Origin of the sequence: Lysobacter soli (genome assembly GCF_003382285.1) — a bacterium.
GTDB lineage: Bacteria > Pseudomonadota > Gammaproteobacteria > Xanthomonadales > Xanthomonadaceae > Lysobacter_J > Lysobacter_J soli.
Genome location: NZ_QTJR01000002.1, coordinates 1 through 56841 on the forward strand (window position 1 = coordinate 1; position 56841 = coordinate 56841).

The window sequence follows — 56841 nt, forward strand, 5'->3', positions numbered from 1 at the left end:
TGCCGCGATCCGCGCCGCGGGCTACCCGATTCCGATCTCGCCTGTCATCGGCTGGACTGGCGTGGCGAACGTGCTGCTGGCGCCGTTCGGCGCGTTCGCGCTCAACCTGGCCGCGATCACCGCCGCGATCTGCATGGGTCGCGAGGCGCATGAGGATCCTGCGCGCCGCTACGTGGCATCGGTCGCGGCCGGCGTGTTCTACATCGTGGTCGGCTTGTCGGGCGCCACGGTGGTCGCGCTCTTCGCGGCGTTTCCGAAGGAGCTGATCGTGGCGATCGCCGGCATCGCGCTGCTCGGCACGCTCGGCAGCAGTCTTGCCGCTGCGTTGCGCGAAGAATCCGAACGCGAGGCCGCGCTCGTGACCTTCCTGGTCACGGCGTCGGGCCTGTCGCTGTGGGGCATCGGCTCGGCGTTCTGGGGCATCGTCGCGGGTGTCATCACGATGGTGGCGTTGATGCGGCCCAAGCCCGCGCGGCCCTGAGCGCGGGAAAGAAGCCGGAAGCACCGCCATCCCGGCGAAAGCCGGGACCCAGGCCTGCAACGTGCGGGCACGCTGGAAGCGGTGAACCATCCATCGTCATTCCAGCAAACGCTCGAATCCATTTTGTCTCTGCATCTGATGCAACACGCAACAGCGAAGCGGAGGCGGCGGGCACCGCCTGCTCACAAAACTGAAAGATCAGCCGCACGGCAGACGAGGTCGCCCGACTTCACCGCATTGCCCGGAGCTTCGGCATGTGCCCTCACGCCGCCATGACCCGGCCCGGTGCATGAGTAAGGCCGATTCACGAGATACAGGGCGCCGGCATGCCCGACGCTAGCCACCGCGACCATGGACAACTCGAACGGACACGGCTGGCGGCGATGGGCCGTGGCGGTGGGTGCGGTCCTCATCGCCTGCCTCGCGCGCGCGGTGCTATGGCCGGACCTTTTCCGCGAAGCGACGTTCATGCCGCTGTTCGGCGCCGTCCTGCTGTCCGCGTGGTACGGCGGCCTCGGGCCCGGGCTGTTGGCCGTGGCGCTCGGTGCGGCTTTCATGGCGTGGACCATCTTCCCGCCGCTCGAGAACTTCGCCGTCTCAGATCCCAGAAGCCAGCTGGGAATGGCCTTGTACCTCGCGTTTGGTACGGGCATCTGCCTTGCGTGCCACTCGCTGCATGCGTCGCGACGACGCCAGCGCGTGGTTCAGGCCGCGCTGCACGAGGTCAAATTGCGTGAGGCGATGACGGTGGCCGAGACGGCGCAGCTCGCGGCGGAGGCGCAACGCAAGGATCGTTTTCTCGCAACGCTCGCGCACGAGCTGCGCAACCCGCTCGCGCCGGTGCGATACGCGGTGGAGATCGCGCGGCGCAATCCCGCCTACGCGTCCGATGCGCTTGCGACGATCGACCGCCAGGTCGACCACCTGAGCCGGCTCGTCGAAGACCTCATGGACGTCAGCCGCATCGCGCGCGATCGCCTGGAACTGCGTACCGGCATCGTGCGTGCGGAGGACGTGCTCGCGGTCTCGCTCGAAACCGCGCGCCCGGTCATCGAAGGCGCCCGGCATCGGCTGGACATCGTCGAGCCCGATCGGAGATGGGCGCTGGAAGGCGATCTCGTGCGAGTCGCGCAAGCCATCACCAATCTGCTCAACAACGCGGCGAAGTTCACCCCGCCGGACGGCACCATCCGCGTGGAAGTGACCGCGGACGATGCGACGCTGTCGTTCACCGTGACGGACAACGGCGTGGGGATCGACGCGAACGACATCGAACGCCTGATGCAGCCGTTCGAGCAGGGCGTCCCGCCGCCGCACATGGCATCGTCGGGACTGGGCATCGGGCTGGCGCTTTCGCGCCAGATCGCGCAGCTCCACGGCGGTTCGCTCGTGCTGGAACGCGGGCCCGATGGCACCGGCACCCGCGCGACACTTCGCCTGCCGCGTGCGAGCGACGTGGCGCCTGCCGTCGATCCGGCGCTCCCTGCGCGAAGCAGTGAAGCGATCAGCGTCCTCGTTGCCGACGACAACGCCGATGCCGCCACCACGCTGCGGCTCATGCTCGAGCTCGAAGGGCATACGGTGCATGTGGCCAGCGACGGTGAAGAAGCGTGCCAGCTTGCCGAGGCGGTGCGTCCGGCCGCGGCGTTCATCGACCTCGGCATGCCGCGCCGCGATGGCCTGCAGGTGTGCGGCTGGATTCGCGGCCGACCCTGGTCGCGCCGCACGCGGCTGATCGCGCTCACTGGATGGGGACAGGCGTCGGACTTCGAGCGCACGCGGCGTGCAGGGTTCGATGCGCATCTGGTGAAGCCCGTCGATTCGGACACGATCATGCGGGCGCTGCGCGGCGAGGACCGTTCTGCGGCAAATTGAGCGCGCGTTGCACGGTTGGTCACGGGAACTTGCTGGCGTGCTGGCGACGCAACGCGAACGGGCCGAGCGGGGCGTCGAGCTACCGCCATGAAGCGGACGCCCTGCGGGGCGATAGCCGCGATGCTAATGTCCGCTACCGACCGCGGATATCAAGCCGATGAAGTGCGCGACCGCCCTCGTGGCTCTGTTGCTTGTGACCATTTCGGCTGACGTCCTTGCCGCTACCTCGGGACGCGATGACGCGCTGTGCGGAGAACTAGGGGAGTTCCTGGCATCGGTCCTTCCAGATGAGCAGCGCGCCATCACGCTTCACACCTATTGGGGCGCCAAGGAGGAGGGCGACAGGATTGTCATCGCCTCCAGAAGTTGCGAACACGACGACTACGAACCGGGGAAGAAGCTGTGCGCCTATCTGATGGAAAACAGCTCAACCGAGTTCCCGGGTTACAACACCCAGCGGGTTCTCGCCTGTCTGGCCCCACCGGGACTCCCAGGCGATCTCACGATCAGCAGCGGTTCCTTCTCGACCGACTATGGCTCGCCTGGTCGCGGTGCGCTGGTTGACATAGAGCTGAGCCCCGGCAAAGAGCCAGGTGGCATGACATTGCGCCTCAAGGCAGATGGTTACTGATCGGCTGCAAGGCCAAACGTACGCTCCAGCCGCGCGCAGCATCCGGAGCCTCGGCTCCGGATGCAATCAATAGCGGCTACTTCGACTTCTTCATCGGCGAAACCGGTCCGACGGCGGTCGAGCCGATACCGTCGAGCAGCGCATCCTGCTCCTTCCAGTAAACGTCGAAGTTGACGCCGCCGGTGCGCCCGTAGACCTGCTCGGGCGTCACCGCGTCGGCGATCATGTAGGCACCCGCGTTTGCGCCGATTTCGGGCATGAAAATGCCATTCAGAGGCTTGCCCGCGATTTCCATCATCTGGTTGCGGTAGCCCAGGCGACTGCCGGTCATGTCGCGGGCGAACGCACGCATCAGGCCTTCGGCACGCGGCTTTGCAACCTCGTCGCCATAACGAGCGTAGAAGTCGCTTCCAAGCGCGAGTGCGCGTGCCTGCTCGGCGGGGGTCATCAGCGACCACATCTTCTCGCGGATGAGGAGCAGCGTCCGACTGCCCCGTTCGGCCGCCAGGTCGGCCCAGACGTACGCCTGCGCGCGATCCTCCGCCACGCCGGCTCCGTGCCAGTACATCAGGCTCAGGTAGTGCTGCGAATACTTGTCCGCATACCGGGCGGCCGTCATGAAATGACCGATGGCGTCCTCGCCGTCTCCCCTCAGGTAGGACTTCAGGCCGAACACGCGCTGCAGTTCGTTCGGCTTGTCCTTGGACGCCATGACGACGGCGTCGAGCTCCATGAAATTCTTTTCGCTGAGCCGCAGGTCCTGTCCTGGGCCGCTGTGCGCACCTGCCGTACCTACCGCGAGCAACATCGCCAGAACCAACACGTTTCCATGGATCATCACTGCCATCTCCCTGTGCACGATGAGTGGTGTCGTTCGTCCCCGGGACGTGCGCAACGAAGCGCAAGCGCGCGAAGGCGGCAGGTCCCGCCAGAACCCTACCGGCTCCCCGGGCGCACCGCAAACGTGCGCTCTCCACCCGCCACAGCGCACGCGCGCGGAAGATGCCCGCGTCCGCTTTCGAACAAGGCAGAGCCCGTTATCGCGGCCGAACCGTCGACGGCATGGTCGGCGCGATGCGGCGACGTCGCCGATGCATGGCCGTGCGAGCCGAAGCCATCCGCCGTCAGCGAAGTGAACGGATCCGCGCCGGACTTCACGGACGAGGGGCGTAGGGTGGGCGGCTCCAAACCAGAGGAGGCGTGCCATGGTCAAAGTAGCGCTGCTCGTCCGCCTGGAAGCCAAGCCCGGAAAAGAGAAGGACATGGAGCAGTTCCTGCTGAGCGGCCTTCCGCTGGTCGAGGCGGAGCCCGCCACGACGGCATGGTTCGGCATTCGCCTGGGGCCCTCGACGTTCGGCATTTTCGATGCGTTTCCCGATGAGCCGGGTCGTCAGGCGCATCTGGGCGGCAAGGTGGCCGCTGCCCTCATGGCGAAGGCCGGCGAACTGTTCTCCTCGCCGCCATCGATCGAGAAGGTCGACGTGCTTGCGGCCAAGTTGCCCGGCTGATAACGGTCAACAACCAGTCGGCTTCCCGATAATGATTCGCAAGGAAGGCAACAACCAGCACGGCTCGCACACGCACGGTGCCGAGCGCGGGCTCAGTCGGTTCGAGGGATTCAGCGATGCGGTGTTCGCCATCGCTCTGACGCTTCTGATCGTCGAGATCAAGGTGCCCGGATCGCCCGACGGGCCACAGGGCTACAGCGACCTTGTCAGTGCAATCGCCGAACAGCGACGCGAATTCCTCGCGCTCGCCCTGTGTTACGTCGTGATCGGTGCCTACTGGATCCAGCACCATTACTCGGGACGGATCTACGCGAAGAGCGATCACTGGTTCGGCGTGATCAACCTGCTGTTCCTGCTGGCCATCGTCGTCATTCCGTATCCGGTCCGTGTCTGGTGCTTCCATTACGGCACGGACTTCGAGCCGATCGCGTCGGTGATTCTGGTCGCCGGCCTGGCCGTGACCGCCTGCACCTGGATGGCGAAGTGGTTCTACGGCATGCCCGGTCGCCGCGTGATGGACCAGCGCCTTGCGCCCGATTTCCTCCGGCAGATGACGCGCCGCTACGGCATCGCGACGCTGGTCCAGATCGTCGCGGTTCCCATCGCGGTCGTGGCGCCACGCGTCGGCGTCGCCGTCGCGCTGTTGTGCATCGCCTTCTTCCTGCTGCCGCAGCCGAAGCCGCGCTACGTGCCCGGCGAGGAGCCGGACGAGGACGAGAAGTTGAAGGAGTAGCTGCGCGCGCGAGTCCACGCGCGCCAGCGCCGGCGGTTTGCGCTGCCGGCGAGTAGTCACCCGCCGGCTCCGCTGCAATGCGCAGGCATCGCAGCGACATGCTGTCGCGACTCGTTGCTCGTGGTGTCGTTCCGAACGATCCCGCAACCGCTGCGCGCGTTGCTGCTGCACATCGCGCAACAAAAACCGCCGCGCGCAAGGTGACCATCTGAAGCGACGATGCGGCGAAACGGACTCAAGCATCAGCACAAATTTGCGCATTCCACTCGCGGCCGCTTATGCACGACGCGAACTTTTCGGAGCGTAGGATCCATCGCTCCAGCACAAGACCCACTCCACTGCTGGCACGTGTCCACGTAGCCCATTCCTGGAGGTCCCATGCGCGCACTCGTCTATAACGGACCGCGCGACGTCAGCGTCGTCGAGCGGCCGGATCCCACCATCGAAAAGCCCACCGATGCGCTCGTTCGCATCACCACCACGAACATCTGCGGCTCCGACCTGCACATGTACGAAGGCCGCACCTCCATGGAGAGCGGCCGCATCCTCGGGCACGAGAACCTGGGTGAAGTGATCGAAGTCGGCAAGGCGGTCGAACGCGTCAAGAAGGGCGATCGCGTCTGCCTGCCGTTCAATGTGTCGTGCGGTTGCTGCGAGAACTGCGAGCGCGGCTTCACCGGTGCGTGCATCCGCGCGAATCCCGGTGGCGTGGGCGCCGCGTACGGTTTCGCCGACATGGGCCCGTACGCCGGTGGCCAGGCCGAATACCTGCGCGTGCCGTACGCGGACTTCAACTGCCTGGTCCTGCCCGAGGACGCGGAGGAGAAGGAAAACGACTACGTGATGCTCGCGGACATCTTCCCGACCGGCTATCACGCGACCGAACTCGCCGGCGTGCGGCCGGGCGAGAGCGTGGTCATCTATGGAGCCGGCCCCGTCGGCTTGATGGCGGCGTACTCGGCCACGATCCGCGGCGCCTACCAGGTGATGGTCGTCGACACCAACAAGGATCGACTTGCGCTCGCCGAGCAGATCGGCGCGATCCCGATCGACGACACCGAGCAGGACGGCGTGGAACAGGTGCTCGAACTCACCAACGGCCTGGGCGCGGACCGCGGCTGCGAATGCGTCGGCTACCAGTGCTTCAACTGTGCCCAACGCGAAACGCCGGGCCTGACGATGAACAACCTGGTGAAGGCGGTGAAGGGCACCGGCGGCATCGGCGTGGTCGGCGTGTTCGTTCCGCAGGACCCGGGCGGTGCGACCGATCTCGCGAAGGAGGGCAAGATCCCGTTCGACATCGGCATGTTCTTCTACAAGGGCCAGCAGATGGCCATCGGCCAGTGCCACGTCAAACGCTACAACCGCTACCTGATGAACCTCATCCACGCCGACAAGGCGACGCCGTCGTTCGTGATCTCGCACGAGCTGCCCCTGCAGGACGCGCCCGAAGGCTACGAGAACTTCGACGCGCGCAACGATGGCTGGACGAAGGTCGTGCTCAAGCCCGGCCGCTGACTGGAGTGCATACCGACATGGCGACGACCCGATCAGAGCGTGCCGAATCGACCGCGCGAGGCCGCGCGCTTTCGGCCATTTCCGACCCGCGCCTGGTGGAAGTCGCGCGCTTCGACCACGAGGTCACCGGCGTCAGCGTGAGCGAGGACGGCCGCATCGAAGTGTCCGTCGCCGAGTTGCTGCCGGACGGCAGCCTGCGCCCCTATCCGGACGCGCGCTGGAACGAATGGCGCAATGCGAAGAAGAACGCGTTGTCGCCCGGGGACCGCTGGGTCTGCGTGCAGAGCGTGGTGGCGGACGGCCGCGGCTCGCTCTGGGTGATCGATCCCGCTGCGCCGGCGACGGCGTTCCTCGTGCAGGGGGGACCGAAGCTGGTGCGCATCGATCTTGCGAGCGACGCGGTCGTGCAGACCATCGCGTTCGACGAGCAGATCGCCCGCGAGGGTTCGTACCTCAACGACGTGCGCTTCAGCCCGGATGGTCGCCACGCCTACATCACCGATTCGGGCACGCGGGGCGCGCTGGTGATCGTCGACCTCGAAACGGGCCGCGCGCGGCGCGTGCTCGACGGCCATCCCAGCACGCAGCTGGAGAAGGACGTGGTGGTCACGCATCAAGGGCAGGAAATCCGCCGACCGGACGGCCGCGGCGTGGAGTTCAGCTCCGATGGCATCGCGCTTTCGCCCGACGGCGAAACGCTTTACTGGCAGGCCGTCACCGGCCGCACGCTGTATCGCATCCCCACGCGCGTGCTGCACGACGCGTCGCTGTCGGAACACGAGGTGGCCGACGCGGTGGAGATGGTCGGCGAGAACGGTGTCTCCGATGGTCTGTGGATCGATCCACAGGGACGCATGTACATCTCGGCGCTGGAGGAAGACGCGATCAAGGTCCGCGACGGCGACCGCGTCGAGGTGCTGCTGCAGGACTCGCGACTGCGATGGCCCGACACCTTCTCGCAGGGGCCGGACGGCACGATGTACGTCACCGCGTCGCGTATCATGGACAACGCCTGGCACGATCCCGAAGCGCCGGCGCGGCTGTCGACGACGCTGTTCCGCTTCACGCTGGAGAACCAGAAGGACGCGCGGCGGCACTGAGGCCGCGCGGACGACTCGCCATCACCCGCATTGATTCGTCAACGGCACCTGCAGGGCCTGCTCATAGGCGCTCGCTGACGCATCGAGGCGTTGGGGCGCGGGCGGGAAGTCGATGCGCACCTTCATTGGTGCCCCGTCCGATTCGCGTATCGTGCCGAGGCCTTCGAAGGTGCGAAGGCGACGCGTGGTGGCGTCGTAAGTGACCTGCATGCTCGGCGCGACGAAGTCCAGCCAGCTGTCGAGGCTCAGCCGGAACCGCACGAGATCGGCCGACGGCGCATCCACGCGCTGCACGCGGATGGGTATCCGCGCATCACGGCTGGGCACGACGAACTGCACGCGCGCCGCCGAACCGCTTGCGAGCAAGTTCCAGCGCGTACGAACCCAGGCGTCGAAACCCGCGTCGATCACCGTGTCGGCGTCGACCGCTACCGTCCGCTCGCGCACGGGCGCGGACCTCGATGCACGCCAGTACGCACGACGCGTGCCCGATCCACCCGCGACCCCTTCGCGATAGCCGTCGCGGGCATCGTCGAACTCGAAATCGGGTGCGCCCGGCAGCGCGGTATCGATCACGCGCTTGCGCGCGAACGCGCGTCCATCGGGACACCGGTACACGACCAGCCGACTGCGTTCCTTGCCGACAGTGCGGATCCAGTGCTGCTCCTCGTACAGAAGGCGCCCGGTGCGCAGATCCGTGGCGCGGCCCGTCGTCCGTTCGAGCGTGTTTCCCTCGGCGTGGCTGCTGGCGAACAGCAGGAAGGCGAGCACGCACGTACCGCCCGCCATCGCGAACGGCCGTGCGTGTCCGCCGGGGGATGGCCCGCCAGCTTTACCGGTCCGGCTCATGGGACCAGGTCTTCACGTGAGCCGTACCGATGGGAATGCCGGCGGTGAACGCCGACACGCCGCCGATGAGCGCTGGAGTGCGCATGGAATCTTCCTCGTCCGTAGGGGGCCGCGCGTGGTGCGCGCGGCGATCCCAGCTACTTCCCGCGTGCACCGCGCCGCCAGCGGACAAGCACGCAACCGGGCTCGGTAGTTGTACGCAGGATCAGGGTGCGTTCCCGCTGACGGTCTCCGGCCAGCGTTGCGGCACCTTGCGTAGCTCGTCGATGTGGTAACCCATGTCGCGCAGGCGCTGCACGGCATCGGCGTACGCCGCGTCGGAAATCGTCGGCGTGCGCGCCATGATCCAGGCGTAGTCGCGCTTGCTGCGGGCGACGATGGTGAGCGTGTAGTCGGGATCGAGATGCGAGATCACGTACTCGGCCTGGATCGGCCAGACGAACTGCATCCCCCACACCGCATTGCCCGTGCCCGCACGCACGGTGCCGACCGGTTCCATCGTGCGCACGGGCGCGTCGAAGCTTCCGCGCCGGTAGCGAAAAAGCGTCTGTATGCGACCGTCCTCGCGCATCGAGTAAGACTCGATGGCGTTGTAGGCCTCGCGCTCGGGGAACGAAGGGATGTGGGCGATGACGTACCAGTCGCCCATGAAGCGCGGGATGTCGACCTCCGCGACCTTGGGCACGGTCGGCGCGGTGTGGGCGCAGCCGCACAGCGCGAGTACGCCTGCGATGAGTGCGGATGGAAGTTTCATGTCAGTCCTCCCGCACGAAACGGTAGTGGGCCACCTGCCATTCCTCGCCACCGCGATATCCGAACAGCTCCGCGCACGCCATCCAGAACATGCGCCAGCGCTGGTTCCACAGTGCCGCGGCGTCGCCATAGGCCTGGCGCAGATGGCCCATCACCGCATCGCGTCGTGCATCGTGGTTGGCGAGCCAGTGGTTGGCCGTGCGCTCATAGTGTTCGCCACCCATCATCCAGCGCTCGTCCAGCCGCAACGCCTGTTGGAAATGCAGCAGCGTGTCGGCGGCGGGCATGAGGCCGCCGGTGAAGAAGTGACGGCCCATCCAGTCGTCCTCGCCGTCGACCTCGAACGGATAGAGCAGGGTACGGTGGCAGAAGATGTGCACGAACAGGCTGCCGCCGGGACGCAGCCACCGCGCGATGCGACGCATGAGGATGTCGTAATTACGCATGTGCTCGAACATTTCCACCGAGACGCAGCGATCGAACGCGGTGTGGTCGAGTTCGAGCCGGTTGACGTCGCAGGTGATGACGCGGACGTTGTTCAGACCCAGCTCGCGGCAGCGGGTGAGGATGTGCTCGCGCTGCCCGTGCGAATTCGATACGGCGGTGATGCGCGAATGCCGGTAACGCTGCGCCATCCACAGCGTGAGCGAGCCCCAACCGCAGCCGAGTTCGAGGATGTCCAGGCCGTCGGCCAGTCGCGCGCGCTCGGCATAGAGTTCGAGCATGGCCTCTTCGGCTTCGTCGAGCGTCTCGCGGCCGCTGGGGTAGTAGCAGCACGAATACTTCAGCCGTGCTCCCAAGCACTCCTTGAAGAACGCGGCCGGCAGTTCGTAATGCTGGCGGTTGGCCGCATCGGTGTGCAGTGCGAGCGGGCTGTGGCGCAGATCCGACAGCCGCTGCGTCATGCGTTGCGACTGCATCTGGATGCCGCCGATGCGCTCGTCGGACAGGCGTTGCGCGCATAAACGGCGAACGCCCAGACGGACCACGGCATCGGGCAGGAGACCGCGTTCGGCCATGCCCAGCAGGCCGGGCGCGGGCAAATCGGGGATCGCATGCATCACGGTGCTCATCTGTCTTCCTTCGGGAACCAGGGGAACAGCATTGGAGTGGAACGCTGGTAACGGCGGTAATCGTCGCCGCGCGTGCGCAGCGCCTGGCGTTCGGTATGCGGAACGCCGCTGAGCCAGCGCAGGAACACGTACATCGTCAGCGGGCCGGACCAGGCCAGCCACGCGATCGGCGAGCCCACGGCGAGCAGCACGTAGGCGAACCAGTGCAGCCACTCGAAGAAGTAGTTGGGATGCCGGCTGTAGCGCCACAGGCCGGCGCGCATCGTTCGCCCGCGGTTTTCCGGCTGCGAGCGGAAGCGGGCGAGCTGGGCGTCTGCGATGGTCTCGCCGACGACGGACACGATCCACACCGCCACGGCCGCCCACAGCAGCCCGGGGGATTCCATCCGATTGCTTGCCACCGCCGCGAAGGGCAGCGCGAACAGCACCACTAGCAGCGCCTGTGCCTGGAACAGCGCGAACCATCGCAACGGCGCATCGCCCCAGCTCTCGCGCAAGGCGGCGTAGCGGCCGTCCTCCTGTTCGCCGCGCACGCGACGCCAGAGGTGCCACGCGAGGCGAAGCCCCCAGAGTCCGCCGAGCAGCGCGAGCAGCAGGCGCGGCATCGTCGCGCCGTCTCCCAGCGCCGCGAGCAGCACCGCCGCGCCTGCGACCCCGCCCGCCCACACGACGTCGACCAGCCCCGCGTTGCGATGCCGTTGCTGCCACCACCACGCCAGCGTCTGCGCCGCCGCCGTGAGCGCCCACACCAGCAGCAGCGACGCGCCCATGCTCATCGCGAGCCACCCATCGCGAGTGGTCGGGACACGCCGCCGCCACGCGCATGTCGCGCCACGAGCGTGAGCGCGCAGGTCGCGATCGCCCAGCCGATCGCCAGCGCGATCGTCGCCTGCACGGAGGCGACCAGCTCGATGGCGCCCAGCCGCTGCGCACCGACATACGCCAGCGGTCCGCCCACGGCACCGAGGACGATCGCCATGGCCGGACGCAGCCACGCGAGCGAATGGTTGATCGTCATCGCGAACGCGGCCCAGAGCGCGAGGATCCACGCCGGCGCGGGAAGCGCGGCGATACTGCCGCGATAGTCGATCCAGCCCAGTTGCGAGAGCAGCCCGTCGAACACGAGGCCCGTGAGAACGGCGCAGCCGACCAGCCACGCGTCAGCGCGACGTCGCGCCGATGCGCACCACTGCAGCGCGACGAACGCCACGCACGCGACGACGCCAATCCACGACGCGCCGTGGGCCGCGCCGAGCACGCAGGCCCACCACGCGATCTGGAAACCGGCAAAGTTCGCGAACGCGTGCATCACGCCTCCGCTGTCCCAGTTGCCTGCGCGTGAGGCCGGTAGCCGGGGCGCGCGAAGAGCATCTGCGCGACACCGATCGAACGCTCGCGAAAGCCGCCTTCGCAATAGGCGAGATAGAACTCCCACATGCGGATGAAGCGCTCGTCGAACCCGAGCGCCCGCACCTCCGGCAGGCGGTCCAGGAAGCGCTCGCGCCACGCCTGCAACGTGCGTGCATACGACAGGCCCATGTCTTCCAGATGCAGCAACGCGAGATCGCTGGCCGCGGTCTTCGCCGACATCATCGCCGCGATGGACGGAATGAACGAGCCCGGGAACACGTGGCGCTTGATGAAATCCACCGAGCGCACTGCCTGCTCGTAGCGGTGGTCCTCGATGGTGATGGCCTGCACGAGCGCCAGGCCGTGGTCGGCAAGCCGTTCGCCGATGCACGCGAAGTAGCGCCGCAGGTTCTCCGGCCCGATCGCCTCCACCATTTCGATCGAGGCGAGCTTGTCGTACGTGCCGTCGAGCTCGCGGAAATCGCGCATCAGCACGGTGACGCGATCCTGCAGTCCGGCTTCGGCGACGCGCTGACGCGCGAGTTCGTACTGCTCGCGCGAGAGCGTCGTCGTAGTGACGTGGCATCCGTGTTCGCGCGCGGCGTGCAACGCGAAGCCGCCCCAGCCGGTACCGATCTCGAGCACCCGCTCGCCTTCGCGCAGGTCGAGCTTGCGGCAGATCGCCTGGAGCTTCCGAGTGGATGCGACTTCCAGCGTGTCGTCTTCGCGTTCGAACAATGCCGACGAATACATCAGGTCGTCGGACAGGAACAGGCGGAAGAACGTGTTGCCGAGGTCGTAATGCGCCGCGATGTTGCGGCGCGCGCCCGACGCGGTGTTCCTGCGCAGCGCGTGGGCTGCACGGAACGCCCAGCCGGCCACGCGTGCCGGGCCGCGTTCCACGTCGTCCAGCAGGTCGCGATTGCGCACGAGCAGCCGCACCAGGCCGACCAGGTCGTCACACGCCCAGGCACCGTCCATGTAGGCCTCGGCGGCGCCGACGCTGCCGCCGAGCGCAACCGCCCGATAGAAGCGCGCGTCGTTCACGCGCAACGTCGGCAGCGGCGCACCACCGGCGCACTCGCCGAGCGCGGCCGATCCCCATGGATCACGCAGCGTGACGGCGCCGGAGCGCAACGCGCGCAACTGCGAGACCACGCGATCGCGCAGGAGCCGGTCGACGACGCCGACGTCGGGCAGGGAAAGGATTTGCTGCGCGGTGTCGCTCATGGTGCCGTGCCCTTGGCGGGATGGGGGTGGACAGGCGTGCGCTTTAGCCACAGCTTCAGCGCCTGCCAGTGGATGGCGCCGATGACCTGCAGGGTCATCGCGGGATATCGCCACAGCACGCGCGAAAGCGCAGCCGCATCGAGCGGGTGGCGCTCGAGCGACAGCGTGGCGTCGAACTCGCGCGTGTCGCCCTCGCAGACGTTCATGTGCACGTGCAAGGTGTCGCCGGGCGGCGTGAAGGACCACGCGTAGCGGCGCTGCATCGCCATGAACGGCGAGACGTGGAAGGTCTTGTCGAACTGCCAGTGCAGTGCCCGTCCGCGTGGTTCGGCGTCCGCGACCGGCAACACGTAGGCGTGGCGTTCGCCCCATGGCGTGTTGGTGATCTCGGCCACCACATGTTCCAGCGTGCGGTGGTCGGGCCCGTAGCAGTAGTAGAAGCTCACCGGGTTGAACACGTACCCGAAGTAGCGCGCGTGCGTGAGCAGGCGGATCGGTCCGATGGGTCGTGCGCCGGTAGCCGCCGTGATGCGCTGTCGCACGGCCTGCGCGAGGGACACGTCCGTCGGCCCCAGGTAGTCGCTGCGGCGGAACTCGCCGAGATTTCGGCCGTGCGTGGACCAGAGCGGATGCGCGTCGAGGATCGTCTCCACTTCGTCCAGGTCGAGGAACAACTGCGCCATGCGGTAATCGAACGCGTGCCGACGCGGCGCGAAGCGGCGGTGCCGCACCGTGCCTTCGTACAGTGCGCTGCTGCGCGGTCGCGTGCGTTCGCCGCCGTCGCTCATGCGCGGCCCCATGCGAGGTTTCCGGGCGCCGCGTCATCGATTGCGCGCGGCTCCGGTGCGAGGTCCGGCCATGCGACGCCGAGCGATCGGGCGACCTCGACGGCGCTGCGCAGTCCGTCCTCGTGGAAGCCCCAGCCCCAGTACGCGCCCGCGAACCACGTGCCGCGCCGCCCCTGTATTTCGTGCCGGCGCGTCTGCGCCGCGACGGCTTCTCGCGTGAACACCGGATGGTGATAGCGCACGCGCTTGAGGACGTGGCACGGGTCGACCGCATCGCCGCGATTGAGCGTCACCACCACGGGCGTCGATACAGGCAAACCCTGCAGCAGGTTCATGCAGTAGCTGACGGTGCACGCCTGTGCCTCGTCGGCGCCGATGTGCGCGTTCCAGGCCGCCCACGCCTTGCGGTTGCGCGGCAGCAGGCGCGGGTCGGTGTGGAGGACGACGTCGTTGGGCTGGTAGGCGATCGCGCCGAGCACGTCGTGTTCGCGGTCGTCCGCATCGGACAGCAGCGAAAGCGCCTGGTCGCTGTGGCAGGCGAACACGACCTGGTCGAAGGTCTCCTTTCCCTCGGCGGTGGTCAGTACCACGCCGTTCTCCAGTCGTCGCACGGCCTGCACCGGCATGGCGAGTCGGACGTATGCCGACCACCGCTGGCGGAGCGCTTCCACGTAGCGCCACGAACCGCCGCGCACGACCTTCCACTGCGACCGCCCGGCGAGCTGCAGCATGTGGTGGTTCGCCATGAACTGCACCAGGTGCCGCGCGGGAAAGTGCAGGATCTGCCCGGCGGGCGCGGACCACAGCGCGGAGGCCATGGGGACAAGGTGATCGTCGCGGAACGCGTCGCCGAAGCCCTGCGCGTGGAGGTAATCGCCCAGCGTGGGGCCGGGCTCGTCGCCGGCGAGCAGCTGCGGCGCGATGCGGTAGAACCGCACCAGGTCGGCCAGCATGCGCAGGAACCGCGGCGACAGCAGGTTGCGACGCTGGCAGAACAGGCCGTCGAGCGAGGTCGCGTTGTATTCCAGCCCGGTGCGTTCGTTGTGCACCGAGAAGCTCATCGTCGTGTCCTGCGTGGAGACGCCGAGTTCGCGGAACAGCCGCGTGAGCAGCGGATAGTGGTCGGGGTTGTGCACGATGAAGCCGGTGTCGACGTCGAGCGCGACGCCGTCCACGTCCACCCGGTGCGTGTGGGTGTGTCCGCCGAGGTAGTCGTTCGCCTCGAACAGCACGACCTCGTGTTCGCGCGACAGCAGCCACGCGGCGCCGAGTCCGGAAATGCCCGATCCGATGATCGCGATGCGCATGTCAGTGCCTCGCCCGCGCCCAGACCCACGCCGGCACGGGCTTCAGATCGCGCACCAATCCGACGGACGACAGCAGCTTCAGCCCGTACCAGGTCAGGTCGATCTCCCACCAGCGAAAGCCCTGCCGCGCCGTCCCCGGGAAGAAGTGGTGGTTGTTGTGCCAGCCCTCGCCGAAGGTGAGCAGCGCGAGCAGGGCGTTGTTGCGGCTGTCGTCGCGCGTGTCGAAACGCCGGCTGCCGAAACGGTGCGCCAGCGAATTGATCGTGACCGTCACGTGGAACAGCACGATGGTCGACACGAAGAAGCCCCACACGACCAGCTGCATGCCGCTGGTGCCCAAGGCGGGCGCGACGTGCTGCAACAAAGCGCCCAGCCCGTACAACGCGACGGCGAGCGCGACCGGAACGGCGATGTCGTACCGGTCGAGCCAGCGCAGTTCCGGGTAACGCGCGAGGTCCGGCACGCGCGACAGGTCGGTGGCGAACGCACGACGCGTGAGGAACCAGCCGACGTGGCTGCGCCAGAACCCGTGCACGCCGGGCGAATGGAGGTCTTCCGGCGAATCGGCATTCGCGTGGTGGTGGCGATGCTGCGCCGCCCACCACAGCGGCCCGCGCTGCACGCAGGAGGCGCCGATCAGCGCGAAGGCGAACTGCACCGGACGCGAGGCGCGGAACGTGCGATGCGAGAAATAGCGATGGTAGAACGCGGTGATCGCAAACATCCGCACCGCGTACAGCACCGCCGCGACCGCCACCGCCGTAGCCGAGATGCCGACCCAGAACACGCCGAGGCAGGCCAGGTGCATCGCGACGAAGGGCACCACGCGCACGAGGTCGAGCCTGTCGCCCTCGTCGATGGCGTCGGGCGTGTCGGTGGCGCCCGCGTCGAACCATCGGCGGACCGAGGCGAGCGCGTGGACGCGCGGATTCTGGGAAGCGGAAGCGGGCATTGGGTCGCAACGAAGGATCCGGGACGCTTTATGGCATGCGGCGTCCGGCGGCCACATCCGTAGATTTGCGTAGGCCGCGGTCCTTTCGGGAAGTACCGGTGCCGACCGCGCGAAGTTGCGTAGTTGTACCGAAGGCATGCGACGGCGGCGGCGCTAACGTCGAAGTGACGCGGCTGCGCATCCATGCGGCCGCATCGTGCCCACGACCATTCCCTGGATGGAGATGCTCATGAAAGCGATGACGATACTGGCGAGCGCGTGCCTGGTCTGCGGCTCGGCGCAGGCCGCCGGCCCCGAACCCGGCCGCTTCTCGTTGACCCTGCTCGGCGGCGGCGATATCCCCATCAGCGGCGACGTGCACGATGGCGCGACCGTCGACGTGCCCGATCTCGGCCCGCTCAACCCGGCGCTGGCCGGCGTCGACGCGCAGTTGCGCATCGGTTCGCGCACGCACGAGCGCATCTACGACGTCGCCAGCACCTACGGCCTGCGCATGGCATGGGGCATGAGCGATCGCATGGAAGTATTCGGCGAGCTGCGCGAGACCCATGCGTCGGCGGGAAGCGTGCAGGTCGGCGAGGCCTACGTGCCCGCGCTCGACGTCGCGCTGCCGGTGTACGGACGGTTCTCGTCCTACCAGGCGTGGAGCGCCGAAGTCGGCGTGCGCTGGTACTTCATGGATCCCGGCTTCGCCCGTCCGTACGTGGCCGCGCGCCTCGGCGGCACGGAGACGGACGACATCGACGCGACCTTTCAAATCCCCGACGCCGACATCCTCATCCCCAACGCGCCGTTCTACGAGAAGAAGTGGGCGCTCAGCGCCGGCTTCGACGTGGGCGTGAACATCCCGCTGTCCGAGCGTGCGAGCTTCATCGCCGAAACGGGCGTGCGTTACGTCGACGACCTCGAAGGGGACGACAGCGCGATCGGGCCGCTCGGCCTGTCCCGCATCAACGACACGGGCCGGCGGGTATCCGTGCCGGTGACGCTGGCGTTGCGGTGGGATTTCTAGGAAACCGGGGGCGTCGTGCGGAGCCCGGGCGTGAGGCCGTATTCATCGGCCTTGCGCACCAGCTCCAGCGTGCTGTGCACGTCCAGCGCCTGCATGATCGCGTATTTGTGCGATTCCACCGTGCGCACGGACACGCCCAGTTCGGCGGCGATCTGCTTCGAACGCAGGCCCGCCGACACCAGTTGCAGCACCTGCATCTGCTTGTCGGTGAGCTCCTGCTTCTGGCCGCGACCGGGCGCGGCGATCACGCGCGCGCCCAGCGTCGGGGTGATGTAGGTGCGGCCGCTGCGCACCACGTGGATCGCGCGGAGCAGTTCCTCGCCGGCGGAGCTCTTGAGCACGTAGGCCGAGGCGCCGGCACGCAGCGCCTGTTCGGCGAGCGTGGGTTCGGCGTGCATCGTGAGGAACACGAACGGCACCTGCACGCCGGCCGCGCGCAGTTCGCGCATGACGCTCAGGCCGTTGCGGTCGGGCATGCTCAGGTCGGTGACCACGAGGTCGGGCGCGTACTGGTGCACGGCATCGAGCAGCGCGGTGCCGCTGGACACGCACGCCACCAGTTCGCACTCGTCTTCCAGCAGGCGCTGGAGGCCTTCGGCCACCAGGCGGTGGTCGTCGGCGAGCACGACGCGTGGTCGATCGGCGGGCATCTCGGGCATCATCGTGGAAGTGTCATCGGGCGGGGGAGGATTCCGTGGCGAGGGTACTCCACCGACGGACAATGCAGCTGCAGGAGATGGTCATGAACACGCGACGCGCGACCGGCCATCCGCTCGCCGTCGCCGGCATCGTGACGGTGTCGGTGGCGTGCTCGCAGTGGGCGTCGATGCTGCTCTGGATGCCGAACCCGCGCAGCCACATGGTGTGGTTCCCCGGCGCGGTCCTGCTCGGCGCGCTGCTGTTGCAGCCACGCCGGCACTGGTGGGCCTGCCTGCTCGGTACGGCCATCGGCGAAGCGGCGGCGTTCGGCGTGCTCGGCGTTCCGCCGCTCGCGGTCACGATCGCGATGCTGGGATCGCTCGTGCTCACGCCGGCAGCGGCCATCGCGCTGGAATCGCTGCGCAGCCGGCTGCAATCGCCGCTGGAGGACTTCCGCCTGCTCACCGCCTTCGTCGTGCTGGGCGGGCTCGCGCTGCCGATGCTCAGCGCCGCGTGGATCGCCTTTTCCATCCGCGGCACCGTACTGGAGCCGTACCTGTCCGACTGGCCGAACGTCACGCTCGCGCAGAGCCTGGGCAACCTGATGCTCGTGCCGGCCGTCGTGTGGACGGCAATGCGCCGGCGCAACGCGGTACCCCTGGACACCAGCGGCACCAGCATCGCCGTCGGCGCGGGACTGCTGGTGATCCTGTGCGTGCTGTGGACGTGGCACCTTCCGATGCAGCGACTGCAGCCGGCGCTGGTGGTCGCGCCGGTGCCGTTCCTGATCTGGGCGATGGTGAGCTTCCGCGCGGTCGGCGCCTCGCTGGCGATGCTCGCCGTCGGCCTGCTCGCGATGCATTTCAGCGTCGCCGGCGTGGGGCCCTTCATTCGCGACGACCTGGCCACCACCACCATCGCCGTGCAGCTGTGGACCGTGTCGCTGACCGTCGCGCTGCTGTACATGACCGTGGTCGTCGAGCAGCGCGCCACGCGCACGCAGGCGCTGCAGCACGCGCACCAGCGCCTGCAGTCGATGACGGTGCAGCTGATGCGCGCCCAGGAGGACGAGCGCAGCCGCATCGCGCGCGACCTGCACGACGGCGTCAACCAGTCCATCGCGTCCATCGCGATCCGCCTGAGCATCGCCCGCCAGCACGCGCAGGGGGGCGAACGCGAGCTGCTCGGCGAACTGCAGGCCGCGGTGACCGACGTGTCCGAAGACGTGCGCCGCCTCTCGCACGAGCTGCACCCCAGCCTGCTGCGCTACACCGGCCTGACGATGGCGCTGCGTTCGCTCTGCGAAGCGCAGCCGGCTGCGCTGCGCGTGCATGCGGAACTCGACGAGTTGCCCGAGCTTCCGCTCGATGTCTCCACCGCGCTGTACCGCATCGCGCAGGAGTCGCTGCGGAATGTCGAGAAGCATGCGCGCGCCAGCGAGGTCACCGTGCGCCTGCAGCGCGTGGGCGCCGACATCCAGCTGGAAATCGGCGACGACGGCATCGGCCTGGACGATCAACCGCACGATGCCCCGCGCGGACTGGGCCTGCTCAGCATGCGCGAGCGGGCGCGCGAGATCGGCGGCGAGTTGCGCCTGGTCAGCGGCCTGCACGGTGGAACGCGCGTCATCGCCCGCGTCGCCGGCATCGCTTCGCAGGCGAACCAGCGCGACGACGCCTGGCGCTAGCGGGCCGCGCTGCATCGTCACGCCTTCACGCCCAGCGGCGGCACATCGCGCGTCCACCGGAGCCACGTGCATTGAACGAGCAGGACCAGGGCGAGCAGGAGGGCCGCGATCGCCGTGATGCGCGCACCGTCCAGCGGACTGGCGGACTGCTTCACGTACAGCGCGACCAGTCCCCACACGGCCGCCGCCACGTACGGGATGTTGCCGCGCATCGCCAGGTTGGCCAGCAACAGCAGCGCCGCCGCCCCGCCCAGCAGCGCCAGGCTCCACGGCAACTGCACGGCCGTGGAAAGCCAGCCGTGCGCGACGATCAGCTGCGCGGTGTTGAGGAATGCCGCCAGCGAAAGCCAGCCCGCGTGGAGCGACAGCGGCAACCACGCGAACACCGCCTGGCCCGGCCACGCGCGGCGCACCTGCGAGAGCGCGATCGCGCAGTACAGCAGGCAGGCGAGCGCGGCGACGATGATGGCCCATGCCGCCACGAACCAGCCCATCGAGAACACCGGCATCCACGCGGCCGTCAACACGAATCCGGCCGTCGCGAAGGGCGCGATGCGTTCGCGCCGCGGGCGTCGGTCGCGGGTCAATTGCCAGCCGCCGTACGCGATGTCGAGCAGGAAGATCAGGCCCCAGATCGCGAACGCATAGCCGGCCGCGGCCAGGAGGGTGGGGTAGCGGTCCGACACGGTGCCCGTATCGGGCCCGAACGCGCCGCGCATCGTGAGGAACGCGACGACCGGCATCGACAGCGCGGCCACCAAGGGAAGGAATCGCATCTCCGTGCTCCGAGCGGGAACGCGACGATGGAACCGCATCGGCGAGCCTGCGCGCCTGCGTCGCAGCACTGGGCGGACGCCAGTAGAACTACGTAGCCGCACCTGCCGTACCTTCGCTGGCGCCCGGCCCCGGCAGCGCGGACCCTGCATGCGGCACCACTCACGACCGTGGTGTCCGGCCCCATCCCTGCGCGGGCCGGCTGCCGCGCCGGGCTCTTCCTCGACCCGGCGTGGCGGCATTCCCCTCGGACGCATCATCGCGCGGCTTTCACCTGCCGTCCTGACACTGCGCCGCTCAGGGAGGCAGCCGCTCCACACGCACGAGTCATGATGGAATCCGTCACTTCGGATCGGGGATTGCTCACCCAGATCGTCGAGCAAAGCCGCATCGGCATCATCGTTACCTCCGTGGACGACGACCAGCGGATCCTGTACGCGAACCAGGCGTTCCTGGACCTCACAGGCTATGCGCTGGACGAAGTCGTCGGCCGGAACTGCCGCTTCCTGCAGGGCGCGAACACGGCGCCGGACGCGATCGCCGAACTGCGCGAGGCGATCCGCGAAGGCAGGACGGCGGTCATCGAGCTGGTCAATTACCGCAAGGACGGCTCCGAGTTCTGGAACCTGCTGCACGTGCACCCGATCAGCGGCGCGGACGGGCAGCCGCAGTACCTGCTGGGCTACCAGCGCGACGTGACGCAGCGCCGTACCCTCGAACAGGGCCTGCAACAGGTGAGGCGGCTGGAGGCGCTCGGCGTGCTCACCGGCGGCATCGCGCACGAGTTCAACAACATGCTCCAGGTCATGACCACGACGCTGGACATGATCGAGTACCACGACGCCGGTCTCGCCGGTCGCATGGCGACGCCCATCGACAACGGGCGTGCCGCGATCGCCCGCGTAGAAGCGCTCACCCGCCAGTTGCAGACGTTCGCGAAAGGCAAGCCAGGCGCCACGGCCACCGCGCAGGTGAACGAGGTCGTCGAATCGCTGCGGGAGATCCTGACCAACGCGCTGGGCGAGGAGGTCCACGTCGAGTTCGACCTGTCGGCGACGGTGGGCAGCTGCTGCATCGATCGCGTGCTCGCCGAAACCTGCCTGGTCAACATCGCGATCAACGCCAAGGAAGCGATGGAAGGGCGCGCCGATCGCAGGCTCCTCATCCGGACGGGCCGGCGCGACGTGGGGACGAATCAGGCGCAGGTGCACCGGATCGAGCCGGGCGCGTACTTCTCCATCGAGCTGGCCGATACCGGGCGCGGGATGGACGCCGCCACGCTGGAACGCTCGCTCGATCCGTTCTTCAGCACGAAGGGATCGCGCGGCGTCGGGCTGGGACTTTCCACCGCGTATGGATTCGCGCGCCAGTCCGGCGGAACGCTGACGATCGAGAGCGAACCGGACAAGGGAACGCGCGTGACGCTGCTGCTTCCCGCCGTGCATGCCGAGACCGGCAGCGCACGCGAAGCCGGCGCGGTGGAGGACGCGCGCCGTCCGCTGCGCCTGCTGATGGTGGACGACCGCGAGGACCTCGTCTTCATCGTGCGCGACATGCTGCGCAACGAGGGCCTCGACGTGACCACCGCCAGCGACGCCAGGCAGGCATTGTCGAGACTGGAAGACGAAGGTCCCTTCGACATCATGCTGAGCGACGTCGTCATGCCGGGCGAAATGGATGGCATCGCGCTCGCGCGACACGCGCGCGAGCATTACCCCGACATGCGCATCCTGCTGATGAGCGGTTTCACCGGCCGTGAACTGGCGCCGGAAGCCGCCGAGTTCGACCTGATCGCGAAGCCCTTCCGCTTGCCGGAACTGATTTCGCGCATCCGCAAGGCGCTTGCGGCGGACTCGCGTAAGCGACTGTCGCCCGCCTGAGCGCGCTCCAAAGCTTTCCGCCAATCACGGGACGAACGCCGCGCGCACGCAGCCGTCTTCCTTCTTCTTGAACATCTCGTAGCCGCGCACGGACTCCTCCAGCGGCATGCGGTGCGTCATCAGGAAGCGCGTGGACAGCTCGCCATTGGCCGCGAGTTCGAGCAGGCGCGGAACGTATCGCTGGCCGTGCTGCTGCGCCGTGCGCACGGTGAGTCCCTTGTTCATGATGACGCCCACCGGAAACTTGTCCATCAGACCGTACACGCCGAGGATCGAGAGCACGCCGCCCTTGCGGCAGGCGTGGATCGCCTCGCGCAGCGCCTGGCCGCGATCGCTGGCCAGATGCAGCGCCTGCTTCGCGCGATCCATCGCATGCAGCAGGCCCTCGCCATGCGCTTCCATCCCGACCGCGTCGATGCACGCATCCGGGCCACGACCGCCGGTCATCTCGCGCAGCGTGTCGGGAACACTGTCCACCGCGCTGTAATCGATGATTTCCGAACCCACGATGTCGCGCGCCATCGCCAGGCGTTCGGGCAGGCGATCGATGCCGATCACGCGCCCGGCGCCGAGGACGCGCGCGCTCTGCTGCGCCATCAGGCCCACGCCGCCGCAGCCCCAGACCGCCACGGTGTCGCCCGGCGAGATGTCGCAGAAGTCCGCGCCCATGAAGCCGGTCGGGCCTGCGTCGGACAGGAACAGCGCGTCGTCGTCGCTCACCTGTTCGGGCACCTCGAAACAGCCGATATCTGCATGCGGCACGCGGATGAACGTCGCGTGCGAACCCGCATAGCCGCCGAAGGCGTGCGTGTAGCCGTAGATGCCCGCCGTCGCGTGGCCGAGTAGCGGTTCCTGCATCGCCCAGTGCGGGTTGGTGTTGTCACAGAGCGAGAACTCCTTGCGGTCGCAGAACCAGCAGCTGCCGCAGGAAATGAAGGAAGGCACGACCACGCGCTGGCCGCGCTTCACGCGTCGCACCTCGGGACCGACCTCGACCACTTCGCCCATGAACTCATGGCCGATGATGTCGCCTTCCCGCATCGTCGGCAGGTAGCCGTCGATGAAGTGCAGGTCCGAGCCGCAGGTCGTGGTGAGCCTCACCTTGAGGATCGCGTCGCGTGGATTCACCAGCACCGGATCCGGCACGGTTTCCACCCGCAGGTCGTTGACTCCGTTCCAGCACAGTGCGCGCATGGCGTTGCCTCAGGGGTTGTCGTCGTTGTCGCGGGCCGAAGGGTTGCGCTCCAGCGTCGGGAATTCACCGGTTTCGAGCAGTGCCTTGAAGCGATGCAGCACCGTGCTCACGAGCAGCTCGGGCGCCGAGCCCAGCCATTTGGCCAGCGTTTCGGCCACCACGCCGCCGGGCAGCGAGTAGCCAACGCGAAGGCTCGCCTGCGTGCCCCAATCCGCAGGTCCCGGCGTCACGGTGAGTTTGCTCTCCACGCGCAGGTCGCGGTCGCCTTCGCTCAGGTAGCGGACGCTGCGGCCTTCGTTCCACTCGACCTGTCGCGATCGGACGTCGACATGTCGATCGCCATGCGTGCGTACCGACCAGACCATCTGTTGACGGTCGCCCGACACGAGCGTGGCGCGATCGTGCAGCACGGCGCGTTGGACTTCCGGATCGCTCCAGCGCTCCAGCAACTGTTCGGGTGTTGCGCGGATGGTGAGCGAACGCTGCACCCATGAGTCCGCCGTCGAAGATGTCTCCACTGACTGCTCCTTGCTGCAAACGCGAACTTTCGTGCGGTTCGAGCGGATGCTAGGTAGCAGGAAGTGAAGGAGAAGTCTGTCGCGTGAACAACTGTTGTCGTCGCTTGCGCGCACTTACAAGCTGCGTTCGCTTGCATTCGCGTCGTCATCGGCGTGCACGGAAACCACGTACGCGAAGCGACTTTCGGAGAGGGGGTTGCAGCGCGAAAGCACAGCGCAATCGCGACGTGTTGTCATCGCACGCGCACCGTCGCCGACATGCCGGGACGCAGGCGTTCGACATCCGCGCCATCATCGACGAGTGCCACACGCAGCTTCGCCGCAATGCGCGGCGGGCAGCGGTCTAGGGCGCGTTGCTGCTGCCGTTCGTCCGGCCGATGCGGGTTCCAGGCACGACGCCGCGCTCGCGAAGGTCGCGCAACATGCGCAGGCCATCCGCCTCCAGCGCGGCCGGCTCGGCGCCGACACGCGAGGCCAGCGCCGTCAGATGCGCGCGTCCGGTCCATGCGTGTTTCGCCAGCGACTCCAGGAGGCTGTAGACGAGCGGCGAGATGCGCGTGAATTGCACCTGGTGCTCCGCATCGCGATGCACGAGCAATGTCGTCGGCGTATCCGGCGCGGCGTCGGGACGATGCTGCGGACCGATGTCGGCGACCGGCCATCGATAGATCAGCGGCATGGCAAGCGGCGACAACACGGGCACGCCATCGAGCAGATCGCCGTCCGGATCGTGCGCCGGCAGCGACGCATCGCTCACGAACAACGCCTGTTCCACCCATTCGTAGTGCGCCAGTTCCGGCAGCCACGGCGGGATCGCGGCATCATCCGCGCGGCCTTCGAGGTACGTGACGAACTCGCCGGCGATCTGCGTGAACAACGGCGTGCGGCTGCGATGGCCCGCGTAGAAGGCACGCACCAGTTCCAGCCAGATGGTCGTCCCCAGCGTTTCCCGGATGACCGGGAAGCCGCCCGCCAGCAGGCCTTCGATCGAGTGGAAGAAGAGCTCGCGATACACCTTCAGGCGACGATCCTGCACGCCCGGCGGCGGACGGTTGCCTTCGGGATCGCGGATATGGCGCGCCAGCGCGAATTGCTGCTCGCGTAGCGTGGTCTCAGGCAGCACGGGTTTGCTTCAGCAGACGCTGACGGTCGAGATGCGCCAGCTGCATCGCCCGGATGCGGTTGGTTTCGAGCAACAGCTCGTGCAGCGGCGGGAAGTTGAAGTCGCGTTCCAGCAGCGTCGGCCGCACGCCGAAGCGGCGATACGCGGCGTCGAGCAACGTCCACACGTCGTCCTTCACCGGTGCGCCGTGCGTGTCGACCTTCAGGTCGATGTCTTCGTCGTAATGGCCGGCGATGTGGTACTGCGCGACGCGTTCGGCCGGCAGGCGCGCGAGGAAATCCGCCGCGTCGTAGCCATGGTTGATCGCGTTGACGTACAGGTTGTTGACGTCGAGCAGCAGGTCGCAATCGGCCTCGGCCAGCACGGCGTTGATGAAATCGATCTCCGCCAGCGCCTGGTAGGGCGCGGCGTAGTAGCTGACGTTTTCCACCGCGATGCGTCGCTCCAGCACGTCCTGCACCTGTCGAATGCGCGCCGCGACGTGCGCGACGGCTTCGTCGGTGAACGGAATCGGCATGAGGTCGTACAGCTGGCCGTCGTCGGTGGTGTAGCTCAGGTGCTCGCTGTACATCACGACGCCAAGGCGCTGGTTGAACTCGCGCGTGCGACGCAGCAGCTCCATGTCCAGCGGCGCGACGCCGCCGAGCGACAACGACAGACCGTGCGCGCTGATCGGGAATCGCGTCGCGATCTGGCCCAGCTGTTCGCCGAACCGGCCGCCCACGCCGATCCAGTTGTCCGGCGCGAGTTCGAGGAAATCCACGGCGCCATCGTCCATCGCCAGCAGTTCCGGCATGAGGCCGCGACGCAGCCCGAGGCCGGCGGAGGCTTGCGATTCGAGGGTGCGCATGGTCGTTTCCGAACGTAGAAGACGCTCCCTCGCGGGGAGGGGACGAGGGAGCGCCGGGCGTCACACGACGTGTCGTGCGATCACTTGCCGAAGTGCGAGAACAGGCCGGCCGGCATCGGCTTGCCGTTGGCCTCGTAGGTGGCCTTGAGGAAGTCGTAGGCTTCCTTTTCCGAGGCCTTGCCGTCGCCGGACACGTCGAGCTTCGCGAAGTCGGCGGCGCGCGTCGGCGCCACGGCGATGAACTCGGCCTTCGACACGAAGCCGTCGTCGTCGCTGTCAGTCCTGGCGAACGAGGCGTCGCCACACTTGCCTTCACCGCACTTGCCTTCGGCCGTCTTCGATGCGGTGGCGGCCTTGGCCGGCTTGGCGCCATCGGCACCGCACTTGCCTTCACCGCACTTGCCTTCGGCGGCCTTCGATGCGGTGGCGGCCTTGGCCGGCTTGGCGCCGTTGGCGCCGCACTTGCCCTCACCGCACTTGCCTTCGCCCGCGGCCTTGCTGGCGGCGAGCATGTAGCCCTGGCTGAGCGGTTCGATGGCGAACGCGGACGTGCTGAGGGACAGGCCGGCGAGGGCGAGACCGAGCAGGCCGACGGTGTTGCGGGTGTTGGAGGTGGACATTGCGAATACTCCGTGGAGATACACGGCGTGTGCCGTGAGGGATGGAGCGCCGCATAGGCGGCGCGAGGAAATGCAGGTGTGCGGATCAGGCGTTGACGAGTTCGCGTCCGGAGTCGCCGCGAGCGCGGTTCCAGGCGAGCAGTCCCGCGCCGACGAGGGCCAGCGCGCCACCGGCGACAGGCAACAGGAGCGACACCGCTGCGCCGATGCCGAGCAGGACGGCGCCCCAGGCGGTGGCGTCGGCGTTCGTCGGCGAGGCCAGCGAGCTCCACCAGGCGATCAGCCGGTCCACACTCAGGCGGCCACCGCCGTTGAGCATCAGCGGAACGAGCATCACCAGGTAGATCAGCGGGAGCTTGTAGTTGCCGAACCCGTCGTTGGTGATCGCATAGCCCTGCAGCAGCTCGCCGACGCTCGACCAGTCGGACGGCCAGTGAACGGCGTAGGTCGCCACGACGGTCAGCACGAACAGCGCAGCGGCGACGTAACGCGTGCCCAGTCCGAGCAGCAGCGCGATGCCGCCGGCCAGTTCCAGCCACATGGCCGCGTTCCAGTTGACGTTCGCGCTGAGCAGCGAGAACGGCAGCGGAAACTTGTCCCCGAGGTCGGCGAACCAGTTGGCGCCGTGCAGCTTTTCCAGGCCGGCCTCGAAGAACTCCCAGGCCAGCAGCACGCGCAGGCCCAGCGGAGAAAGCCATTGCCCGACGCCATCCACGCGGGAGAAGAAGGGCGGGGCGGCACGGCGGGAGAGGGAGGTGGACATCGTCGTTCCTGCAAGGGAGGCCATCGGCGTTGGTGCGCATTTCAGCCACGCCCGGTATCAGGCTTGTGTCGCGCACGCCGACGCCCCGACGCAAAACGTGTCGTCGGGCAGGGCGGATACGTTTCGATACAAACCCGTCAGGCACGGGTCAGCGATCCGCCGATGGCGGATGTCTCGGAGTGCGGATGCGTGCCGGGCGCTGATCGCGCGAGTGGCCCTGTCAGCCAGGGCGCATGGTCAGGCGCTGCATGTGCGCGCTTGCGCGCACATCGGGAGATTGCGGGCCAGAGCCTTCAGCGAGCGCCGGCGCGGCCAAGGAAATCCACCACGAGACCGGAGACTTCGTCGGGATACTGATGGTGCGGCGCGTGGCCGGTGCGCGAGTAGAAGACGAACCGGGCGTCCTGCATCTTGCCGATCAGCGGGAACCAGTTCTGGCCGGCGGTGCTGGTGTCGTGGTCGCCGGCGATGACGAGGATCGGCAGGTCGAGCTGCGCGAGCTTCTGCCTGCGTCCGGCCGCGTCTTCGTGGAACTCGCCGGCGACCTGGAAATAGCGCTCGAACTGCGCCTGCTGCGACGGGATGTGCGCATCGATGTCGGGCCGCACGCGGATGCGTTCGTGCGATGTGCGGGCGCGATCGCGGCTCAGCGAGGAGGCCGGCTCGAAGAACAGGACTTCTTCATCGGCCAGGTCGTTGACCGGTTTGAGCGCGCGTTCCAGGAATGCCGGCTGCAACGGGATCTCGTTCTTCCCCGGTGGATTCGTCGCCAGCAGCACGGCGTGGTCGACGCGGCCCGGTTTGTCGATCAGGTACGCCTGCGCCAGCAATCCGCCCCACGACCATCCCAGCAGGTCGAACTTCCGCAAACCCAGCGCATCGACGAAGCCGTCCAGCGAGGCCACCGCCTGTTCCATCGTCTGCGGCTGCGCGCCCTGCGAATACCCGATGCCGGGCAGTTCGAACAGGATCACCGTGTGTTGTCGCGCAAGTGCATCGACGAACGCTGGATCCCAGGTATCCAGCGTGCCGCGGAAGCGGTTCACCAGCACGAGCGGCGAGCCGCTTCCGAGCTTGCGATACGCGATGCGATCGGAACCGACCTGCACCGTGCGCGTTTCGGCCGCGGCGGCGCCGTCGGCAGCGATTGCGTGCGCCGGGAAGAACGCGCCGACGACCAGGAGAAACAGCAACGGCAGCCTGCGCATGGAATCCCCTCGTGGATGCGCTCGCGCGCGTTGGCTCAACGTGGATCGACTTCCGGGATATCGAACTGCACCAGGTTCCACCGCGTGACCTTCTCTTCCCACTCGTCGCCCTCGCGCGGCGTGAGCGGAAGCGCGAGGTTCGCCACGAGCATCCGCTTGCCCTGCACCGCGGTGGCAGCCGGGAAGAGCAGGCCCAGCGGCGCGCCATCGTTGCCGATGTCGTCGAAGTGGCCCGCGCGGGCCCGAACGAGCCCGTTGGCATCCAGCGCGACCACCGCGTCGATCTGGTTCGAGGCGACCCAGAGCAGCCCGTCGTGCAGCAGCAGCCCGTCGGCGCCGTAGACGCCGTCGGCGAGCACATCGAGCTTGCCGCCGGCCAGCGGCATGCGCAGCACGCGGCCGTCGCCGGCGTTGTTGACGTAGAGCAGGCCGGCGGCTTCGTCGATCGCGATGCCGTTCGCGCCGAACGGCAGGGCGCCTGTCGTGGCGAGCACGGATCGCGCACCAGCACGTCGACCTTGCACGGCCGGCAGGTGGTCGCATCCTGGATGCGGTAGATCGCGCCCTGGAACGAATCGGAGACGTACGCATCGCCTGCGGCGTTGAACGCCAGTCCGTTGATCGCGGGGAAGCCCGCCGAACCGAAGACGATCCGGTCCTGGCTGCCATCGGGGTTGGCGATGAGGCGATCGCCAGGCGCGGGCGGCGTCAGCGCCGCGAAGCTCGCGATGTCCTCGGGGGATTGGCCGGTCGCGAACTTCGCGGGCAGGCGCTGCAGTTTCGATGCGCCGAAGTTGAGGAAGTAGAGCGCGCCGTCGGCATACGCCAGGCCGGTGATCGGCGTCGGCCCGAGGTCCACGCGGGCGAGCAGCTTTCCCGTCGGCGACAGGCGAACGACCTGGTTCCGGCGGGCCGTCGCGGGTTCGCGGCTGTCGAAGGAACCGACGTATACCTCGCCGGTGGCGGGATGGGTCGCGAGGCTTTCCGGATGGCGGAAGTCGTCCGGCAACGTCGCGAACGGGCGCGTTTCGATGCGCATCGGCGCGCCCGCCGATTGCGCTGCCGCAAGCGGGCACACCAGCGTCAACGCGATCACGCAAAGCGTGGTCTTCATCTCCACGCACCTCTGTCCGAAGTCGAGTCTGGTGTTTCGCGACGCATCACGCCGCCGCGGCCGTCCGGAGCCCACGCCGTATGCGCATCGCCTGCACCGCGGCGCCGGCGAGATAGACGAGGAAACCGGCGCCTACGATCGCCTTGAGCACGGGATCTTCCGGACCCGTGAAGGCCGGATCGCCGATCGGAATGCGCGTGCCGGTCTCGGTCAATCCGGGAATCAGATGGAAGAACAGCGTCAGCGAGTTGCCCAGCACCGTGATGTATCGCGCGAGGCCCGATCCGCCGGCGCGCTCCGCCATGGCCGCGGCCGCGAGCACCACCAGCGTCGCGATCGCGAGCATGTGCGGCGCGCCGAACCCGCCATGGCGGAAGATGAAAAGCCCGGTGAACGCGGTGGCTGCCGTCAGCCACACATACAACGCGCCCGAACGCGTGCGCGTCCCGATCTCGCCGTAACGCACGAGCGACCGGATCCCGAAGAACACCGCCACCAGTGCGATGGCGGTGTGGAACATTCCGAACGGCGAGATGTTGAGCATGGCGAGCACTCCAGCGTTCGCGCCGGCGGACGTTCGCGGCGGCGGTGCGGCGTCAGGACTTGGCGAAGGCCAGCAGGTCCGCGTTGAGGCGGTCCTTGTGCGTGTCAGTGATGCCGTGCGGCGCGCCTTCGTAGACGATCAGCTTGCTGTCCTTGACCAGCTTCGCCGACGCGCGGCCGGCGGCATCGATCGGCACGATCTGGTCGTCGTCGCCGTGGATGATCAGCGTGGGCACGTCGAAGCGCTTGAGGTCTTCGGTGAAGTCGGTCTCGGAGAACGCCTTGATGCTGTCGTAGGTGTTCTTATGGCCGCCGAGCATGCCCTGCATCCACCACGCGTTGATCACGCCCGGCGAGGGCTTCGCACCCGGGCGGTTGTAGCCGAAGAACGGGCCGGACGGGATGTCGAGGAACAACTGCGCGCGGTTCGCCACCAAGCCCTGGCGGATGCCATCGAACACCGAGAGCGGAAGGCCGCCGGGATTGCTGTCGGTCTTCACCATGATCGGCGGCACGGCCGACACCAGCGCGACCTTCTTCACCCGCTTGGTGCCATGGCGACCGACGTAGCGCGCGACCTCGCCACCGCCGGTGGAGAAGCCGACCAGCATCGCGCCCTTCACGTCGAGCTTGTCGAGCAGCTGCGCCAAGTCGTCGGCGTAGTGGTCCATGTCGTTGCCATCCCACGGCTGGCTCGAACGTCCGTGCCCGCGGCGATCGTGCGCGATGCAGCGGAAGCCGTTGGAGGCGAGATGGAACATCTGCGATTCCCAGCTGTCGGCGTTGAGCGGCCAGCCGTGGCTGAAGACGACCGCCGGGCCGGTGCCCCAGTCCTTGTAGTAGATCTCGACGCCGTCTTTGGTGGTGATGGTGCTCATGGTCTTTGCGATTCCTGCGTCAGGGGGAGTGGGGGTGGCGGCGGCCTGCGTCGCCGGCGGCGGCTCGGAGGACGAGCAGCCGACGAGGGGAAGCAGCGAGGCGGCGGCCAGGGCGGTGCCGCCGATCAGCACCGTGCGGCGGCCTTCGTCGATGGGGGTGGCGCGATCGTCGTTTGGCATGGTCTTGGCCGGATCTGTGCTCGGCACCTGGGTGCCACGGAGGAAGGCCGGCGCGGCGGCGTGGCGCGCGCCCGGCATGTCCACGATAGGAAGCCGGTCGCCCCGCGGCGTACCCGCATGAGGGGTGAGGCCGCCCCCCCTGTTCGGGGGAGTGCGGATCGCGCGATGGCGTGATCGCCACGGCATCCCCCGTTCTGGGGAGTCGCGATTCCTACCGCTGGCGGTTTGCGCGGCGAGTGCGCGAAGCCAGTCTGGACGCAGCACGCGAGTCCGCGTGCCATCCCCGTCGGAGCGCTCCCATGCCCAAGGCTTCCCCCGGTCCGAGTTCGACGTTGCTGACCCCAACGGATCACACGCTGGTGCTGATCGACCACCAGTCGCAGATGGCCTTCGCGGTGCGTTCGATCGATGTCGGATCGCTGCGCACCAATGCCGCCCTGCTGTCGCGCGCGGCCGTCGGTTTCGGCGTATCGACCATCGTCACCACCGTCGCCGAAAAGAGCTTTTCCGGCCCGCTGTTCCCGGAGATCGGCGACACCTTCGCGAAGGGCGCCGTGTACGACCGCACCACGATGAACGCGTGGGAAGACGTTCCCGTCGTCCAGCGCATCAACGAAATCGGCAAGGACCGGCTGGTGTTCGCCGGGCTGTGGACGAGCGTGTGCATCGTCGGCCCGGTGCTGTCGGCGATCGAACAGGGCTTCCAGACGTACGTCGTCACCGACGCCTGCGGCGATGTGTCCGACGAAGCGCACGAGCGCGCCGTCACCCGCATGGTGCAGGCCGGCGCGGTGCCGATGACGAGCCTGCAGTACATGCTCGAACTGCAACGCGACTGGGCGCGCGGCGAGACGTACGGGCTGACGACCGGCATCGCGCGCGAACTCGCCGGTGGCTACGGCATCGGCATCCAGTACGCGAAGGCCATGTTCGGCGCGCAGGAAGGCGGGCACTGAGCGCGGCGGTGCGGCCACCACCTCCCCCGGGTCGCACCGCCGCGCTTCCATCGGGAGAAGCACGATGAAACCGTATGTGTTGTCGCTCGGTGCCGGCCTGCTCGTCGGCATCGTGTACGCGTTGCTCAACGTCCGCTCGCCCGCACCGCCGGTGATCGCGCTGGTCGGGCTGCTCGGCATCCTGCTGGGCGAGCAGGTTCCGCCGCTGCTGAAGCACTACCTTCACAAGGACGCGCGCGCGGCGGCGTGGATGGACGAGCAGGTCAGGCCGCACGTGTTCGGCGACCTGCCGCAGTGCCGCCGCACGCCCGCCGCGCCGGACGATCCGGACGCGCGCTCATGACATCCGATTGCCCTGGCGTGGACGCGGGGCGGCGCGCCTTCCTCGGCGCGGCCGTCGGCGCCACGTCGGTGGCGGTCCTTCCCGCGATGGGCACTTCGACGATGCCAGACCTGATCCTGCACGGCGCACGCATGACCACGCTCGACCGCACGCGCCCCCGCGCTGCGGCGGTGGCGATCCGCGACGGCCGCTTCCTGCGCGTGGGCGACGATCGCGGAGTGCTGGCGCTCGCCGGACCGGCGACGAAGGTCATCGACCTGCAGGGCCGCAGCGTGCTTCCGGGCCTGTGCGACAACCACACGCACGTGATCCGCGGCGGCCTGAACTACAACATGGAGCTGCGCTGGGACGGCGTGCGCAGCCTGGCCGATGCGATGGCGATGCTGAAACGCCAGGTGGCGGTCACGCCGCCGCCGCAATGGGTGCGCGTGGTCGGCGGCTTCAGCGACCACCAGTTCGCCGAGAAGCGGTTGCCGACGCTGGATGAACTCAACGCCGTCGCGCCCGACACGCCGGTGTTCATCCTGCACCTGTACGACCGCGCGCTGCTCAACGCCGCGGCGCTGCGTGCGGTGGGCTACGGACGCGACACACCCAATCCGCCGGGCGGCGAGATCGCGCGCGACGCCAGCGGCAATCCGACCGGCCTGCTGCTCGCGCGGCCCAACGCCAGCATCCTGTACGCGACGCTGGCGAAAGGGCCGAAGCTGCCATTCAACTACCAGCTCAACTCTACGCGCCACTTCATGCGCGAGCTCAACCGCCTCGGCGTCACCAGCGTCATCGATGCCGGCGGCGGCTTCCAGAAGTACCCGGAAGACTACGAAGTGATCCGGCGCCTGGCCGACGAAGACCAGCTCACGGTGCGGCTCGCGTACAACCTCTTCACGCAGAAGCCGAAAGAGGAAAAAGAGGACTTCCTCAACTGGACGCGCACGTCGACGTACCGCCAGGGCAACGACTACTTCCGCCACAACGGCGCGGGCGAGATGCTGGTGTTCTCCGCGGCCGACTTCGAGGATTTCCGCCAGCCGCGTCCGGACATGCCGCCGAACATGGAAGGGGATCTCGAAGCGGTCGTGCGCATCCTCGCGCAGAACCGCTGGCCATGGCGCATGCATGCCACGTACGACGAGACGATCGGCCGCGCGCTGGACGTGTTCGAGAAGGTGAACCGGGAGATCCCGTTCGACGGACTGCACTGGTTCTTCGACCACGCCGAAACCATTTCGGATCGCTCGATCGATCGCGTCGCGGCGCTCGGCGGCGGCATCGCCGTGCAACACCGCATGGCCTACCAGGGCGAGCATTTCGTCGAGCGTTACGGCAAGGCGGCCGCCGCGGCGACGCCGCCAGTAGCGAAGATCATGGCATCGGGCACACGCGTCTCGGCGGGCACGGACGCCACGCGCGTCGCGTCGTACAACCCGTGGGTGTCGCTGTCATGGCTGGTCACGGGGCGCACCGTCGGCGGCATGTCGCTGTATCCGCCGGAAAACCGGCTGGATCGCGAGTCGGCCCTGCGCATGTGGACCGAGCGCGTCGCGTGGTTCTCCAACGAGGAAGGGAACAAGGGAACGATCAGCGAAGGCCAGCTCGCCGACCTGGTGGTGCCGTCGTGCGACTACTTCGGCTGTGCGGATGACGACATCGCGCACATCGCGTCGCTGATGACGGTGGTCGGCGGTCGCATCGTGTACGCCGCCGGCGACTTCGCGTCGCACGATCCCCCGATTCCGCCCGCCATGCCGGACTGGTCGCCGGTGCGCACGCAGGACGGCTACGCCCGATCGGCCGACGTCCCGGCGCGCGATGCGCTCGTGCAGACCGCCGGCTGCGGATGCGCCCACGCCTGCAACGTGCATGGACACGCACACGCGAAGGCGTGGGCCGCGAACGCGCCCACCGGCGACCTCAAGGGCTTCTGGGGTGCGCTCGGCTGCGCGTGCTGGGCCGTGTGAGCCCGGAGGTATGCGGCTTTACTGCGTCATCTGGCGCAGGATGCCGCGCCGGATGCCGATGCGGATGGCCTCGGTGCGGTTGTGGCATCCGAGCTTCTCGAAGATCCGCGACACGTGCGATTTGACCGTTTCGATGGAGATGCCGAGGTCGCTGGCGACGCGCTTGTTCTCCTTGCCTTCCGACAGGAGCTGGAGGATGCGCAGTTCGCGCGGCGTCAGCAGTTCGTTGCCCAGGTGCGTCGCGACGTCCGCGCACACTTCCGCCGACACGTACCGCCCGCCTGCATGCACCTTGCGGATGCAGTCGAGCAGCTCGTCGCGTAGCGCGCTCTTGAGCAGGTAGCCGGCCGCGCCGGCCGCCATCGAATCGCGCGCGTTCGCATCGCCGCGGAAGGTCGTCAGGATGACCACGCGCGCTGCCGTGTACTCACCGCGCAGGGTGCGCACGCCTTCCAGGCCGCCCATGCCGGGCATCTGCAGGTCCATCAGCGTGATGTCGGGCAGAAGGCGGCGGAACGCGTCCAGCCCGGCCTCGGCGTTCGATTCGCCGCCCACCACTTCGATGTCGGATTCGTTCGACAGCATCGCCGCGATGCCTTCGCGCAGCACGGGATGGTCGTCGATGGTCAGCACGCGTATCGGCATGGCGCTCACGCTGGGGGACGTGGTCGAACGGTCGAGTCCGCTCGTGGGTGAAAGAGTACCTCCGCGGCGACGGCCGGCGCGACAGCGGATCGCGTCCGTCATTCACCCGGATGGGGGAGGTCGCCAGGGCAAGGATGGTGGATTGCAGGGCGTCGGCCGGCTTCTACATTGGCCTCTCGCGGGCAAGGACCGGGAGTGGCCACGATGCTCGTCAATATTCCCTGCCTGGATGCATTGCTCGACCGGCACGCCGACCCGCTGGGCGCAGCGTTCAACGCGTACCGCAACCACGCGTACCGGGTGGTCAACTTCCATTGCCTGCTCGGCGGCGAGGACATCGACCTGGAGAAGCTGTCCATCGCCGCGGCGTACCACGACCTCGGCATCTGGTCGGCCGGCACGTTCGATTACCTGGCGCCGTCGATCGCGATGGCGAACGCGTACCTCGAGGACATCGGGCGCACGGAGTGGTCCGGCGAGATCTCGGCCATGATCGATCACCACCACAAGCTGACGCCGTGCGATCCGCGCGAGCGCGCCAGCGTGGAGACCTTCCGCCGCGCCGACTGGGTGGACGTATCCCGCGGCCATCTGCGGTTCGGCCTGAAGCGCCGCGTCGTCGCGTCCGTCATGGACATGTTCCCGGGCTTCGGCTTCCATCGCCTGCTGCTGAAGCTGTCGCTGAAGCGGATGCTCACCCATCCGTTCAGCCCACTTCCGATGCTGCGCTGGTAGCAGCGTGGATGACGGCGCCACGCGGCCGCTTCGTTCAATGCCTGGGGTACGCCGCGTCCGCGTCGATGCCGACCTTGACCTCCGTACCGCCGCCCGACCTGCCGCTGATGGACAACGTCGCGCCGATCAGCAGTGCGCGTTCGCGCATGCCCTTCAGGCCCCAGTGGCGCTCCACGCCCATCCGGTCATCTGCGATGCCGATGCCGTCGTCCTGCACGGTCAGGACGACACCGGAATCGCCGTAGGTCAGGCGGATGTCCACGCGCGTGCCGTTTGAATGCACGCAGGCGTTGCTGATCGCCTCGCGCCCGATCTGGCGCAGCTCCTCGTAGACGACGGGCTGAAGCGGTCGCGGCGGCAACGGCACGGTGATGTCGCACACGAGCTGGTGCTCGGCCGCAAGTTCCTGCGCGTGCCGCCCAAGCGCCTCGGCCAGGTCCATCGTGCTCGCTTCGGGATCGCGCAGCTGGTGGATGCGGTCGCGCCCTTCGCGGATGGTGTCCTGCGTGCGATCGAGCACGCGCTCCATCTGTTGGCGGAGCGCCGCGTCCTGCGGCAACTTCGAGGCGAGCGCCTGGAAGCTCAGCAGCATGCCCTGCATGCCTTGCAGGAGGGTGTCGTGCAGGTCGCGCGCGATGCGGTTGCGTTCCGCCATCTGCGCATCGAAACGATCGCGAAGGCGCGCCGTCGCGTAGCGCAGCCGCAGCGCGTAGAACATCCACAGCACGAGCGCGAGCGCGGCGACGACGAGCGCCTTGAACCACATCGACTGGATGAACGTCGGCGGCACCGTGAAATCGAGCGACGCGCCCTGCGGGTTCCACACGCCATCGTTGTTCGCCGCGACGACCCGGAACCGGTAATCGCCCGGCGCGAGGTTGGTGTAGAACGCCTGGCGGCGGTTGCCGGCCTCGACCCAGTCGTCGTCCACGCCGAGCAGCTGATAGCGGAACCTCACGCGCCTGGGCACCGTCAGGCTCAGCGCGGTGTAGTCGATCTCGATCCGCGAGGCACCCGCGGGCAGTGTCGCCGACGCGGGATCGCGCAACCGCTGCGACCCGAACGCGAGTCCGGTGATGCTCACCGGCGGCGGCATGCGGTTGCGCGCGAGCCGCGCGGGCTGAACCTGCACGATCGCGTCCGTCGTCAGGAAGCGCAGCACGCCGTCGCCACCGAGGACGGCGCTGTTCCTCGAATAGCCCGTCACGGCGGGCGCCTTCAGGCCATCGTCGAAATCGAACAGCTGCGCGTGCAGCGGCGCATCCGGGTCGTCGAAGGCGCGGGCGAGGGCGTCGCGAGACACCCTCGCGATGCCGGCACGCGAAAGCATCCAGGTGTAGCCGAGCCGGTCGTCCGCGATCCCGACGACGCCCTGCAGCCAGGGAGCGTCGCGTCCGAGCGGCGTGATCGTCCCGTCGCGCAGCCGCGCCATGCCGCCCACGCTGGCGAGAAGCACATCGTTGCCCAACGGCTGCAACGCGGTGATCTCGCCGCCCGGGATGTCGTCCTTGTTCCACACCACGCGGGTGTCGGGAAGTTCCATGTAGACCAGCCCGCGCGAACGCACGTGGGCGAGCAGCCCGTTGCGGTAGGCGATCAGCGTGGTGACCTTGAGCGGCCCGTCCGGTCCATCGGGCAGGCTGTCGGTCCAGCTTCCGTTCTCGTAGCGCGTGATGCCGCCGCGCGTGCGACTGAACCACAGGCGCCCGTCCGGCGTCGCCACGCAGTCCAGCACATTGCGGCGCTTGTCGGTGGGGATGCGCTCGAAACGCTGCCCGACGCCGCGGAAGAAGGCATCGCTGGTCGCGAACCAGACGACGCCCATCGCGTCCTCGCACAGGGCCTGCGGGTTGTTGAGGCCATCGAGCAGCCGCGTCGTGATGCCCTTCGGCGAAATCCCGTACAGGCTGTCGGAATCGGCGGCGTAGACGGTTCCGTCGCGCGCGCCCATCACGATGTAGCCGAATCGCGAATATGCGGGGATGTCGGTCGCCGGGCGCACGTTGGCCGGCGTGAAGCGATCCAGTCCCGCGCTCGTGCCGATCCAGAGATTGCCTTCGCGGTCTTCCAGGATCGACAACGCACGATCGGAAGACAGGCCGTCGTTCGCGGTGAAGGTTTCCTCGACGGGACGGCCGCCGCGGTACAGGGCGTCGGGCGTCGCGATCCGGAACATGCCCGCCGAATACGTGACACCCCAGATCGAACCGTCGCGATCGAACAGGAACGTCCGGTACGAATGCGTCGCCGATGCGGCGGGCACCGTGGCGAAGGGCGGCACGTCCGGTCGTGCGAGCGGAACCGACGGCAACCGGCGCGTGCCTTCGACGCCGCTCGACTGCCACACGCGCCCGGAGCGGTCTGTCGCGAGGCCCTCGTTGTAGCCATCGCCGCGGGTGCCCGCAATGCCCACGTTGCGGAAGCTCCGTTCACCGGGGGCCAGCACCAGCGTCCTGGCGCCGTCCGAAACCCAGACGCGTCCATCCCGGCTCTCGGCGATGCCCCATGCGGAGGGCGCGGTGATGCCCCACTGCGCGCCGATGCTTTCCCAGCGGCCCGCCGCATAACGCATGAACGGGTGGTTCGAATTGCCGGTGATGGTCCAGACCGCGCCCGAGCGGTCCTCCAGGAAGCGGTACACCCATCGGTCGCTAGCCGCCGGCGAGCGGTCGATCAGCGTTCCGTCGCGCAGCAGTGCGATGCGACCGGACTGGTAGCCGATCCAGAGGTCGCCGTTGCGCGCCGTCAATAACGCCGACACCGGCTCGCCCACGCGCGCGCCGTTGGCGCGGGCGGGGACGACCTCGAAGCGCACGCCGTCGAAGCGATGCAGTCCGCTGTCGCTGCCGGTCCAGAGGAAACCATCGGGCGTCTGCGCGAGGGCATAGATGCCCAGCGGCACGCCGTCCTCGGCGGTCCATCGTGTGTGTCGGAACTGGTTGATCCCGACGTTGGGATCCAGCGCATGCACGGCCGCCGCGCACAGCAGCATCGCAAGACCGGAAAGGACTGCCAGGAGATGGCGCACCACAGCCCCCGTAGGCTGTCTGATCGTGTGGGGTTGATCGCGTGCGCGGAGTCCCCTCGCGCAGGAGCCCATCCTAACCGTTCTCCAGCCAGGACCGGCTCATCCTTTCGACGTATGACTACCGTCCGGTAGTCGGCACTTCTTCGTGCAACCGAAGCGTAAGGCAACCTCGCACGACGATGCGAACGGTTGCGGATGACATCGATACGTCGCCCGCTTTTCCTCTGACCGACAGCACCCGGGATAGTCAACGTTGAAAGGCGCGCGTAGCGGTCAGGCGCGTTCGGGATCGACAACGAACCGGCCAGCGGCACGTCAACGGCAGGCCGATGCCCACGTCCAGCTGCCAGTCGCCGAAATGAATCCCGCGGTGGAACGCTTCTCTGTTAGCGTTCGAACCCTGCCGCGAGGAAAAACATCACATGGGCACGAGTCCGGAAGGTCTGCTGCACTACGCGAAAGAGTTCATGGATGCGGCGAACGTGGTCGCCGACGAGAGCGTGATGGCGAGCCACACGCTGATCGGGCATTCGATCGAGCTGGGCCTGAAGGCATTCCTGCTGGCGAAGGGAATTCCCATGGAGCAGCTGAAATTCAAGCCGTATGGGCACGACCTCGGTTACATGCTCGACGCGGCCGATGCGCTGGACCTCAACAGCTATGTCGAGTTCGCCGCGGACCATCGCACGGCGATCGGGGTCCTGAACGACGTCTATTCCACGCACGGATTCCGCTACTACGAGCCGAACACCGTGCCGGTTCCCGAGTGGAAGACCGTCAACGATGTAGCCGACCGCCTGGTCCAGCGCCTGCGCGAAATCACGCAGGAAGCCAGCAGGACATGGAACCAGGAGCCCGCCTGAGCGCGCAGGTCCTGCCGTCCGACTTCTACGATGCCGCTGCGAAACGATGGCATCCCCGCCTTCGCGGGGATGCCATCGGGCTGGATCAGGAAAGCGACTCCAGCCGCGCCCGTGCTTCCTTCTTGCCCAGCCCGCGCAGGCTCGCCAGCTTCGGCAGCTGCGACTTGCGCGGTACGGACTTGCCCTGTTCCCAGTGATAGATCGACTGGCCGCTCACGCCGGCCAACGCGCCGAAATCCGCGGCCGACAGGCCCAGCTTCGCGCGCAGCGACTGCAGGCCCTTGGCGCTGAAGCGCATGCGCGTACCCGTGTCCTCGCCTTCCGGCGCGCTCGCCGCCGCAGCCGGGCGCGTCTTCGCCGCCTGCTTCAGCCGGCGCTCCAGCTGCGCCACCTGACGCTTCAATTCGGCGATTTCCCGGCGATACGTGCCGCTGGCTTTCCGTAGCGTTTCAACTTCCGCACGAACTTCCTTGCGTGCGAGTCGGGAAATTTCAGCCTTCAGCACCGTTCCGAGATTCGGCATGCGCAGCTCATCAACCATTGGGAGAAGCCCAATAAGCTAACACTCCGCTCGAATCGGGCACGTGGAAGAGGGCTGCCCGCGCCGTCAGGCCTCCACGACCACGCTCCGCCTGATGAAGGCGCGGGCCGCATCGCGGTCGCGCGCGGCCTCGCTTTCCAGCCATTCGCGAAAGCGCGCGATCTTGCGGCTGTCGTGCCGCGCCGCGGGGTAGGTGAACCAGAACGCGCGGCCGTCGCTGACCACCAGCTCGTGCGCGGGCACCAGGCGGCCGGCGTCGATTTCGTTGCGGAACAGGATGGGCGAGCCGATCGCGACGCCCTGTCCGGCAATCGCCGCGGCGATGTCCAGGTATTCCGCCGACAGCTGCGTGCCGAAGCGGCCGGGCGGAATGTCCGCATCGAAACCGAGCGCGCGGTACCAGCGCGACCACCAGTCGGGACGGCCCAGCAGCGGCACCGGCAACGGCGTGCGCGGGTCGCGGCCCAGCTCCGCCACCGCCGCGCGCAGCGAAGGCGCGCACAGCGGCATGAAGAGGCTGGGCAACAGTTCGACTGCGCGCAGGCCGGGCCAGTGGCCATGGCCGTTGCGGATTGCGGCGTCGTAGCGGCCGTCGGTGAGGTCTTCGGCAACGGCCGACAGATCCAGTTCCAGCGCGATGTCCGGATGGCGCGTGCGGAACCGGCCGAGCTTCGGCGTCAGCCAGCTCGTGCCCAGCGAAGGCAACGTCGTGAGCGACAGGTGGGTGTCGTCGACCTCGGCCGCCTGCACGAAACTCGCGCGCAACGCGGCGAAGGCGTCGATGGCCTCGCGCGCGACGATCTCGCCGCCGCGCGTCAGCATCACGTGGTTGGCATGGCGCACGAACAGCGCGACGCCGATCTGCTGTTCCAGGCGACGCACGTGGTAGCTCACCGACGCGGCCGTGGTGTCCAGCTCCTGCGCCGCCCGGGAAAAGCTGCCCAGCCGGGCGGCGGCCTCGAAGGCCCGGATCGCGGCGAGCGAAGGGAATCGGCGGTCGCTGACCATAAGTCTGGCTGAGTGTGCGGGCCGCATTTCGGGTGGTCAACGCAATCCCGCCGTCCCCATGATCGGCGCACGGTTCCCCGCCGGACAGGAGCGCCACCCATGCCAGGACCATCCTTCACGCGCGATCTTCAGGACGCAGGTTTCGGGCTCGACGCCCGCTTCGACTCACGCCGCCGGTTCCTTGCCGCGGCCGCGGGCGCGGCGACGTGCTCGCTCGTATCGCCCGCCTTTGCGTTCGCTCCGCCCATCGCGCAGGCCTCGGCCCATGCGCAGGACTGGCGATGGCTCGTCGGCACCTGGGACGTGTGGCATCGGCGCCTGAAGGACCGCCTCGCCGGCAGCGACGAGTGGGAGGAGTTCCCCGGCAAGAGCGCCTTCTGGCAGACGATGGATGGGCTCGGCAACGTGGACGACAACATCGTCGACATTCCATCGGGCACGTATCGCGGACTGAGCGTGCGCGCCTTCGATCCGGTCGCCCGCACGTGGGCGATCTGGTGGCTCGACGGCCGCAATCCCACGCATATCGATCCGCCCGTGCGCGGCGCCTTCAAGGGCGAACACGCCGAGTTCGTCGGCCGCGACACCTTCAAGGATCGCCCCATCGTCATGCGCTTCCGCTGGCACGACGTGCACGGTGCGCGGCCGTGGTGGGAGCAGGCGTTCTCGCCCGACGATGGCAAAAGCTGGGAGGTCAACTGGCGCAACTACTTCACGCGCACCTCGCCGCAGCCGCACGCGCTGCCGAAACTTGCCGACGCGCCGAAGGATTTCGACTTCCTCGTCGGACGCTGGAAGGTCAGCCATCGCCGCCTGCGCGAACGCCTCGTCGGCAGCGACCAGTGGGATGAATTCGGCGGCACGCTGGTCAACTGGCCCGTGCTCGGCGGCAAGGGCAACGTCGGCGACAACGTCATGGACTTTCCCAGCGGCACGGTGCGCGGCGTCGGCTTGCGCTCGTTCGATGAAGCCAGCCGGCAGTGGTCGAGCTGGTGGCTCGATGGCCGCACGCCGACCGACATCGCCGCGCCCGTGCGGGGCGGCTTCGAAGGCGACGTCGGCACGTTCATCGGCGACGACACCGTCGCGGGTCGCCCGGTGAAGACGCGTGTGACGTGGTCGCGCATCACGCCCACGTCCGCACGCTGGGAGCAATCCAGCTCCGCCGACGGCGGCAAGACGTGGGAAAGCAACTGGGTGAGCGATTTCATGCGCGCCGGGTGAGGAAGCGGCAGCTACGCCGCATCCGCCACTGCATTCGCTTCGCGTCGAGGCTCGCGCGGGCCCAGTCCCAGCAGCGGGCGCATCCATCCGATGCGGCGTACGAGTTCGAATCCCGCGAACGCCAGTGCGAACGTCGCCACCACGAGCAACGGTCCTTCCACTGCCGGACGCAGCGCCAGCGGCTGCAGGTTGTGCGCGAGCACGACGATGATCGTCTGGTGGAGGATGTAGACCGGGAAGACCGCTTCGGTCAGGTAGCGACGCGCGCGGCTGTCGCCCGGCGACCAGTGCGCCGCGAAGCCGATGATCGCCACGATCGCCGTCCACTGGAACGTGCCCCACACAGCGCGCATCGTGGTGCGCAGTGCGTCCGGCGGCGTGACGTCGCCGCTGTAGGCGCTGAAGTACACGACGATCGCCACGTAGCCCAGCACCGCAAGCACGGCGGCCTGCCAGCGCAACGCGGCGAAGCGATCCCACACCGGCTGCGACTTCGCCACCGCGAAGCCCAGCAGGAACTGCGGCAGGTACTGCGCGTGGTTGTACCAGTCGTCCACCAGCGCGTGCGTCGATTCGAAGCGGTCGAACATCGTGATTCGCGCCACGATCAGGAACAGCGCCGGCCACAGCAGCAGGCCGACGCCGCGCCCGAACACGCCGGCGATGCGGTCGCACACGCGGGAGAGTCCATCCGGCGCGATCCACTTCAGCAGGCACAGCACCACCGTGTAGACCCACAGGTAGGCGACGAACCACAGGTGGTTCCAGGTCGGCACGTCAAGGCAGTCGCCGTCGCGGCAGAAGTTCTGGTCGTTTTGCAGGTAGCGGGCCCAGAAGGCGAGGTAGCCGTCGTGGTACCCGCCGGGCAGCCGCTCGACCACTTCGTAATAGGACTGCGGCGGGACGATGACGAGCATGCCGAAGATCAGCGGCACCAGCAGCCGCCACGACCGCTTGCGCAGAAAGCCCTGCGGCGTCTTGCCGAGCAGGCAGGCGGTCGCCACGCCGGAGATGAAGAACAGCAGCGACAGCCGCCACGGCGAGGTCATCAGCATGAACGGCTCGAGCGCGTGGCTCGCGAACGGGCTTTTGACGTGCCAGTCCCAGGTCACGTAGTACATGCCGACGTGGTAGAGCACCAGCAGCGCGAAGGCGCCGATCCGGACCCAGTCGAGGAAATAGCGGCGGCTCACGGCGGCGTGCTCCTGCAGGGAAGTTGCAGCCACATTCGGTTCCGCGAGCGCGGGCTTCCACCGTGAAGTGACCATCCGGCGGGGCTTTGGGACGAATCGCGGGCCCGCAGGGACGAGCCGGGACGGACCCCCGGCACCGTGCCCCTACAATCCCGCTCGATGAATGCGCCCTCCGCTCCGACGCCGTCGCCCGTCCCGTTCCGGTCGCATGCGCGGCGCCGCGCGTTCGAGATCGGCTTCTGGGTCGTCACCACGCTCATCAATGCCGTCGCCAACAGCGTGACGGTGCTGATGGACATCCGCCGCACCCGGCTGGATTTCGGCGCCTGGGAGCCGGTGACCTGGGAGTGGTCGAGCGCCGTGCTCATGCTGGCGCTGGCGCCGGCCGTGGTCTGGTTCACCCGCCGCGTGCCGCTTCACTGGGACACCTGGCGCCGGACGCTGCCGCTGTATGTGCTGGCCAGCCTCGTGTTCAACCTGGCCCACGTGCTCGGCATGGTCGCGATCCGCGAGGTCGTCTATGCGGCGCACGGCGCGGAGTACGACTTCGGACCCTGGCTGGAGCAGTTGGGCTACGAATACCTCAAGGACGTGCGCAGCTTCGCGAGCATGGTGGTGCTGGTCGAAGGCTACCGCTTCATCCGCCGACGCCTGCAGGGCGAGGCGAGCCTGCTCGGCGAACCCGACGAAGGCCCGCCGGTCGAGCCGGTCGAACGTCCCGAGCGCTTCCTCATCCGCAAGCTCGGTCGCGAATTCCTCGTCGCCGCCAACGACATCGAATGGCTGCAGGCCGCGGGCAACTACGTGAACCTGCGCGTGCGCGGCCACGACTATCCGCTGCGCTGCACGATGGCGACGATCGAGGAGCGACTGGATCCTTCGCGCTTCGCACGGATACATCGCAGTTACATGGTGAACCTCGGGCAGGTGGCCTCGATCGAGCCGCTCGACACGGGCGATGCGCGCGTGCATCTGTCCGACGGCACGGTGCTGCCGTGCAGCCGCCGTCATCGTGATGCATTGCGCGAACGCGCGGGTTTCGCGTGATGTTGCGACGCGCGTGTTGCACTTCGTGCAGTGCGCGCATCGTTTTGTCGCAAGTATCGCAATCGAGTCTATGGATGCAGCAACTGACGTGAAAACAGGGCTTGCAGCCGACGGACGGCTGCGTTGCCGACACGATCGGCAAGTTCGCGCACGACGCGCTGCGGTATTGGAGCGCCGGCTCGCATCGCACGAAAACACGTGAAAACGGCCGTGATTTCGAGCGCGCGTGACCTTTCGCGTTTGCATCGTTCAGCTTGCTGTGGTTTATTGCATCGCAGTGGGATCGGGGATGAGCTCACATCCGATGCGATGCACGCGCCGGTCTGGCGCATGTGCAGTTCCTTTTTTCGCGAAGCCGCGTTGCGGTGTCTCGCGCATGGATGTTGGTTGCAATGAGCAGAGATGATCCGGAAGCCGCATTGGCTTCCTACGAGATATTGATCCGGTCGGTGGGCCAGGGCATTCGCGAAGTGCACGGCAACACGACGTGGGAAGCGGTGCAGGCGCGCGCTGAAAGCCTGTGGCACCTGTACGCGGTGACCACCGGGCTGGAATGGCCGCAAGTGGCCGAACGCGTGCGCGAGGCGTGGCGCGCGGCGGCGGACGACGCGCAACCGTAGCGTCGCGTCATATCGCGTGCCGTCGTGTCAGATCGCATGCCGCATCGGCACGCGATATGTCGGTTACATGACGCGCCGCCTATCGCGTTCGACAAGACGATTGGCCGATGGAAGGTCCGTCACATCCGACGGATCGGTCTACGATCGCTGCATGCCCGCCGCGATCACGCCGATGCAGCGCTACTTCCTTGAAGCGTTGGGACGCAACGCCCGGCGTGCGTTTCCGACGGCGCGACTGCGCGAAGTGGAATCGCGATTGTCCGCGTGCTGGTACGGCAGCGGCCTGGCCGGCGATTGCGAATGGCCCCAGGCGCGCGGCATCGCCATCCACAGCTGGCGCGTGTCCACGCCGACGCGCGTGTTCGCGCAATCGCTCGGTCGCGTCGCGCGCAACTACCACCCCACGCTCAGCTGGGACGAACTCGAACCGTCGCTGGTCGATGCCTGGCACGCAAGCGCCTGGGGCGGTACGACGTCATGGAGCCGCGTGCGCGAGCTCGCGCGATCGAGCTGGACCCACGCGGACGGCTGACTCGCGCGACTCGTCGCGCGCCAACGCCATCGTCACCCCATCGCCACCGCTGCCTCACGCGCGGTAACCGACGCTGCGGGTTCCACGGGAACGGACGTCCGCGAATGCCGGGCTGGGCGCAACGCAATGTCATCGTCATCGGGGGATCGTCCGGCGCCGTGAAGCCGTTGCTGGAGGTGGTGGCGGGCCTGCCGCGCGAGTTCCCGGCGACGATCCTCGTCGTGCAGCACATCGGCGCGCACATCAGCGTGCTACCGGAACTGCTGAACCGGCGCGGCGCGTTGCCGGCGATGTTCCCGACGTCCGGCCGGTTGCTCGAACCCGGCGTCATCTACGTCGCGCCGCCGGACCACCACCTGCTGGTCAGCGACGGCGCGGTGCGGCTGAGCAGGGACGCGAAGGAGAACTTCACCCGGCCCGCGATCGATCCGCTGTTCCGCTCGGCAGCGATCGCAAAGGGCCCGCACGTGATCGGCGTGCTCCTGAGCGGCCTGCTCGACGATGGCGTCGCCGGATTGCAGGCGATCAAGGCCTGCGGCGGGCTGGCGATCGTGCAGGATCCGGCCGACGCCGAATCGCCGGAGATGCCGCAGAACGCGCGCGATTACGTCGCCTTCGACGCGCTGCTGCCGGCGGCCGACATCGCGCAGGCCCTCATCGTGATGGCGGCGCAGCGCGTGGATGCGGAGCCTTCGGTACCAACCGCACTGATCGAGGAACACCGGCTCAGCATCGGGGAGGCAGACAACCCCATGGCCACGCTCGACGACATCGGCACGCCTTCGCGCATCACCTGTCCCGAATGCAGCGGCGTGCTGTGGGAGATCAAGGGCGCGCAGCCGCCGCGGTATCGCTGCCACACCGGGCATGCGTACACCATCGGCGCGCTCGACGCGGCGCAGAACGCACGCACCGACCAGGCGTTGTGGGTGGCGTTGCGCGCGCTGCAGGAGCGCGAACGCCTGCTGCGCAATGTCGCTGCGGCACATCGCCACCGACAGGCGCGCCACGACGCCGATCGCGCCGACGCCGAAGCCGACCACATCGCCGTGCACGCGGCGCAACTGCAGCGACTGGTGGCGGACTGATTGCCGCGCCAAAAGCCGTGCCGGATACTGAACGTCTTCTTCGAAACCCGCCGAACCCATGACCAAGCCGCCCCATCGCGACGCAAAGCCGAAAGGCGCGGCAGACGAGCAGCCGGGGCAGGCGCGCGCCAGCGATACCGCAGCGTCCGCGAACGTGCCGCTGATCGTCGGAATTGGAGCCTCCGCCGGCGGCCTGGAGGCGTACAAGTCGTTCTTCGAGAACCTCGAAAGCGCGGACGGCATGGCCTTCGTGCTCGTCTCGCACCTCTCGCCCGACCACGCGAGCATGCTGCCGGAACTGGTGGCGCGATACACCTCGCTGGCGGTGATGGAAGCGGCCGACGGCATGGACGTGGAAGCCGGCCACGTCTACATCATTCCGCCGGACGCGACGCTCACCATCAGCGGCGGCGTGCTGCAGCTGAGCAAGCCGGCGCCGCCGCGGCAGTACCGTTTTCCGATCGACACGTTCTTCGCCTCGCTCGCCGAAGACCAGGGCGACAACGCGGTGTGCATCATCCTGTCCGGCGCCGGCAGCGACGGTGCGCGTGGGCTCGGGGCGATTAAGGAACGCGGCGGCCTCACGCTCGCGCAGGCGGCGATCGACCACATCGCCATCGCCGGCATGCCGGCCAGCGCCGCGGCGACGGGCCTGGTCGACAACATCGTCCCGGTCGAACAGATGCCGGCGCGGCTCAAGGCGTACCGCGCACACCTGTCCACGGCGCGCACGCAGAAGGGTCCGGATGGCATGCGGCAGGACCTGAGCCACCACCTGCAGGCGATCTGCACATTGCTGCGCGCCGAAGTCGGCCACGACTTCAGCCAGTACAAGGAAAAGACGCTGATCCGTCGCATCCAGCGACGCATGCAGGTGGTGCAGATCGACGGCGTCGCCGGCTACATCGACTACCTCAAGCAGACGCCGCGGGAGCTCGACAACCTGTTCCGCGAGCTGCTGATCGGCGTCACCGAGTTCTTCCGCGATCCGGAAGCGTTCGAGGCGCTGCAGACGCTCGCCATTCCCTCGCTGCTGGAAGGCAGGAGCGCCGCCGACACATTGCGCGTGTGGACGCCCGCATGCGCGACGGGCGAGGAGGCGTATTCCATCGCGATCTCGCTGGCCGAAGCCATCGCGGCGCGCCGCGGCGGCCCGAAGGTGCAGATCTTCGCCACCGACATCGACGACCGCGCGATCAACGCCGCGCGTGCGGGCCGCTTCCGCGCGCCGCTGCCGGGCGTGTCGGCCGAACGGCTGGAGCGCTGGTTCATCCAGGACGGCGAGCACTACGTCGTGGTCAAGCCGATCCGCGAGATGGTCGTGTTCTCGCCGCACAGCGCCATCAAGGATCCGCCGTTCTCGCGCCTGGACCTGATCTCGTGCCGGAACCTGCTGATCTACATGAATTCGGAGCTGCAGGAGCACCTGATCCGCACGTTCCATTACGCGCTGCGGCCCGGCGGCGTGCTGATGCTCGGGCCGTCGGAAAGCCTGGGCCGCAATACCGCGCTGTTCTCCGTGCTCGACAAGAAGCATCGCCTCTACTCGCGTCGCGCCGATGGTCGCGCGAGCCTGCCGATGACCACGCCCAAGCGCCTGGCCGGCATGGAAGCGGTCGCGCGGGTGCCGGTGGTGCGCGGCGGCGGCATCGAGGATGCGATCGACCGCAACGCGCGGCGCGTGCTCGACAAGCACTCGCCGGCGTACGTCGTCATCGACGCCAACCACGACGTGCTGCGTTTCTCCGGCGATACCGGGCGCTATCTCGGCCCGTCGGCGGGCGCGGCGAGCCTCAACCTGTTCGCGCTGCTCAACAAGGGCCTGCGCGGACCGGCGCGCACCGCGGTGCAGCAGGCGCTGGTCCGCCACAACACCGTCGTGCAGGAAGGCCAGCTCACCGGACCCCACGGCGAGCGAATCCCGGTGCGCCTGATCGCCGAGCCGATCCACGAACAGGACGATGGCAACGCCGAACGCCGCGCGCCGTCGTCGCTGTGCATCCTGGTGTTCAAGGAACTGACGCCCGTCGCAGCCGTCGCCGAATCGACCACGCCCAACGGCCGTCGCGCGCGCGGCGAATCGGCGCGCATCCGCGAACTCGACCTCGAACTGGCCACCACGCGCGAGCAGCTGCACACGGCGATCGACGAGCTGGAAACGGCCAACGAGGAGATGAAGTCGGCCAACGAGGAATACCAGTCGGTCAACGAGGAACTGCAGTCGTCCAACGAGGAACTGGAAACCTCGAAGGAAGAGATGCAGTCGATCAACGAGGAGCTGCAGACGGTCAACGTCGAGCTCAACAGCAAGAACGAGGCGCTCGCGCGACTCAACAGCGACCTGCAGAACCTGCTGGAAAGCACGCAGATCGCCACGCTGTTCCTCGATTCGGCGCTGCACGTGAGCGGCTTCACGCCGGCCATCAGCGACCTGTTCCACCTGCGAGAAGGCGACCACGGCCGGCCGATCACCGAGATCACCGCGCGCATCCCGTACCCGCAGCTCAAGCAGGACGTGAAGCAGGTGCTGCGCACGCTGGCGATGGTCGAGCGCGTGCTGCACGGCGGCGTCGATGACGCGGTCTACCTGTTGCGCATGCGCCCCTACCGCACCACGGACAACGTCATCGACGGCGTGGTGCTCACCTTCATCGACATCACCGAACGCCAGCAGCACGAGTACGAACGCGCGCGGCTGGCGGCCATCGTCGAATCCTCGCAGGACGCGATCATCGGCCACAGCCTGGAAGGCATCATCACCAGCTGGAACGCCGGCGCCGAAAGCATGTTCGGCTATCCGCCGGCGCGTGCGATCGGCAAGCCGCTCTCGGTGCTGCTGCCGCCGGATTCGAAGAAGGACCTCGACACGCTGCTGGAAGCCTCCTCGCGCCAGATCAAGGCCGAAGAGCTGCTGATGACGTGGATACGCGAGGACGGCACGCCGGTGCCGCTGTCGCTGCGCTGCTCGCCGGTGCTGGATCCGGCCGGCGCGGTCGTCGGCGGTTCGACCATCGCGCGCGACATCACCGATCGCAAGCGCGCGGCGTGGATGCTCGACGAAACCGAGCGCCGACTCGCGGCGATCATCGAACAGACCACCGTCGGCGTCGCGCAGACGGACCTGGACGGCAAGCTGGAGATGGTCAATCCGCGCTACGGCGAGATCCTTGGCCGCAGCGCCGACGAACTCATCGGCCATCGCCTGCACGAGTACATCCATCCGGCCGACGCGGCGGAATTCGAGGCGCAGTTCCACGACCTGGTCGCCGAAGGCAAGCCCTTCCAGACCGAACAGCGCTACGTGCGCCCCGACGCGAAGCTGGCGTGGATCAACCACCACGTCACGCTCATCCACGACGAAGGCGGGCAGCCCTCGCACGCGGTGGCGTTCGCGCTGGACGTGACGCAGCGCCGCCTCGCCGCGCAGCAGCGCGAGCTGCTGGTGAGCGAGCTCAACCATCGCGTCAAGAACACGCTTGCGACGGTGCATTCGATCGCGCTGCAGACGCTGCGCCACACGCCGGACATGGGCAAGTTCCGCGACGCGTTCGTCTCGCGCCTGCGTTCGCTGTCGACCGCGCACGACCTCCTCGCGAAGGAAGGCTGGCGCGGCGTGAGCCTGGCGGACCTGGCGCGCGCCGAACTGGCGCCGTACCACGCGGGCGACACCGACACCGCGCACGTGCAGATCGTCGGCGACGACCTGCACCTGGACGCGAAGACCGGCCTCGCGCTGAGCCTCGCGCTGCACGAGTTGGCGACCAACGCCGGCAAGTACGGCGCGTTCACGCGCGAAGGCGGGCAGGTGCGTCTGGAATGGGCCACGTTCGAACGCGACAGCCAGCGCTGGCTGCGCATGGTGTGGACCGAGTCCGGCGGCCCGCCGGTGAATGCGCCCGCCTCGCGTGGCTTCGGTTCGCGCCTGATCACCGAAGGCGTGGGCTACGAACTCGGCGGCGACGTGTCGCTGGAGTTCCCCGACAGCGGCGTGGTGTGCACGATGACGGTGCCGCTGAAGGACGCAGGAAGCTGAGATGGGCGGCAAGACCCTGCTGCTGGCCGAGGACGAGATGTACGTCGCGATGACGCTGAGCGACCTGCTCACCGAAGCCGGTTACCGGGTCCTCACCGCCGCGCGGCTCGGCGATGCGATCGACGTCGCCGAACGCGAGCGCATCGACTGCGCGATCCTCGACATCAACCTGCACGGCGAGCAGGTCTATCCGCTGTGCGAACGCCTGCGCGAAAGCGGCGTGCCGTTCTTCTTCACCTCCGCCTACGGCGCCGAGGGCCTGGCCGAGGAGTACCGCGACGTCCCGATGGTGCCCAAGCCCTACACCTGCGACGAGGTGGTGGAGGCGATCGTGCGGCAGATGGATGGCGCTGCAGACGGGGCCCAGGCGCGTTGAGCGCCTCTCCTGCTTGAAGAGACGTTGGTGTAGCCCCTCTCCCTGCGGGAGCGCTGGTTTAGCCCCTCTCCCACCGGGAGAGGGGTTGGGGTGAGGGTCGGGGCGTGCGATGTGCTGGCGCTTGCGATGCGCTGCTTGATTGCCTTTCAAGAGCAACAGCAACGTGGATTCCAGCTTTCGCTGGAATGACGGAGTCGTAGTTCGCCGGTGACGTGGTGCCCAGACGCTATCAGCCTGGATCCCGGCCTTCGCCGGGATGACGGCTCCGGGGAGGCTGCCGGCCATCGACGGAATGACGCCTTTACCCTTCTCGTAGCGGGAGAGCGCTGGTTAGCCTCTCTTTCACGGAAGAGGCGTTGGTATAGCCCTCTCCAACGGGGGAAGCGCTGGTTTAGCCCCTCTCCCTGCGGGAGAGGGGTTGGGGTGAGGGTCGGGGCGTGCGATGTGCTGGCACTGCGATGCGCTGCTTGATTGCCTTTCGAGAGCAACAGCAACGTGGATTCCAGCTTTCGGTGGAATGACGATGTTCTTGTTCGTCAGAGATGAAATCCCCAGGCTCTATCAGCCTGGATCCCGGCCTTCGCCGGGATGACGGCTCCGGGGAGGCTGTTTTGGGGAGGGGGTGGCTGCCTGCCATTGTTGTCCCACAGGCAACACCCGATGTCCGCACCCGAACCTACCGGCCATCTGCCAACGGCCGCACCATCACAGCCGGATGGCAGCCGAACTGCGCGCCGGAGGACTCCGCAATGAAGATCGTCGTCGCAGGCGGAGCCGGGCTGGTCGGGACGCGGCTGGTCACGCGGCTGCGCGAGGGCGGGCACGACGTCGTCGCGGCCTCGCGACGCACCGGTGTCAATGTCGTCACGGGCGAAGGGCTCGACGCCGCGCTCAAGGGCGCCAGCATCGTCATCGACGTCACCAACGCGCCATCGTTCGACGAACCCGATGTCGCGGACTTCTTTCGCGCCGCCACGCGCAACCTGCTCGACGCGGGCGAACGCGCCGGCATCGCGCACCATGTCGCGCTGTCGGTCGTCGGAACCTCAAGGCTGCAGGGCAGTGCGTACTTCCGCGCGAAGCAGGTGCAGGAAGACCTCGTGCGCGCGTCGCGCGTGCCGCACACGCTCGTGCAGGCGACGCAGTTCTTCGAGTTCATGGCCAGCATCATTCCGCGCAACGACGATCGCGACCCGGTGCATCTATCCAACGGCCTCGTCGAACCCGTCGCGGCCGACGACGTCGCCGCGCAGCTGGTGGATATTGCGGTTTCGCCGCCGTCAGCGGCGACGATCGAGATTGCCGGGCCCGATACGTATCGGCTGAGCGAACTGGTGCAATGGGTGATGTACAGCTACCAGGACGACCGGCCGGTCATCGCCGATCCGGCCGCGTCGTACTACGGCGGCCTCCTCGACGACCGCACGCTGACGCCCGGGCCCGGCGCGCGCATCGCGCCGACGCATTTCCGCGACTGGCTGAGCGAGGTGCAGGCATCGAAGATCGAGATCCCGCACGTGCATCATCCCGATCCCATCGCGCGCCGGCGCTAGCGATTCTTCGCGTCGACCGTCGCCGCGATACGCGCGAGCATCCAGCCGTGGAACGGATTGCTGCCCAGGCGACTGAGCACGTCCTGCGACACGACCAGCGCATTGCGTTCGCCGCGCACCGCCACGGCGCCGAGCCGCAGCCCCCCCTGTCCTTCCGGATGCATGCCGTACAGCGGATCATCGTCGGCGAAGGGCAGTGCGACGTGCGACAGCGAATACACCTCGGCGGGGTACGCCATGCCGATCGGCTGCGCGGTGATGGCGCCGGCGCGCGCCGGCCGTGATCGCGCGAGCACGGCCGCGTCGTCCTGCGAGGTCACGCCAAGCACGGTCAGCGTGTAGTCGCGCGGGCGCTGCAGCGCGTCGCGCGTCCAGTTCGTCGCGGCGGCGCGCAGCATCGGCGCCATCACGCGGCTGCGGTTCACGTCGAACAACACCAGCTCGCTGCCGTTGTCGGGCAGCACGTCGAACAGGCGCGTCATCACCGCGCGCGCGGATACGGTGTCGTCGACGATCGACTGGAACGCGAGGATCGGCGGCAGCTGCGAGATGCGGTTCTGCCGCGCGACGGTTTCCAGCGAGCGTTGCAGGTCGGCCGTCACCAGGTACGACTCGCGCGCGGCGCGCACCGGGAAGGAGTTGTACTTGAACGGGTTGTACTCCGGCATCAGGTCCAGCCATGCGGATTTCGCGTAGCGGCTGAAGAACGCCGGCACGCCCGCCAGGCCCGCGTATCGCGCGAAGCGGTTGACCTCGATCATCGGCGAGAGCAGCACGATGCGATCCACGTCGCTGCGCTGGCCGCGTTCGATCCAGCGCATCTCGTGCAGCAGCGCGAGCGCGGCACCGTTCGAATAGCCCACGAGGTGGATCGGCAGCGCATCGCCCGCGCGACGCTGCGCCTCGCGCATCGCCATGTCGGTGACGGCGTTCCATTCCGCGCGGCCTTCGCGCGTGAGTCCGGCGGGCACGGTGCCGTGGCCCGGCATGCGCGGCACGAGCACCACGAAACCGTGCTCGCGATACAGCGCCGCGAGGCTGCGCATGCTGTACGGCGAATCCGTCAAACCGTGCAGCATCACCGCGACGCCGCGCGGCTTGCGTTCGGGTTCGAACACGAACGAGCGGTTCCAGTCGCGATCGAACCGCAGCGGCGAGGTGATGCTTTCGTCGTAATAGCGGTTGAGCGGCGTGTGGTCGGACGGATCAAGCTGTGCGCGCAGCTTGCGATGCACCTGGTCGAACATCGCCGTTTCGGCCTGCACCCAGGCGCGCCAGTCCATCTTCGCGATGGCGGCGGCGTCGGGCTCCTCGGGCACGATGGTCTGCCACGGGCGCAGCGGTGGACCCTGCGTCGACAGGTACGCACGGATGGCGACGAGCGCGACGACCAGCAGCACGACGCCCAGCAGCAGCCGGCGCGCGAACGTGCCCACGCCGCTGAGCGACCGGCGGATCAGATGCGTCAAGCCCTGCGCATGCGCGGGATCGTCGTCGTTGTCCTCGACGCCGGGATGCTCGCGGTTCTCGTCTTCGGGCAAGGCCATGGCGGGCTCCCGCGTCGCGGATGCGCCGCATGGTGCGGCGGCGCGCCGCTCCGATCAAGTCGATCGATCAGATCGTGGGCTTCAAGGCGCGGGCGCGAGGCTGTAGACGTGCGCGCGTACCTGCGATCCGTCGTCCAGCCGCGCGGTCGTGATCACGCGGATGTAACCCTCGCCCTCGAAATCGTCCAGCCGTTCCCAGTGGGCCGGCAGCTCCGCGGACGTGAATACCAGGCCGGCGACGTCATCGCCCTCCGGGTCGAGCACGAGTCCAGGAAAGCCCATCGCCGCGCCCCAGCCTTCGGCGTGCAACGTTCCGCGCACGGTGGCGGGGCGCCATTGCCCTGGGATGTCGGCGAGTACGTGCGCGTTGGCGCGACCGGGGGCGAGGCTGCCGTAGACGAACAGGTGCGTGGTCATGCGCGAAGCGTAGCGCGTCGAGCGCGCGCCACGCTTCACGCCGCCGCGCCGATCACTTCAGCGGAGGAACCGTCTGCTGGTACGTGTCGACGCGTTCGCCCTTCGCGATCACATGGCCCTTCGCGGCCGACAGCACCTGGTCGCGATCCGCGCCCGGGGGCAGGTCGAGCACCGTGTCCAGTGCAAGGATCTGGAAGTGGTAGTGATGCGGCGGATCGCCCACCGGCGGGCGCGGCCCGTAGTAGCCGACGGAGCCGCGGCTGGTCCGGCCCTGCATCATTCCGTCCGGCTTGGTGAGGCGCATCTGCTCCTGCAGGCCTTCCGGGAGCGACGTCACGTCGCCCGGGATGTTCCAGGCGACCCAGTGCACGAACGGCGTGATCGGCTTCGCGTCGGGGTCTTCCATGATGATCGCGTACGATTTCGCGCCCGGCACCGCGGTCCACGACAGCGCCGGCGACACGCCGTCCTTGTATTCGCTGTGTTTGGGCGGGATCGGACCGTTCGCCGGAATCGTCGGCGATTCGACGGTGAGTGCGCCCTTCGCGGCCGTTTCCTTGCGCTGCATCGCGATCGGCACGCCGACGCCCTTCGCCGGCTGCGTCTTCATCGGGCCAGCCGGCGGCGACAGCGGCTTCACCGCGCCGTTGCCGTCACGACTGGCGAGGCGATAGATCACGCCGTTGACGTCGTCGCCGACGAGCAGCGCGCCGTCTTTCGCCACCGCGACGCCGACCGGCCGGCCGAAGTGCTGCTGCCCGCCATCGACGAGGAAGCCGGAGAGGATCGGCTCCATCGACTGCGGCTTGCCGTTGGCGAAATGCACGCGCACCACCTCGTAGCCGGACGGCTTCGCGCGATTCCACGAACCGCGCATGGCGATGAAGGCATCGTTCGCGTAATCGGCCGGCACCGCGCCGCCACCGGGATGGAACGCCATCTGCATCGGCGCCGCATGCGCGGTGTAGCCCAGGCTCATCGGCACGCTGATCGCCGCCCACTGCTCGCGCGTGATCCCGCCCGGCGGCGGCGCGCTCTGCGGATTGAGCTCGCCCTTGCCGTAGACGTGCGGCCAGCCGTACTGCTTGCCGAGTTCGATCCGGTTGAATTCCTCCGGCTGCTGCTCGTCGCCGAGCAGGTCGATGCCGTGGTCGGCGCCCCACAGCTCGCCCGTCTGCGGATGCCAGCCGAAACCAATGGTGTTGCGCAGGCCACTGGCGAAGATCGTGCGCGACTTGCCATCGGGTGACATGCGCAGCAGCGTCGCGTGTTCGGGGTTGGTCTCGTTGCATGCATTGCAGGTCGAACCAACGCTGACGTACAGCATGCCGTCCGGGCCGAAGGCGAGCGTGCGATTGGGATGCTGGCCGCCGTCGGGCAGGTCGCCGACGAGCAGCGTTTCCTCGCCGAGCGTGCCGTCGGCGTTGATCGGCGCGACGAAGATCTCCTTCACCGTCGCCATGTACAGCTTGCCGTCGTGGATCGCCAGGCCGTGCACGCTCGGACGCGTGGCGACGATGGTCGGTTCGCCATCGGCGGCGCCGTCGCCGTTGGCGTCGCGCAGCATCAGCACGTCGCCCTGTTCGCGACGGCTCACGTACACGGTGCCGTCGGGCGCGACGACGAGGATGCGCGCGTTTTTCAGGCCGGTCGCGAAGGGTTTCACTTCCAGTCCGTCGGCGGCCTTCAGGCTGGCGATACGCTCGGGCGTCGCCTCGACCTTCGCCGGTCGCAGGATGTTGGCTTCGTTGCGGCGCGTTTCGGTCTTCTCGTCCTGGGCGAAGGCGGGCGCGGCAAGCGTGCTCATCAGTGCAAGGCAGGCCAGCGATGTCGCTCGCGTCGATCGTGTTCCGTTCATCGTTGTGCTCATGGAATGGCCATCTCGACGCACGAAGGTAAAAGCGGGCGCGTGGGCAAACCGTCCACGCAACGCGATGATCACGTCGTCGTCATCGCGCGATGCACGTTTCACGAATCCGTGCATGCGAGTGCGTTTCCA

At 68.0% G+C, this 56841-nt stretch carries 54 protein-coding genes; 24 read left to right on the forward strand and 30 right to left on the reverse strand.

Annotated features, from left to right (window positions below):
- From DX912_RS03255 to DX912_RS03265, 3 genes are all read left to right on the forward strand, one after another.
- On the forward strand, positions 1-481 hold a 481-nt coding region (locus DX912_RS03255), incomplete at its 5' end, for a benzoate/H(+) symporter BenE family transporter (protein WP_181902687.1).
- Between the two features lie 351 nt (positions 482-832).
- Positions 833-2356, forward strand: a complete 1524-nt coding sequence (locus DX912_RS03260) for an ATP-binding response regulator (protein WP_115841059.1) — start codon at positions 833-835, stop codon at positions 2354-2356.
- Between the two features lie 157 nt (positions 2357-2513).
- Positions 2514-2987 (forward strand): hypothetical protein, encoded by a 474-nt coding sequence (locus DX912_RS03265; protein ID WP_115841060.1) that lies wholly within the window; start codon positions 2514-2516, stop codon positions 2985-2987.
- 76 nt (positions 2988-3063) lie between these two features.
- Here DX912_RS03265 and DX912_RS03270 read toward each other — a convergent pair whose 3' ends face one another.
- Positions 3064-3882 carry an SEL1-like repeat protein gene (locus DX912_RS03270; RefSeq protein ID WP_147298550.1) on the reverse strand — a complete coding sequence of 273 codons (819 nt, stop codon included), beginning with the start codon at positions 3880-3882 and terminating at the stop codon, positions 3064-3066.
- 310 nt (positions 3883-4192) lie between these two features.
- On the opposite strand from DX912_RS03270, the gene DX912_RS03275 reads away from it, so the two are divergent.
- The 4 genes from DX912_RS03275 to DX912_RS03290 all read left to right on the forward strand — a co-directional run bounded on the left by DX912_RS03275 (position 4193) and on the right by DX912_RS03290 (position 7846).
- Positions 4193-4495 carry a putative quinol monooxygenase gene (locus tag DX912_RS03275; RefSeq protein WP_115841062.1) on the forward strand — a complete coding sequence of 101 codons (303 nt, stop codon included), beginning with the start codon at positions 4193-4195 and terminating at the stop codon, positions 4493-4495.
- A gap of 31 nt (positions 4496-4526) precedes the next feature.
- A complete protein-coding gene (locus tag DX912_RS03280; protein ID WP_115841063.1) occupies positions 4527-5228 on the forward strand; it encodes a TMEM175 family protein in 702 nt (233 codons plus the stop codon).
- Between the two features lie 378 nt (positions 5229-5606).
- Positions 5607-6746 carry a glutathione-independent formaldehyde dehydrogenase gene (locus tag DX912_RS03285; RefSeq protein ID WP_115841064.1) on the forward strand — a complete coding sequence of 380 codons (1140 nt, stop codon included), beginning with the start codon at positions 5607-5609 and terminating at the stop codon, positions 6744-6746.
- Between the two features lie 17 nt (positions 6747-6763).
- The gene (locus DX912_RS03290; RefSeq protein ID WP_115841065.1) at positions 6764-7846 is read left to right on the forward strand and encodes an SMP-30/gluconolactonase/LRE family protein; all 1083 of its coding nucleotides are present in this window, start codon (positions 6764-6766) and stop codon (positions 7844-7846) included.
- Positions 7847-7867: 21 nt separating this feature from the next.
- Here the strand turns inward: DX912_RS03290 and DX912_RS03295 are convergent, their stop codons facing one another.
- The 9 genes from DX912_RS03295 to DX912_RS03335 all read right to left on the reverse strand — a co-directional run bounded on the left by DX912_RS03295 (position 7868) and on the right by DX912_RS03335 (position 16148).
- Positions 7868-8695, reverse strand: coding sequence for a hypothetical protein (locus tag DX912_RS03295; protein WP_181902688.1), 828 nt, complete (start codon positions 8693-8695; stop codon positions 7868-7870).
- 205 nt (positions 8696-8900) lie between these two features.
- The gene (locus tag DX912_RS03300) at positions 8901-9449 is read right to left on the reverse strand and encodes a lipocalin family protein (protein ID WP_115841067.1); all 549 of its coding nucleotides are present in this window, start codon (positions 9447-9449) and stop codon (positions 8901-8903) included.
- A gap of 1 nt (position 9450) precedes the next feature.
- Complete coding sequence (locus tag DX912_RS03305; RefSeq protein WP_115841465.1) at positions 9451-10509, reverse strand: SAM-dependent methyltransferase; 1059 nt, start codon at positions 10507-10509, stop codon at positions 9451-9453.
- Positions 10510-10517: 8 nt separating this feature from the next.
- A complete protein-coding gene (locus DX912_RS03310) occupies positions 10518-11297 on the reverse strand; it encodes a DUF1295 domain-containing protein (RefSeq protein WP_115841068.1) in 780 nt (259 codons plus the stop codon).
- On the reverse strand, positions 11294-11830 hold the full coding sequence (locus tag DX912_RS03315; protein ID WP_115841466.1) for a DUF2878 domain-containing protein: 537 nt from the start codon (positions 11828-11830) through the stop codon (positions 11294-11296). Before DX912_RS03315 ends, DX912_RS03310 begins: the two co-directional genes overlap by 4 nt.
- Positions 11830-13101, reverse strand: a complete 1272-nt coding sequence (locus tag DX912_RS03320; protein ID WP_115841069.1) for an SAM-dependent methyltransferase — start codon at positions 13099-13101, stop codon at positions 11830-11832. The genes DX912_RS03315 and DX912_RS03320 overlap by 1 nt, the downstream gene beginning before the upstream one ends.
- Entirely contained in the window at positions 13098-13901 is an 804-nt protein-coding gene (locus DX912_RS03325; RefSeq protein WP_233433460.1) for a DUF1365 domain-containing protein, read from the reverse strand. The genes DX912_RS03320 and DX912_RS03325 overlap by 4 nt, the downstream gene beginning before the upstream one ends.
- Positions 13886-15196, reverse strand: a complete 1311-nt coding sequence (locus tag DX912_RS03330; RefSeq protein WP_115841070.1) for an NAD(P)/FAD-dependent oxidoreductase — start codon at positions 15194-15196, stop codon at positions 13886-13888. The genes DX912_RS03325 and DX912_RS03330 overlap by 16 nt, the downstream gene beginning before the upstream one ends.
- A gap of 1 nt (position 15197) precedes the next feature.
- Complete coding sequence (locus tag DX912_RS03335) at positions 15198-16148, reverse strand: acyl-CoA desaturase (RefSeq protein ID WP_115841071.1); 951 nt, start codon at positions 16146-16148, stop codon at positions 15198-15200.
- A 229-nt stretch (positions 16149-16377) separates the two neighbouring features.
- Here DX912_RS03335 and DX912_RS03340 point away from each other — a divergent pair, with 229 nt between their 5' ends.
- Positions 16378-17160 (forward strand): hypothetical protein, encoded by a 783-nt coding sequence (locus DX912_RS03340; protein WP_147298551.1) that lies wholly within the window; start codon positions 16378-16380, stop codon positions 17158-17160.
- Here DX912_RS03340 and DX912_RS03345 read toward each other — a convergent pair.
- Entirely contained in the window at positions 17157-17819 is a 663-nt protein-coding gene (locus DX912_RS03345; protein WP_233433461.1) for a response regulator, read from the reverse strand. The genes DX912_RS03340 and DX912_RS03345 overlap by 4 nt on opposite strands.
- Before the next feature lie 83 nt (positions 17820-17902).
- Between DX912_RS03345 and DX912_RS03350 the strand changes: the two genes are divergently transcribed.
- Positions 17903-19486: a sensor histidine kinase gene (locus DX912_RS03350; RefSeq protein WP_181902689.1), complete on the forward strand. Its 1584-nt coding sequence runs from the start codon at positions 17903-17905 to the stop codon at positions 19484-19486.
- Between the two features lie 17 nt (positions 19487-19503).
- On the opposite strand, the gene DX912_RS03355 is transcribed toward DX912_RS03350, so the two are convergent.
- On the reverse strand, positions 19504-20262 hold the full coding sequence (locus DX912_RS03355) for a tryptophan-rich sensory protein (protein ID WP_115841074.1): 759 nt from the start codon (positions 20260-20262) through the stop codon (positions 19504-19506).
- Between the two features lie 357 nt (positions 20263-20619).
- Between DX912_RS03355 and DX912_RS03360 the strand changes: the two genes are divergently transcribed.
- Complete coding sequence (locus DX912_RS03360) at positions 20620-22140, forward strand: PAS domain-containing protein (RefSeq protein ID WP_181902690.1); 1521 nt, start codon at positions 20620-20622, stop codon at positions 22138-22140.
- 24 nt (positions 22141-22164) lie between these two features.
- Here DX912_RS03360 and DX912_RS03365 read toward each other — a convergent pair whose 3' ends face one another.
- The 10 genes from DX912_RS03365 to DX912_RS03415 form a co-directional block, all read right to left on the reverse strand.
- Positions 22165-23334, reverse strand: coding sequence for a zinc-dependent alcohol dehydrogenase (locus DX912_RS03365; protein ID WP_115841076.1), 1170 nt, complete (start codon positions 23332-23334; stop codon positions 22165-22167).
- A 9-nt stretch (positions 23335-23343) separates the two neighbouring features.
- A complete protein-coding gene (locus tag DX912_RS03370) occupies positions 23344-23853 on the reverse strand; it encodes an SRPBCC family protein (RefSeq protein ID WP_181902691.1) in 510 nt (169 codons plus the stop codon).
- Positions 23854-24196: 343 nt separating this feature from the next.
- Positions 24197-24976 (reverse strand): HvfC family RiPP maturation protein, encoded by a 780-nt coding sequence (locus DX912_RS03375; protein ID WP_233433462.1) that lies wholly within the window; start codon positions 24974-24976, stop codon positions 24197-24199.
- Entirely contained in the window at positions 24966-25826 is an 861-nt protein-coding gene (locus DX912_RS03380) for an HvfB family MNIO-type RiPP peptide maturase (protein ID WP_115841078.1), read from the reverse strand. The genes DX912_RS03375 and DX912_RS03380 overlap by 11 nt, the downstream gene beginning before the upstream one ends.
- 80 nt (positions 25827-25906) lie before the next feature.
- Positions 25907-26446: an HvfA family oxazolone/thioamide-modified RiPP metallophore gene (locus tag DX912_RS18550; RefSeq protein ID WP_115841079.1), complete on the reverse strand. Its 540-nt coding sequence runs from the start codon at positions 26444-26446 to the stop codon at positions 25907-25909.
- An 85-nt stretch (positions 26447-26531) separates the two neighbouring features.
- Positions 26532-27209, reverse strand: a complete 678-nt coding sequence (locus DX912_RS03390; RefSeq protein WP_115841080.1) for an HvfX family Cu-binding RiPP maturation protein — start codon at positions 27207-27209, stop codon at positions 26532-26534.
- A 293-nt stretch (positions 27210-27502) separates the two neighbouring features.
- Complete coding sequence (locus DX912_RS03395) at positions 27503-28417, reverse strand: alpha/beta fold hydrolase (RefSeq protein WP_115841081.1); 915 nt, start codon at positions 28415-28417, stop codon at positions 27503-27505.
- 35 nt (positions 28418-28452) lie between these two features.
- Positions 28453-28911, reverse strand: a complete 459-nt coding sequence (locus tag DX912_RS03400; protein WP_115841082.1) for a hypothetical protein — start codon at positions 28909-28911, stop codon at positions 28453-28455.
- Between the two features lie 666 nt (positions 28912-29577).
- Positions 29578-30075 (reverse strand): hypothetical protein, encoded by a 498-nt coding sequence (locus DX912_RS03410; protein ID WP_115841084.1) that lies wholly within the window; start codon positions 30073-30075, stop codon positions 29578-29580.
- A gap of 52 nt (positions 30076-30127) precedes the next feature.
- The gene (locus DX912_RS03415) at positions 30128-31132 is read right to left on the reverse strand and encodes an alpha/beta fold hydrolase (protein ID WP_115841470.1); all 1005 of its coding nucleotides are present in this window, start codon (positions 31130-31132) and stop codon (positions 30128-30130) included.
- 299 nt (positions 31133-31431) lie between these two features.
- On the opposite strand from DX912_RS03415, the gene DX912_RS03420 reads away from it, so the two are divergent.
- From DX912_RS03420 to DX912_RS03430, 3 genes are all read left to right on the forward strand, one after another.
- Positions 31432-32088 (forward strand): hydrolase, encoded by a 657-nt coding sequence (locus DX912_RS03420; RefSeq protein ID WP_115841085.1) that lies wholly within the window; start codon positions 31432-31434, stop codon positions 32086-32088.
- 64 nt (positions 32089-32152) lie between these two features.
- On the forward strand, positions 32153-32431 hold the full coding sequence (locus DX912_RS03425; RefSeq protein ID WP_115841086.1) for a DUF1427 family protein: 279 nt from the start codon (positions 32153-32155) through the stop codon (positions 32429-32431).
- 101 nt (positions 32432-32532) lie between these two features.
- Positions 32533-34392 carry an amidohydrolase gene (locus tag DX912_RS03430; RefSeq protein WP_220340764.1) on the forward strand — a complete coding sequence of 620 codons (1860 nt, stop codon included), beginning with the start codon at positions 32533-32535 and terminating at the stop codon, positions 34390-34392.
- 18 nt (positions 34393-34410) lie between these two features.
- On the opposite strand, the gene DX912_RS03435 is transcribed toward DX912_RS03430, so the two are convergent.
- Positions 34411-35037, reverse strand: a complete 627-nt coding sequence (locus DX912_RS03435) for a response regulator (protein WP_115841087.1) — start codon at positions 35035-35037, stop codon at positions 34411-34413.
- Positions 35038-35232: 195 nt separating this feature from the next.
- Between DX912_RS03435 and DX912_RS03440 the strand changes: the two genes are divergently transcribed.
- Complete coding sequence (locus DX912_RS03440; protein ID WP_220340755.1) at positions 35233-35772, forward strand: hypothetical protein; 540 nt, start codon at positions 35233-35235, stop codon at positions 35770-35772.
- 34 nt (positions 35773-35806) lie between these two features.
- Here the strand turns inward: DX912_RS03440 and DX912_RS03445 are convergent, their stop codons facing one another.
- Positions 35807-38800, reverse strand: coding sequence for a sensor histidine kinase (locus tag DX912_RS03445; RefSeq protein WP_181902692.1), 2994 nt, complete (start codon positions 38798-38800; stop codon positions 35807-35809).
- Positions 38801-39222: 422 nt separating this feature from the next.
- Here DX912_RS03445 and DX912_RS03450 point away from each other — a divergent pair, with 422 nt between their 5' ends.
- Positions 39223-39663 carry a HEPN domain-containing protein gene (locus tag DX912_RS03450; RefSeq protein ID WP_115841090.1) on the forward strand — a complete coding sequence of 147 codons (441 nt, stop codon included), beginning with the start codon at positions 39223-39225 and terminating at the stop codon, positions 39661-39663.
- A gap of 85 nt (positions 39664-39748) precedes the next feature.
- Here the strand turns inward: DX912_RS03450 and DX912_RS03455 are convergent, their stop codons facing one another.
- Together DX912_RS03455 and DX912_RS03460 are read right to left on the reverse strand one after the other, a co-directional pair.
- On the reverse strand, positions 39749-40186 hold the full coding sequence (locus tag DX912_RS03455) for a helix-turn-helix domain-containing protein (RefSeq protein WP_181902693.1): 438 nt from the start codon (positions 40184-40186) through the stop codon (positions 39749-39751).
- 84 nt (positions 40187-40270) lie between these two features.
- Positions 40271-41212, reverse strand: a complete 942-nt coding sequence (locus DX912_RS03460) for a LysR substrate-binding domain-containing protein (RefSeq protein WP_115841091.1) — start codon at positions 41210-41212, stop codon at positions 40271-40273.
- Between the two features lie 99 nt (positions 41213-41311).
- On the opposite strand from DX912_RS03460, the gene DX912_RS18490 reads away from it, so the two are divergent.
- Positions 41312-42436 carry a hypothetical protein gene (locus DX912_RS18490; protein WP_220340756.1) on the forward strand — a complete coding sequence of 375 codons (1125 nt, stop codon included), beginning with the start codon at positions 41312-41314 and terminating at the stop codon, positions 42434-42436.
- 11 nt (positions 42437-42447) lie between these two features.
- Here DX912_RS18490 and DX912_RS03475 read toward each other — a convergent pair whose 3' ends face one another.
- Positions 42448-43629: an acyltransferase family protein gene (locus tag DX912_RS03475; protein WP_233433463.1), complete on the reverse strand. Its 1182-nt coding sequence runs from the start codon at positions 43627-43629 to the stop codon at positions 42448-42450.
- Positions 43630-43788: 159 nt separating this feature from the next.
- On the opposite strand from DX912_RS03475, the gene DX912_RS03480 reads away from it, so the two are divergent.
- The 8 genes from DX912_RS03480 to DX912_RS03500 all read left to right on the forward strand — a co-directional run bounded on the left by DX912_RS03480 (position 43789) and on the right by DX912_RS03500 (position 52878).
- Positions 43789-44676, forward strand: a complete 888-nt coding sequence (locus DX912_RS03480; RefSeq protein ID WP_115841093.1) for a LytTR family DNA-binding domain-containing protein — start codon at positions 43789-43791, stop codon at positions 44674-44676.
- Positions 44677-44777: 101 nt separating this feature from the next.
- Positions 44778-44906 (forward strand): hypothetical protein, encoded by a 129-nt coding sequence (locus tag DX912_RS18685; protein ID WP_267896488.1) that lies wholly within the window; start codon positions 44778-44780, stop codon positions 44904-44906.
- A 162-nt stretch (positions 44907-45068) separates the two neighbouring features.
- Positions 45069-45296 (forward strand): hypothetical protein, encoded by a 228-nt coding sequence (locus DX912_RS18130; RefSeq protein WP_147298552.1) that lies wholly within the window; start codon positions 45069-45071, stop codon positions 45294-45296.
- A 151-nt stretch (positions 45297-45447) separates the two neighbouring features.
- Positions 45448-45828, forward strand: a complete 381-nt coding sequence (locus DX912_RS18300) for a hypothetical protein (RefSeq protein ID WP_181902694.1) — start codon at positions 45448-45450, stop codon at positions 45826-45828.
- Between the two features lie 104 nt (positions 45829-45932).
- On the forward strand, positions 45933-46916 hold the full coding sequence (locus tag DX912_RS03485) for a chemotaxis protein CheB (protein WP_267896489.1): 984 nt from the start codon (positions 45933-45935) through the stop codon (positions 46914-46916).
- A gap of 58 nt (positions 46917-46974) precedes the next feature.
- Positions 46975-50949, forward strand: a complete 3975-nt coding sequence (locus DX912_RS03490; protein ID WP_115841095.1) for a chemotaxis protein CheB — start codon at positions 46975-46977, stop codon at positions 50947-50949.
- 1 nt (position 50950) lies between these two features.
- Positions 50951-51325 (forward strand): response regulator, encoded by a 375-nt coding sequence (locus DX912_RS03495; protein ID WP_115841096.1) that lies wholly within the window; start codon positions 50951-50953, stop codon positions 51323-51325.
- 749 nt (positions 51326-52074) lie between these two features.
- Positions 52075-52878: an SDR family oxidoreductase gene (locus DX912_RS03500; protein ID WP_115841097.1), complete on the forward strand. Its 804-nt coding sequence runs from the start codon at positions 52075-52077 to the stop codon at positions 52876-52878.
- Here the strand turns inward: DX912_RS03500 and DX912_RS03505 are convergent.
- The 3 genes from DX912_RS03505 to DX912_RS03515 all read right to left on the reverse strand — a co-directional run bounded on the left by DX912_RS03505 (position 52875) and on the right by DX912_RS03515 (position 56700).
- Positions 52875-54425, reverse strand: coding sequence for an alpha/beta hydrolase (locus DX912_RS03505; protein ID WP_115841098.1), 1551 nt, complete (start codon positions 54423-54425; stop codon positions 52875-52877). The genes DX912_RS03500 and DX912_RS03505 overlap by 4 nt on opposite strands.
- 81 nt (positions 54426-54506) lie before the next feature.
- A complete protein-coding gene (locus tag DX912_RS03510) occupies positions 54507-54842 on the reverse strand; it encodes a gamma-glutamylcyclotransferase family protein (RefSeq protein WP_115841474.1) in 336 nt (111 codons plus the stop codon).
- 52 nt (positions 54843-54894) lie between these two features.
- Positions 54895-56700 carry a YbhB/YbcL family Raf kinase inhibitor-like protein gene (locus DX912_RS03515; protein ID WP_220340757.1) on the reverse strand — a complete coding sequence of 602 codons (1806 nt, stop codon included), beginning with the start codon at positions 56698-56700 and terminating at the stop codon, positions 54895-54897.
- Positions 56701-56841: the final 141 nt, after the last annotated feature.

Coding starts and splice junctions, on each gene's coding strand:
- DX912_RS03515 (WP_220340757.1), bottom strand. CDS start 56,700: ATGAACGGAACACGATCGACGCGAGCGACATCGCTGGCCTGCCTTGCA.
- DX912_RS03325 (WP_233433460.1), bottom strand. CDS start 13,901: ATGGGGCCGCGCATGAGCGACGGCGGCGAACGCACGCGACCGCGCAGC.
- DX912_RS03425 (WP_115841086.1), top strand. CDS start 32,153: ATGAAACCGTATGTGTTGTCGCTCGGTGCCGGCCTGCTCGTCGGCATC.
- DX912_RS18490 (WP_220340756.1), top strand. CDS start 41,312: ATGCCAGGACCATCCTTCACGCGCGATCTTCAGGACGCAGGTTTCGGG.
- DX912_RS03415 (WP_115841470.1), bottom strand. CDS start 31,132: ATGCCAAACGACGATCGCGCCACCCCCATCGACGAAGGCCGCCGCACG.
- DX912_RS03390 (WP_115841080.1), bottom strand. CDS start 27,209: ATGTCCACCTCCCTCTCCCGCCGTGCCGCCCCGCCCTTCTTCTCCCGC.
- DX912_RS03320 (WP_115841069.1), bottom strand. CDS start 13,101: ATGAGCGACACCGCGCAGCAAATCCTTTCCCTGCCCGACGTCGGCGTC.
- DX912_RS18130 (WP_147298552.1), top strand. CDS start 45,069: ATGAGCAGAGATGATCCGGAAGCCGCATTGGCTTCCTACGAGATATTG.
- DX912_RS03335 (WP_115841071.1), bottom strand. CDS start 16,148: ATGCCCGCTTCCGCTTCCCAGAATCCGCGCGTCCACGCGCTCGCCTCG.
- DX912_RS18550 (WP_115841079.1), bottom strand. CDS start 26,446: ATGTCCACCTCCAACACCCGCAACACCGTCGGCCTGCTCGGTCTCGCC.
- DX912_RS03460 (WP_115841091.1), bottom strand. CDS start 41,212: ATGGTCAGCGACCGCCGATTCCCTTCGCTCGCCGCGATCCGGGCCTTC.
- DX912_RS03420 (WP_115841085.1), top strand. CDS start 31,432: ATGCCCAAGGCTTCCCCCGGTCCGAGTTCGACGTTGCTGACCCCAACG.
- DX912_RS03330 (WP_115841070.1), bottom strand. CDS start 15,196: ATGCGCATCGCGATCATCGGATCGGGCATTTCCGGACTCGGCGCCGCG.
- DX912_RS03490 (WP_115841095.1), top strand. CDS start 46,975: ATGACCAAGCCGCCCCATCGCGACGCAAAGCCGAAAGGCGCGGCAGAC.
- DX912_RS03305 (WP_115841465.1), bottom strand. CDS start 10,509: ATGCATGCGATCCCCGATTTGCCCGCGCCCGGCCTGCTGGGCATGGCC.
- DX912_RS03355 (WP_115841074.1), bottom strand. CDS start 20,262: ATGCGATTCCTTCCCTTGGTGGCCGCGCTGTCGATGCCGGTCGTCGCG.
- DX912_RS03510 (WP_115841474.1), bottom strand. CDS start 54,842: ATGACCACGCACCTGTTCGTCTACGGCAGCCTCGCCCCCGGTCGCGCC.
- DX912_RS03395 (WP_115841081.1), bottom strand. CDS start 28,417: ATGCGCAGGCTGCCGTTGCTGTTTCTCCTGGTCGTCGGCGCGTTCTTC.
- DX912_RS03275 (WP_115841062.1), top strand. CDS start 4,193: ATGGTCAAAGTAGCGCTGCTCGTCCGCCTGGAAGCCAAGCCCGGAAAA.
- DX912_RS03285 (WP_115841064.1), top strand. CDS start 5,607: ATGCGCGCACTCGTCTATAACGGACCGCGCGACGTCAGCGTCGTCGAG.
- DX912_RS03365 (WP_115841076.1), bottom strand. CDS start 23,334: ATGCGCGCACTGTGCTGGAACGGAGTCAACGACCTGCGGGTGGAAACC.
- DX912_RS03295 (WP_181902688.1), bottom strand. CDS start 8,695: ATGAGCCGGACCGGTAAAGCTGGCGGGCCATCCCCCGGCGGACACGCA.
- DX912_RS03410 (WP_115841084.1), bottom strand. CDS start 30,075: ATGCTCAACATCTCGCCGTTCGGAATGTTCCACACCGCCATCGCACTG.
- DX912_RS18300 (WP_181902694.1), top strand. CDS start 45,448: ATGCCCGCCGCGATCACGCCGATGCAGCGCTACTTCCTTGAAGCGTTG.
- DX912_RS03315 (WP_115841466.1), bottom strand. CDS start 11,830: ATGCACGCGTTCGCGAACTTTGCCGGTTTCCAGATCGCGTGGTGGGCC.
- DX912_RS03345 (WP_233433461.1), bottom strand. CDS start 17,819: ATGCCCGAGATGCCCGCCGATCGACCACGCGTCGTGCTCGCCGACGAC.
- DX912_RS03495 (WP_115841096.1), top strand. CDS start 50,951: ATGGGCGGCAAGACCCTGCTGCTGGCCGAGGACGAGATGTACGTCGCG.
- DX912_RS03505 (WP_115841098.1), bottom strand. CDS start 54,425: ATGGCCTTGCCCGAAGACGAGAACCGCGAGCATCCCGGCGTCGAGGAC.
- DX912_RS03290 (WP_115841065.1), top strand. CDS start 6,764: ATGGCGACGACCCGATCAGAGCGTGCCGAATCGACCGCGCGAGGCCGC.
- DX912_RS03265 (WP_115841060.1), top strand. CDS start 2,514: ATGAAGTGCGCGACCGCCCTCGTGGCTCTGTTGCTTGTGACCATTTCG.
- DX912_RS03485 (WP_267896489.1), top strand. CDS start 45,933: ATGCCGGGCTGGGCGCAACGCAATGTCATCGTCATCGGGGGATCGTCC.
- DX912_RS03260 (WP_115841059.1), top strand. CDS start 833: ATGGACAACTCGAACGGACACGGCTGGCGGCGATGGGCCGTGGCGGTG.
- DX912_RS03455 (WP_181902693.1), bottom strand. CDS start 40,186: ATGCCGAATCTCGGAACGGTGCTGAAGGCTGAAATTTCCCGACTCGCA.
- DX912_RS03500 (WP_115841097.1), top strand. CDS start 52,075: ATGAAGATCGTCGTCGCAGGCGGAGCCGGGCTGGTCGGGACGCGGCTG.
- DX912_RS03480 (WP_115841093.1), top strand. CDS start 43,789: ATGAATGCGCCCTCCGCTCCGACGCCGTCGCCCGTCCCGTTCCGGTCG.
- DX912_RS03340 (WP_147298551.1), top strand. CDS start 16,378: ATGAAAGCGATGACGATACTGGCGAGCGCGTGCCTGGTCTGCGGCTCG.
- DX912_RS03380 (WP_115841078.1), bottom strand. CDS start 25,826: ATGCGCACCCTCGAATCGCAAGCCTCCGCCGGCCTCGGGCTGCGTCGC.
- DX912_RS03310 (WP_115841068.1), bottom strand. CDS start 11,297: ATGAGCATGGGCGCGTCGCTGCTGCTGGTGTGGGCGCTCACGGCGGCG.
- DX912_RS03350 (WP_181902689.1), top strand. CDS start 17,903: ATGAACACGCGACGCGCGACCGGCCATCCGCTCGCCGTCGCCGGCATC.
- DX912_RS03430 (WP_220340764.1), top strand. CDS start 32,533: ATGCCAGACCTGATCCTGCACGGCGCACGCATGACCACGCTCGACCGC.
- DX912_RS03450 (WP_115841090.1), top strand. CDS start 39,223: ATGGGCACGAGTCCGGAAGGTCTGCTGCACTACGCGAAAGAGTTCATG.
- DX912_RS03280 (WP_115841063.1), top strand. CDS start 4,527: ATGATTCGCAAGGAAGGCAACAACCAGCACGGCTCGCACACGCACGGT.
- DX912_RS03300 (WP_115841067.1), bottom strand. CDS start 9,449: ATGAAACTTCCATCCGCACTCATCGCAGGCGTACTCGCGCTGTGCGGC.
- DX912_RS03435 (WP_115841087.1), bottom strand. CDS start 35,037: ATGCCGATACGCGTGCTGACCATCGACGACCATCCCGTGCTGCGCGAA.